Raw genomic sequence first — 56,394 nt, 5'->3', positions numbered from 1 at the left:
CCAGAAAAGACCGGAATTATTATTGAAACGCCAGGCTTTTTAGCAAATTATACTGGTTATAAAAACTTGGAATACTTAGCTTCTATTAGAAATCAAATAGGTGAAAAGGAAATACTTGCTGCGTTAGAACAAGTTGGACTTTCTGGAAAAGAGAACTTGAAAGTGAAAAAATATTCGCTTGGAATGAGACAACGGCTTGGTATTGCTCAAGCTATTATGGAAGACCCGGATTTGTTAATATTTGACGAACCAACAAATTCGTTAGATAAAGCTGGCAGTCAGAGTTTTATTGACTTGATTTTAGACTTAAAAGAAAAAGGGAAAACGATTTTGTTAGCAAGCCACCATATTGCTGATATTGATGGAATATCAGATGAAATATTTGAAATGGAAGCAGGCCAAATAATAAATAGGAGAAAAGCATGAAAAAAATACTTGGCGGAATCTTAATTATTTTAGTAATGGGCCTGTTTGCTTGGCGTGTGTATGATGTAAACGCTAATTCTTTTTCATATGAAAATAAGACACATACTGAACAGGAAAAATTTCAACTTGGAAGCGCAACAACCATTGCTAGAAAAGCATTTGTTGTAAGTGATGCAGACTTAAATAAATATGTGACAAAAGATTATTTTAAGCAGGAAAATAAGGCTCTTTTGCTCGTTCAATTAGAATCTACAGAAAAAGATATAAGAATTTCTGATTTTCAGTTAGGGTATAAAGAATTTGTAACGTTGTCAGATACTTCGGCAGCAAGTTATGAATTTGAAGATGGGGTGTATAAAATGGTGATAGGTTTTAATATACCTAAAGAATTACTAGCAACTAATAAGACATTCACATTAGTTACTCCGAGTAAATATTGGAAGAACGGAGCAAGGGATGTTGTGGAAATCAGTTTATAAAAAGTAGCCTTATTCAAACCGACAAAGTCATTTGGCTTTGTCGGTTTTTTTGTGCCTGAAATAAAAATTAACTTGAAAAATATCACATTTTCGCATAACCTTAATGTAGACATATCTTTTTACCTTCTAGACCGAAATCAAGGAGGTAGGCCAAGTGGTACAATTTGATGCTCGAAATATGGCGTTACTCGAATCGCTCGTCGTGGCGAATGTATATCTTGCACCAGAGAAATTACAAGAAGAACTAGGCATTTCCAAACGAACACTTCAATATGATGTGGAAAAAATTAATAAAGAATTAGATAATATAGGACTTGATGGTATTCAATCCGTGCGTGGACAAGGGTATTATTTATTAGAAGAAGAAAAATCGACAATGAAAGAAATCCTTGAAAATAGGGAAGCGAGCCACAAAGTCTTTTCAGCTAGTGAACGCCGCATCCGTATTTTATTTTTTCTGCTCGTAACAGATGCACGAGTAATTATCGATACGATTAATGAATGCAATGAAGTTAGTCGCAACACTAGTTTGCAGGACATTAAACAATTAAAATTAGCGCTCAAACAGTTTAATTTAGAGCTTATCTATGATCGGAAAAATGGCAATATGGTGCTCGGTGATGAGCGAAGTATCCGCCAATTTTTCATCCATTATTGTATGAATAACGAAGAAATCGCAACCGCTGACCAGTTGCTCGATTTAATGAAAATCAATCCAATGATAAAAAATCAGGAATTATTTCCTAATTTAGATAAGATTTTCGAAATTTTAGCGGTGACGGAGAAAAAAATTGGTATTCGTTATACGGATGAGGTTATTGAGCGCATTGGTATTATGATTTTCTTCTTTAAAGAGCGGATGAAGCGTGATTGTTATTTAGATGAGCATGAAGAACATGAGGTGGAATCTTTTGATATTGCGGAGGAAATTTATGAGCAATTGCAGCAAACCGAGAATTTTTCAATCAATCATGCGGAAATCACTTATTTAGGTAAACTTTTGCTCGGGGCGAGTCGTTTGAACGATGATGCGGCCGCTACAGGGAAACTTGATATTATTGTGGAGAAGATCATTGCCGAATTTGAGCGCCTTGCCTGTGTGAATTTTGAAGATCATCGCAATTTGAAAAAGGATTTATTACTGCATTTACAGCCAGCTTATTATCGGCTTAAATTCCAAATCGAATGGATTAATCCGCTACGTACAGACATTAAGCAGAGTTATAGTGATGTGTACGAGATTACCAAAAAATCATTAGAACCACTAGAAGATTTGCTTGGTGAAACAATTCCGGAAGATGAAATAGCTTACGTTACCATTTTATTCGGTGGCTATCTTTCACGCAAAAATAATACGTTAGTTGAGCGCAAGAAACTCTTAATTGTGTGCTCTAAAGGCGTTGGGACTTCGCGGATGATTGAACGCCAATTGTCGCAATTGCTCGGTGAACGGGTAGAGATTTTAGAGCCAATTTCGATTCGTGAATTTGAAAAAGGGCTGTATACGCCAGACTTTATCGTTTCTACTTTGCCGATTATGGAACCGAAAGCGCCAGTTTTCATAGTGAGCCCAATTTTAACCGAAGCGCAGAAACAGCAATTGATGAAGGCGATTGCGCCACACATTTTACAAAAAGATTCGGATGCGCGTATGTTATCGTCCGTGCTCGATGTGGTCGATCAATATGCCAAAGTGGAAGACCGTGAGAAATTAGCATCCAAGCTAAAATCCGTGTTATTCCAAGTGCAATCAGATAGCCAGCTAGAAAAATCACCAACACTTGAAGACCTTTTACCGAAAGAACGAATTGCTTTTCAAGAAAGTGTGGCTGATTGGCGTGAAGCTATCCAAGTTGCTTCGAAATCACTACAACAAGAAGGTTATATCTCGAGAAATTATCAGCATGCAATGATTGAAAATATTGAGAAACTAGGCCCATACATCGTTATTGCACCAGGGATTGCACTTCCGCATGCTTCGGTAGACGACGGGGCATACCGCGTCGGCATGAGCTTGCTACGGCTGGATAAGCCAGTTTCATTTTCAAGTAAGGCGAAGGATCAAGTTAAATTAATTATTGTGCTCGCTTCCATTGACTCCTACACACATATTAATGCGCTGAGCCAACTCACTAATTTAATTATGAAACATCACTTACTGGAGCAGATTGAACAGGCAGAGTCAGCAGCAGAAATTGCCGCAATGTTAACAATAAAATAAGCGAAAAAGCCAGTGGGGCACCAAGTTGCCGCGCTGGCTTTTTTGTATACCCGTTAACAACGAAATGTAACAGTCTATTCTTTGCACTTTCGAAAAGAAAGGAATTGGGCTTTTTTAAACGGGAGTGCTACAGCTATAATAAGAGTGTAAGTTATTGATAGCGCTATCAATCAGTTAGAAGGGATGAAGAGATATGTCTTTTTTGAATAAAGAGCTTGTGAATCTGCATGGAACAGCCAAAAATGCTGACGAAGCTATCGTGCAAGCAGGAGAATTATTAGTGAATGCAGGTTATGTGAGCGAGCAGTACGTTGAAAAAATGGTGGAATCTTATCATGAAAATGGTGCGTACTTTGTCATTGCACCTCAAATAGCAATTCCTCATGCAAGACCAACTGATGGTGTGGAAAACTCTGCAGTGTCACTTGTCGTACTAAAAGAAGGTGTGAATTTCGGACACGCCGCAAATGATCCTGTGCGATTAGTATTCGGACTTGCAGCAACTTCAAGCGAGGCACATTTAAAAGTCATTCAAAAAATCGTCTCCTTGCTTAGTAACAATGAGAACATTGAAAAAATGATTCATTCAGAAGATTATCAAGTAATTGGAGAATTAGTGGAGGGATAATAATGAAAATTTTAGCAGTGTGTGGACTTGGTCAAGGGACAAGCTTAATTTTACGAATGAATGTAGAAACAGTTTTACGTGATATGGGAGTGGACGCAGACGTGGAGCACATTGATGTATCCGCAGCTCGCTCGATGAATGTTGATATTATCGTAACAAGCCAAGAGTTAGCTGAAACGCTTGGAACAGATACGAGTGCAAAAATAGTCATCGTCAACAATTATTTTGACAACGCAGAAATTAAAAATGCATTATCCACAGCAATAAATAGTTAAATACGACAAAAAAAGGTGGGAAAAAAATGGAGATTATTACGTGGATTGCCAATAACTTTTTTGGAACCCCAGCCATACTTTTAGGTTTTATCGTACTTCTAGGGTTGCTTTTACAGAAGAAAAATTTAAGCCAAGTTATTAGCGGAACGTTCAAGGCAATTATTGGTTTCTTAATTATTAACGCTGGTGCGGCTGTTATTACTGGCTCCCTTGGGATTTTTGAACCGATGTGGAAAGAAGTATTCGGGCTTGAAACACCGCCACTTGCAGGATTTTTAGGACAAGAAGCCTTTAATGCAAAATTTGGTAGTGCGGTAACACTTGCGATGACACTCGGATTTTTAGTCAACGTATTATTAGCAAGATTTACACCGTTTAAGTACATTTATTTAACTGGTCATATGATGTTCTGGACAACGACAATTTTTGCCGGAATTACTGTGCAAGCTGTCGGCGGAGATATTCCATTTTGGGGACTTGTGCTCTTCTTAGCAGTAATTATGGGTCTTTACTGGACGCTCCAACCAGCGATTACACAACCATTCCTACGTAAAATTACTGGAAATGATAACGTCGCTTTAGGTCACACTTCTTCCAGTGTAGCGATTTTATCTGCTTTGCTTGGGAAAGTATTCGGAAATAAGAAAAACGATGCCGAACATATTAATTTACCGAAAAAATTAGAGTTCTTACGTGACTCAAACGTTATTACCGCTCTTACAATGGGAATTCTGTTCGTAGTTGGTGCAGTAATTTTGATGGTGAAGAAAACACCGGGAGCAGAAAAACTCATTGCCGAATCTGGAAATCAAAGTTTCATCGTTTACTCCATCGTTCAGTCCTTTACGTTTGCCGCGGGTATCGCCATTGTTCTTGTAGGTGTGCGGATGTTTATCGGTGAAATCGTACCAGCCTTCAATGGTATTGCAACAAAACTTGTACCGGGTGCGAAACCTGCACTGGATGCGCCAATCGTTTATCCTTATGCACCAAACTCCGTAATTATCGGTTTCGTAGGCGCGTTCATCGGAGCGATTATCTGGTTAGTTGTACTTGGAAATACAGTTGGCTACGTGTTTGTGCCAACAATGATCGTTCTCTTCTTCCACGGGGCAGTTGCTGGAGTATTCGGTAACTCAACTGGTGGCGTGAGAGGAGCATTGATAGGTGGATTCTTAACAGCTACGGTTGTCGCCTGGGGTCAATATATTATGGTTACCTTCTTTATCAATACGACTGTTCCAGATACAGCAATGTGGGCAGCCGACTCAGATATGTTTATCCTCGGACCAATTGTCAGCATGTTAGCGAAGTTATTCTTTTAAGTAAAATCTAAACCTCTTCCTTGTCTAGCATTCAAGAGGAAGAGGTTTTTTGAAAGGAAGTTTTAAAAATGAGTTTTATTCGTACTTTTTATGGAGATATTGCCCCGGAGCAACTGGGCTTTACTTATTCGCATGAGCATATTGTTTGTGTGCCGGCTTACTGGCAAGAGCGAGATGCCGACGATTTACTTTTAGATGATAAAGAAAAATCGCAGTTAGATGTACAAGATTTTGCGGATTTAGGCGGAAAAACGATTGTCGATGCGACGGCGGTTGATTACGGTAGACGCGTGCTTGATGTAGCGCAAATTTCCAAAGAAACCGGCATTCAAATCGTTGGAACAGCTGGCTTTAACAAAAGCTTCTTGTGGGACGGGAAAATTAAACCTGAACTGAAACCAATCATCGGGGATTTCGAAACCTATTATGAATGGATTGAAAATACTTCTACGGAAAAATTAACGGAATTCGTTGTAAATGAAGTCGAAAATGGGCTTGAAGGAACGCCGTATAAGGCTGGTCAGGTGAAATTTGGCACTGGTTACAATATGATTACACCTTTAGAAGAAAAGACGATACGCGCGGTTGCTAGAGCACATCACGAGACAAAAGCACCAATTCATTCTCATACAGAAGCGGGAACGATGGCTTTAGAGCAAATCGAGATTTTAAAACAAGAAAATATTCCGTTAGAATATCTATCTATTGGTCATATGGACCGCAATCTTGACCCGTATTACCACAAGCAAGTTGCAAAAACAGGCGCATTCATGTCATTCGATGGCATTGCCAAAATTAAATACGCACCAGAAAGCGCTCGGATTGCCGCGATTCTTTACTTGGTTTCAGAAGGGTTTGAAGATCAAATTCTAGTTAGTGGTGATACCGCTCGCAAAACATATTATAAGCATTACGGTCACGGACCAGGACTCGAATATATCGCTAAAAAATGGGTGCCACGCTTTATCGACGAAGCAAACGAAAAAGGCTTTGATGGAGAAAAATTAGTCAAAAAATTCTTCATAGATAACCCAGCTAGATGTTTTACATTTAAAAAATAGGAGGCGAAATCTGTGTTATATGCAGATGAAAATTCATTTGATATTGGCGCGAAAATCACGAAAACGAAACCAGTCATTTTGCCAATAGGAGCGGTCGAAGCGCACGGGCCGCATTTGCCACTAGGGACAGACAATATTTTAGCGTCAGAATATTCTGCGAAAATAGCGGCGAAAACAGACGGATTCGTGCTTCCGGTATTACCGTACGGCCAAGTTTGGAGTTTGCAGGATTTTCCGGGAAGTTTGACATTATCGAATGAAACGGTCACCAAAGTAGTCGTGGAAATCGGTGAAAGTCTTTATAAACAAGGGTTCCGGCTGTTTGTACCAGTGAGCGGGCACCTTGGCAATATGGCAGCACTCAAAGATGCAGCGCGCGAACTTTATGCAAAATACCCCGATATGATTATCCTGCACATTTTTTACCCGAATATCCAAAAATTAGCCATGGATGTACGCGAAGGAACAGCCAATCACCATACGTACATTCATGCTTGTGAAATCGAAACATCACTCATGCTCTATTTATCCCCAGAAAATGCAGATATGAGTCGTGCAATTGATGATCCGCCCATTTTACCAATTGATGCGGATTACACCCCAACCCCGTGGCAAAATTTCACCAAGACAGCGGTTTTAGGAGAAGCCACTTTAGCAACGGCAGAAAAAGGCGAATACTTGATTGAAAAAACGTTAAAAACATGTGTGGAGTTGATAAAGCTTGAACAAGAAAAAATTCGAAAATCTACCGAAATGGAATAATTTTGCGCTATTTAATTTTTTAGCGAAAGATAAGGAAAATAGCCTGGAAGTCATGGAAGCGGCGCGTGGTTTTGCCGTTCCGGGAATCGTTGCGACAAACTATGCAACCGCAGAAGAAGCGGCGAATGTGGTTCAAGAATTACAAACTACAGCGGCGGTCGTGAGTGTAGGTCTTGGTGGTGGCGGAGACTGGCAAAACTGGCGCGATGTGCTTCATATTGCTCGTCTTACACCAAATACGCACATCAACCAACCAATCGAAACAGCGGGATTAACAAATGACTTGCTTCCAGAAACCTACACCAATGCACTCGTTCGCCCAACAGGAAAAGTCGGCATCGTCAAATTATCTTCTGGAGATGAAATTACTGCCGAAGAAGCAGTTGATTATTGCCTATCCGCGAACATCCCATCAATTAAATTTATGAGCATTGAAGGCACAACGTATTTAGACGAACTAATTTATTTAACAAAAATTGCCGCTGAGAAAGGTATTTACGGTATTGAGCCAGCGGGCGGGATTGGCGCCGATAATATCCTTGAAATAACAAACGCCATCCAGTCAACAGGAATCCCGTTTTACATGCCGCACATTTTTGGGAAAACCATCGATAAAGCAAGTGGTAGAACGAAACCAGAAGAAATCGCGAAAATTTTTGCAGCTTTGGAGGAGAAGTAAATGATTAATAACTATATCGATATCACGGTTCGTTTATTAGAAAATATTCTCGATAATGAAGCAGATTATGTAAAAGAAGCGGGAGCCAAAGTTGCCGAGTCTATCGAAAACGACGGTATTATCCATTTATTCGGCTGTGGGCATTCCCATATTTTAACCGAAGAAGTATTCTACAGAGCAGGCGGATTAGCGGCAATTCATCCGATTTTACATGAACCGTTAATGCTCCACGAAGGTGCCGCGGCGTCCTCTGTACTCGAACGGAAAAATGATTATGCGAAAACGTTTATGGCGGAGGAAGATATTCGCCCGGGAGATGTCATGATTGTGTTATCGACATCGGGTCGCAATCCTGTACCAATTGATGTGGCCGAAATCGCCCGTGAAAAAGGTGCTTTTGTCATCGTGATAACCTCGTTGCAATATTCAGCCAGTCAAAAATCGCGTCACGTGTCTGGCAAGCGACTATCCGATACAGGTGATATTGTGATTGATAATGGTGCTGTTAAAGGGGATGCAGTATTAAAATCAGCCAACTTCGATATCGCGTTCGCCCCAACATCTACCGTAACAGGCGCGGTCATCTTGCAATCGATTTTTGCAGAAGCAATTGAAAAAATGGTAAACGATAATTATACGCCACCAGTATTTATTAGCGGAAATGTCGAAAATGCCGATGCGCATAACCAAGCACTTGTTGATAAATATAACGAACGTATTCCGCTTCTTGGAATGAATTTATAAAAGTAGCTTCCCTAGGGGTTTTGTTTCCCTAGGGTTTTTTAGTATAATAAAGTTATTAAGGAATTTGGAGGAATCGTTATGCTTACAACGAGAAAAGCATTACATTATTTAGACAAAAGAAAAACAAAAGACGCGATTCGCTTACTTGAAACTTGTTGGAATCAAACAGTGACAGACGAAAATAAAAGTGATATATTCACAGCCACCGTATTACTCAGTGACGTGTTATACCAAAGAGGCGAACGTTTTCCGGAAATCTATCAACACCTCATGTCGATTTTAGAAGACATGCAAGATTTAGAAGCAGTCGATTTCGAACGCGAAAAGGCGAAGCAGATTTTCGCTGAGTTAGATGAATATTTTAGTGAAGTAGGGACATTTTTCCAAGGTGATCACTTGGCAGAGCTTTGGACAAAAACCAATTATAAAAATGAATATGAAGACGTGTACCCCACACGACAAAGAGTGGCTGACATCGAAGCAGAACTAGGGTATAAACTGCCTAAGTCATACGTCTACTTAATGCGCCATACTCAAAACGGAGGCATAGTATCAATAGATTCTGTACCTACGACAGAGCCAAGTTCATGGGCAGAGAATTGTGTAGCTATTACTGGAATTATGGGAATAGGAAGTCACGGAATTTCTACATTAAATGGATCATACAATACAAAATTTTGGATGGAAGAGTGGGGTTATCCAGATGTTGGTTTAGCGATTGCGGATTGTCCTTCTGCCGGGCACGATATGGTTTTCTTAGATTACCGAGAATGCGGCAAAACAGGCGAGCCAGCAGTTGTTCACATTGATCAAGAAGCTGATTATAAAATAATTAAGCTAGCTGAGAATTTTGAAGCGTTCATTATGAGTTTGTATATAGAAGAATATTAATCCAAAAAATGAAAAGGAGTGCGGCCGATGGATTCAGCATATGTATTTGATAGCGAACAAGCAACGAAATTATTAATGAAGAATTACGAGTTAGTAAAAACAAGTGGTGTGAGTTTTATTGATAAACGAATTCGCTTTCTGATTGCTCGTCTTTTTGCGGGGAATAATGAAGTGGTTAATCCGGAACAATTTCATACACTAAACAAAGAATTTAAGCAGCAACTAGGTATGTTTACTGCGCTTAATGGCAACGTGCGCGCATCGCTTGTAGGGCTTTTGATGGCTAACGGGAATGCCAGTCCGGAAAGCGTTCGCCAAGTAATTTCCAATTATAAAACATTAATTGAAGCCGGTTTCCAGCGCACAGAATACACTTATTTTGCGGCATATTTATTACTACAAGCTGAAAACCAGACAAAAACTGCTCAAAAAGCCAAAACCATCTACCAACTTTTCAAAAAAGCACACCCATTTTTAACTAAAAGTGAAGATGTGACAACCGCCGTTTTCCTAGCAAATCTTCCAGAAGAAAATACCGGAAAATTGGCCGAGATAACAGAATACTATTTTCAAGAGTTCGCCGCGAAAGGCTTCCGCAAAAATGATAGCTTACAATTTTTAGCAACAACCGGGACTCTTTTATATGGTGAAAAAGACAGCAAATTCATTCGACGAGTAGATAATGTCGTAGAAGAATTGCGCCAAAAAGGAGTGAAAATAAAACCGCTCCATTATTCCAGCATCGGGATTTTAGCCTTTGTCATGGATGGTCGCAAAATTGACTCTGGGTTAGTGAAGCTAATTGATGAATTGGAGCAACAACCAGGCTTGCGTTTTGGACGCGAATTCGTTACAGCTCTAGCGATAAGCCTCTACACCGAAAAACAATCAGGGCAAATGAGCAAAGAACAATTAGAAGGATTAATGGTCAATGTGCATATTTTAATTGCGATGGAACAAGCAGCTGCAGCAGGTGTCGCCGCTGCTGCGAGTGCGGCCGCCGCATCTAATTAATACAAAAAAACTGGTAAGCTACGTAGGCTACCAGTTTTTTCTATTTAAGGGCTAACATAATAGTCATTACTTTTCTTAGGTGGATTGGAAGAACTTAAAACATAGTCTTTCAAAAATGAATTCGGTGCGGAATCCCATAATTCCATTCCAGCAGATTTTGGTGGTGCGGTACCGGCGAAGAAATACATATTATTTAATCCCATCGTATCCGCCATTTTTTCCTTGTCTGCTTGACTGTATTTATCATAAGACTCATTTGTCATCAAATCCATTATTGCTTTATCATAGCCACTATTATAAAAAGTTTCGTAGTCAAATTGGTCGAAATTCAGCAAGTTTTCATCCGTAGATCCTTTTGCTTTTGCCCAAGTTTCGATATCTAGCTTTTTGGACTGATAAGTGAAGTTTTTATTTTTGGCACTATACGTTATTGTACCGTACTTATGTGGGAAAACCGAAAGCGCATTGGTGACGATATCCGTGATTTCTTTACCATCTGTACTCTTTGTAGAACGAATATTTTGCGTGTGGATATGACCGCTTAGGGAGAAATCCATTGAGCCAGCTGTAAGAGCATCAATCACTTGTTGATTATAATTAATCGTATACCCTTTTTGAATGACGTCATTATGGTCAGTTAAATTATGGTGCAATACAGGGATAAGTTTGGCGCCGTTTTTCTTCGCAAGCGCACTGCTTTCTTTTATCCAATCTAATGTTCCAGCGGTTAATCCGCCTTCTGTTGTGGGATTTCCTTGCTGCATATTTGTTTTGTAAATAGCCGTATCTAACATTAGGAGCCAGACTTTGGAAGACGGAGCCGCTAAATAACTCAGCGAAAAATCATCCCGCGAAATAGCATCTTCATAGCCAAACTTTCCATAAATTTTACTGAAATCTGTAGGCGAAATCGTGTCAGTTGGCAGTTGCTTATCTTTTTCAAACTTGCGCGCCCACGGGTTGTTAATGTCATGATTACCAGGAATAACAAAAACTTGCGTGCCATTTTTTTCTACTTGAGTGAGTTTTTTCGCTAATTCCTCGTGGCTTGTTTTCTCACCATTGTTCGTCAAATCACCACTAATAATGAGCACATCGGTCTTTTTCGCTTCAACATCCGCTAAAAAAGCATCCGTTATTTCATTGCTATAAGCCAGTTGTTTGCCATCGCCAGCAGCCACATATTTTTCAAAAGCTTTTCCTTTATCCGTTAAAGACGGCGCAAAATAATGGACATCGGTTGTTACTACCATCGATAAATTACGATCTTTTTCGATTGGCGCAGTAACTTTCTCCGTTGTTCCACTTGCAGAACCACAGGCAACTAAAGAAAAAGATAACAGGATAGGTGTAGCTATTTTTAAAAATCGAATCACGTTAATCACGCTTTCATGTTTGTATTTTCACAATGAGCCGTAAAATTTAGAACAAAACTCAAAAAGGGAAGGAGCAATGTTCTAAATGGTTTAGATATCTCTATCTAAAATACTTTTCGTCAAGCGGTACATATCATCACGATACGCGCCAGCTGGTAGTTTTTTAATTTCACGAAGGGCTTTATTCGTATATTTATTAGCAAGTTTAAATGCCTGTTCGACACCATTATATTTAGAAATAAGTGCTAAAACTTGTTCAGAAGCATCATCAGTCATATCTAATTTTTGTGAAAGAAGTGGCTCAAATTCTGCCAAATGACCTTTCATTGCATAAATAAGTGGGAGAGAATAAATACCTTGCTTCATATCATTTAAAACGGGTTTGCCAAGGCCAGCATCTGTACTTGTGTAATCAAGCACGTCATCAATAATTTGAAAAGCCATACCAAGATAATGCCCGATATTATAGCATTTCGCAACAGTCATGCGAGACGCTTTACTGCCACTTGCGCCAGAATAACAACTAAGCGCAAAAAGTTGAGCTGTTTTGCCAGAAATACGCGTCAAATATTCGCGGACAGTAACATCCATTTTGTAGCTAGTGCGCATTTGGTCTAGTTCACCCATTAAAATTTTCTCGATATTTTTACTATTAAATTCGATATTCTCCACAGAAGAAGCATGTGCAGATAAAATTTTGAAACAGATACAGAATAAATAATCGCCAGTATAAACGGCATAATTACGACCATATTTGGAATGAATTGTTGGAATACCGCGGCGTAATGGTGAATCATCAACGACATCATCATGAATCAACGTCGCCATATGAAGCACTTCAAGCGCAGCAGCAATCGAAACAGCACGATCTTTATCAAAATCAGGTCCGGCTTGTGCAGAAAGAAGTGCAAAAGCAGGGCGCAGTAATTTTCCACCAGCGTGAATCAAATCCTTCACATTTTGCTCAACGTGTTTATCGCGGATTTGAATGTTTTTTTCAATTGTTTGTAAGACTTCTTGTAAATCTTTGGAAAGTGCAGGATATTCATCCCACATAGCATGAAGTTGCATATTGAACTCCTTTTTTAAAAGTTATTTTTGTGCTGCTTGACTTTGTTTAGCATCAGCGAACATCCGCAAAGTTTGGACGTTTTTTAATAAGTAGTTTGCCGCAATCCCAACCGCAATTCCGGAAAGAATTCCGATAAAAGATAATACTGGCAAATAAAGCATAACCGACCAAGTACCAGCAATCCAGCTGGCAATAACGAGTTGCCCAACGTTATGTAAAATCCCACCAGTAACACTAACGCCAATGATGCTCACACGTTTTGGACCCAGTTGTTGCACAAGCCACATCCCAAGAAAACTCAAGATTGCCCCCGCCGCACTATACATAAAGGTCGAAATCGTCCCACCAAGCAAAGTGGATAATACTAATCGAATGCAAATTATCATAAATGTATCTTTTGCCGATAATGTATAAAGCGAAATACACGTAATAATATTAGCAAGGCCAAGTTTCGCCCCAGGAGCAAATGCAAATGGAAACGGAATAGCCCGTTCGAGTAAACTAATGACAACAGCTTGTGCAGCCAAAAGTGCTATATATACTAATCGTCTGTTTTTTGTCATAGAAACACTTTCCTATCTATTAGAGGATAAGGTCAGGAAGAGATAATCGGATCATCTGAATCGCCTGAACTCCCGTCACTCGCTTTTACTTCAATTACTAACTTATGTGGAAGACAAACGACCGTATCTCCTTGTTTATCAATTGCACCAGTCCGAACACACACCTGATCGTTACAGTTCGCTTTACTAATTCGGATTTCTTCCCCCGAAACCTCAATCGTGTTAGTATGTCCATCCGGTTGTTTCACATCAAAGCTTTCCGTTCCCTTATGGCCAGTGAGCGTAACGGTCTTATATTCTTTACTATCAACAGAAATAACCGCAACAAGCTCTTTTTTTCCACTAGCAGGAGCCGGTTCATTCGCTTTTACATATGAAAAAATAGCAATCGGCAAAAAGGAGAGTATGCAAAGAGATAAAATAATAATAATATCCCAGCGTTTCACCATAGAAAAATACTTCTTCACCGTATTGCCTCCTTTCAAAATGTCATGTACAAATCCTATTTTAAAGGATAATGCCTAAATATAATAGGAAAAAGTTCAAGAAATAACCAAATAATAAAAACGGAAGCACCTCCTATGCCAAAACTGGCTTTTGGATGCACTCCCGAGTTTTTATTTGAAATTTAACTAGTTAATTTACTTGTCTCTGTAAACGGACCTTGGCTTACCGTACCACCAGTGACCAAGATGTTTTTGGAACCAAGGAACAGCCCAATAATCAAGACCAAATGTGCGTCCAGCGCCATTTAGAAGTGCGATAGAAGCTGGTAACGCCCAGAATTTGTCCCAACCAAGCATAGCGCTTAGTGTAAACATTACTAGGAATCCAGCACTTCCGATACTTACAAGCCAAGTGAATAGACCAACTACCATAGCAAGACCGATTGCAAGTTCAACAAAAGGTACAACTTTTTGCATTACTAGTGCAACGTCAAGGTTTGGCATTAGAAGTTTCATAATCCATTCAAACCAACCAGGCATATGGCTAAGAATTGGAGTAGTTACGTTTGTTGCAGCAGCCCCAGCAGCATCACCGGCAGCTTGACTAGCGCCAGATGTAGCAGCAGTTTGTAACCATTCGAATGGCATTTTAGAGCTTGTTGCAGTTAACCAAGAGTCAGAACCGATACCGTTAAATAAAGGTTTTAAGTTTGTAATACTTACTTTATCCCATGTAGTTTCACCGTAGATTTTAGAAAGAGCTTCGTCAATCCAGAACCAACCTAGATATACACGTAAAGGAAGAACCCAAAGTACGTTACCGTAACGAGAAGTCCAACCACGGAAGATATTACGGTGATCTTTAATGTGGAAGAATTCATGCATAACATATTGCCACATGTAGTAACCACTACGGATACCGAAGAAGTAATACAAGTTAACCATATGTTTCATTAAAATAGCGAACCAACCAGAAAGATGCATGTTACCAAGATGAGCAACACCATATTTAGCTCCGATAGAAACCATTACACCATGGTATTTACCTTGGAATGGTTCTTTTTCGCCAGTACCGCTCATTTCAACGATGATGCTTTTCGCTGCAGTTAATGCAGTTTGTTCAGCGCCTTCAACGATTTGCGGTGTTGGTTTGCCTTCTTCATCTTCAAAGTAAGCAAGGTCACCAACGACATAAACGTCTTTAAGACCATCTGCTTCCATATATTGGTTTACTTTCAAACGGCCTGCACGAGCAGATTCCATGCCGTAATCTTTTGTATCAGAGTTAGCGCGAACACCAGCAGTCCAAATTAATGTACTTGTTGGAAGTTCTTCGCCAGATTTAAGTACGATGCTTTCAGGTTTAACTTCAACGATAGCAGCGTTTTTCATGATTTCAATACCTTTTTTAACCATGTAACGTTCTGCTTTGTCAGCGTCTCTTCTTTCAAGCATGTTTAGAATTGTTGGAGCAGCTTCTACTACAACTAATTTAATTTCAGATGCGTCAATTTTGTTATCTTTAGCAAGACGATCTTTCCATTCTAAAAGTTCCCCAACCATTTCTATACCAGTAAATCCAGATCCACAAACAACGAATGTTAACATTGCTTTACGTTTTTCAACGTCTTGTTCGCGAGATGCTTTCGTTACAGTTTCTTCAATATGATTGCGTAACTTAACAGAATCTTCCCAAGACCAAAGTGTAAAGCCATTTTCGCCAACACCAGGAGTCCCGAAATCATTAGGTTCGCCGCCCATACCTAGTACTAGGTAATCAAACGGATAACTTCCGTGCTCTGTTGTTACAACTTTTTTATCATGATCTACATGTGTCACGTTATCAGTTACAAGATTAACTTTTGTTCTATTAAACAAACGACGTAAATCATATTGAATTGCAGTTGGTTCAACACGACCACCAGCAACCTCATGTAGTTCAGTCATCATTGTATGGTACGAATGACGATCGATTAATGTAATATTAACGTCTTTGTCTTTCTTGTATTTCTTAGCTAATTTCTTAGCAGCGTGTACACCTGCATATCCTGCCCCAATTAAAACGATATTCTTTTCAGGCATATGCTTCCTCAACTCCTTGTAAGTTTATTCACAAAAATAAAATGAGTCCAAAATTCCCCACAGTATTATTATAACCTATCATAGTTTAACAGAAACCTCCTACAAATGTCTAGATAGTAAAGAACAATTCTAATCTAAAATTTAAAAATAGGACTTTATACAAATGTTACATAATTAAACAGGCACAAAGTCCTTGTTATGCATAGGTTGTTAGACATTTTTGTTTGCTATTTTGCGCAAAAAGGTTGGTTTTAGCCATCTTTTATACATCAATAGTCATTATTTTGAAAATTAGATGAATTATGTCTTTAGAATTACAGTAGACAAAACCGGACGCTGATGGTATCATTTGTATTGTAAAAGTGATATCGCTTTCGCAGACTATCGGTTTGTGTTCACGAAATCACAAACAAAGTTAATCAATAAAACAAAAGGTGGGAGCAAAACATGAAATTGAAAAAAGTAGCAATGGGTATTACCGTGGTAATGGCTTCAAGTTTATTACTAGTAGGTTGCGGTAGCAGTGACGACAGCAGCAAAGACAAAAAGAGCACAGACACAAAACAAACAGAAACAAAGAAAACAGCTAAAACTGATGGTACTATGACTGATGGTACTTACAAATTAGAAGAAAAGAATTTTGACGACAAAGGCTGGAAAGCTTTCATGTCAATCGAAGTTAAAGATGGTAAAATTACTAAAGCTAACTACGATTACAAAAACAAAGACGGTAAATTAAAATCCGAAGATGCAGACTACGAAAAAATGATGAAAGATAAAGTAGGTACTGGTCCTCAAGAATACTTGAAACAATTAAGCGATTCTTTAGTTAAAGGTCAATCCGCTTCATCTGTACAAGTAGTTTCAGGAGCAACTCATTCTTCTGACGCATTCATCAACTACGCTAACCAATTAATTCAAGCAGCTCAAAAAGCTGATACAACTACAATTTCCATCAACAACCTAGCTAAAATGGAAGATGGAACTTACAAATTAGAAGAACAAAACTACGCACATGGTTACCGTGTAGTGTTCAGCATGGACGTTAAAGATGGTAAAATTACTAAATCTGACTACAACTATGTTGACAAAGACGGCAAACTTAAATCAGATGACGCTGAATATGAGAAAAACATGAAAGCTAAATCTGGTACTGGTCCAAAAGAATACATCCCAGCACTTAACAAATCTCTTGTAGAAAAACAAGACGTTGCTGCAGTAGACACAGTTTCTGGTGCTACTAATTCTTCTAACCAATTCAAAATCTATGCAGCTCAACTTCAAAATGCTGCACAAAATGGCAACACTGACACAATTAAAGTTTACAACTTAGTAGAAGCTGAATAATCAGCACAATTAATGCACAAAACGGCTGGCCCTGATTTTCGGGGCTAGCCGATTTTTTTATCGAAAAAACAGAGGAATTAAGCCTTTTTACTATAGATTTATTCCTTTTTTTACGCTATAGTTATTCAAGTAAAGATCATGGATTAGAAAGGTGAAAAAGCTCATGAAAAAATGGAAAATAATATTTTCAGTTATCATATTAGCACTCGTTGTATCAGCGTGCGGAAACTCCGGTAAAGAATCAAAAAGCGAACCAAGCGATTCTAAAAATCTAATGGATCAACCATATTCGAAAACAGACTTCCTAATGGGGACAGTTGTAACACTTAAAATTTATGACAAAGACAAAGAAGATGTCCTTGATAAAGGTTTCGACCGCATCAAAGACCTAGCTGCTAAAATTACTACAAGCGATTCAGGGAAAACTTCTGAAGTCGACAAAATCAATGAACAAGCTGGCAAAAAGCCAGTCGAAGTATCCGAAGACGTTTACTATTTAATCCAAGAAGGACTTAAATACTCAGAGAACTCTGGCGGTAGCTTCGACATCACTATTGGCCCATTAACTTCTTTGTGGCACATCGGTTTCTCTGATGCACGTAAACCATCGCAAGCAGAAATCGACGCAGTTTTACCATTAATCAACTACAAAGATGTTAAAATGAACGACAAAGACCGAACTGTCTACTTGGAAAAAGAAGGCATGGAGCTTGATTTAGGTGCGATTGCTAAAGGCTTCATTACCGATGAAACTTTAAAAGTGTTCAAAGAAAATAAAGTAACAACTTCTATTATAGATTTAGGCGGCAACATTTACGTTCAAGGTAACAATCCGAACGGCAACAAATGGAATGTCGGAATTCAAGACCCATTCTCCCCGCGTGGAAGTGTTATTGGGAAACTTCCTGAATCCAACATGTCCATCGTAACTTCCGGTATTTATGAACGTTACCTAGAAGTTGACGGAAAAACATATCATCACATTTTAGATCCAAAAACAGGCTATCCTTTTGATAACGACATTGCAGGAGTTTCAATCGTTTCTAAAAAATCGATTGATGGTGATGGCCTATCAACCGCTACTTTCTCCAAAGGGATTAAAGGTGGAATGGACTACATCGAACAATTTGATGGTGTAGATGCGATTTTCATTAGCAAAGAGAAGAAAGTATACGAAACATCTGGGCTAAAAGGTCAATTCGAATTAACCGACAAAGACTTCCAAATGGATACCGTGAAAAAATAAACTATTATTATAGAAGGAAGTGAGCAGAAATCCACGTGGACTCTGCTCACAATAAATTAAAAAAGGGGTTAAAAAGGGGATATGTCAATACCATCGTTTCTGAAGTTGGTTGAAATCCAAACGAAGATAGCTAGTGTGTTTCCGTTTATGTTAGGGACGCTATTCGTTGTTTATCAATACGATATGTTTAAACCAGTTAATACGCTAATATTTTTTGGTTCGATGTTGATTTTCGATTTAACGACAACCGCGATTAACAACTACATGGATTACCGCAAAGCAACAGACAATCATGATTATGATTACCGAACAACAAGCAACGTCATCGGTCAAGAACAAATTCCGGTACGCACGGTTATTATTACCATTTTCCTGATGTTTTTCATTGCAACCGGCTTAGGCGTATGGTTAGTTTTCCGTACAGATTTGCTAGTTCTATTAATCGGCTTTGTTTGTTTTTGTATCGGCATTTTATATACGTTTGGCCCTGTGCCGCTTTCTCGCATGCCTCTAGGTGAAATTTTTTCAGGCGTGACAATGGGATTCGGGATTTTCTTCTTGGCGGTATATGTGAACGCATACGATGCAGGCATTGCGAATTTACTTTGGCAAGGAGAAATGGTGACGATTCAGTTCAATCTGATAGAAATCATTCGGATAGGTGTGGTATCCTTACCATGTATTTTCACGATAGCCAACATTATGCTCGCGAATAATTTATGTGATTTAGATGAAGATATCAGAAACCATCGTTACACACTTCCCTACTATATAGGTAGAAAAATGGGCGTCCTATTATTTAATGCTTTATACTACGCTTCATTTTTGGCTGTGATTATTTCGGTTGTGGTCAACTTCCTAAGTCCGATCATGCTACTATCAGTTGTAGCGATTTATCCGGTTTATCGTAACTTAGTTAAATTCAATGAAGAACAAGTGAAATCAAAAACATTTGTCATTGGTATTCGTAATTTCGTATTAATTAATGCCACGTTGACGATTTTAATGGCAGTGAGTGTCGCGTTTCAACAATTGACATGAGGAAAGGGGGCTTCTTTGAATGATAGAAAAACTAATATTAGGTCGTTTTGTTCCAGGGGAGTCCTTGATCCATGGTCTGGATGCACGAACAAAATTGTTAGCTGGATTTTATTACATCGGTATTTTATTTTTAGCGAATAACTGGTGGACATATGCATTAATGGTTTTATTTACATTAATGATTGTCCAAATGACCGGCATTAAGCTAAAAGTGTTTATAAAAGGGGTCAAACCGCTAATTTGGCTAATTTTATTTACGGTAGTCATGCAAATACTCTTCGCAAGTGGCGGTACGATTTACTTTGATTGGGGACCATTTACCATCTCCTCATTCGGGCTTCTGAACGGTGTGTTTGTATTTTTACGATTCGTCTTAATTATTATTATGTCGACAGTTATCACGCTGACAACAACGCCTATGAACCTAACAGATGCAATAGCTTACATCCTTCGTCCTTTTGCCGTACTAAAAGTTCCTGTGAATGATATTGCGCTCATGATTTCAGTAGCGCTTCGCTTTATTCCGACGCTTATGGGAGAAACGGACAAAATCATGAAAGCGCAGCGAGCTCGTGGTGTGGATTTTGGTGAAGGAAACCTTTTTGAACAAATGAAAGTGGTCGTTCCAATTTTTATTCCATTATTTGTTAGCTCGTTTAATAGAGCAGAGGAGTTGGCTGACGCAATGGAGGCAAGGGGCTATCAAGGTGGCGAAGGACGCACCCGGTTCCGGATTCTGCATTGGCATTTCGGAGACCTAATCGCAGCTTGTGTAATGATACTTCTAACGGTCGGTCTCGTATTATTAAGAACTACTTAAAAACATTCGATTTCAACGGATGTTTTTTCTTTTTGCAAAAAATCATTAAACGGCTCTATAATGCTGTTTTCAAGCGATGGAAAACCGAGAATCTTCTATATAATAGCTCCTATGAAAATAACTTGAAACTTTTTTCGAAAAGCGGTTGATTACTGCCACCAACCCGTGTATAATAGATAAAGTGCAAATGGACAGGCATTGGTCTGCCCTTTTGACAACGAGCACCCCGGTATTGCCGGGAATGCCCATGTGATGAAGTGAAAGGTTGCTGACACACCCGGCCGCTTTGCCATGGCGGATGTTCAGGTAATTTTCACGGAGAATGTCTACTTTAAAAGTAGGCGAAAAGGAGGGAAAGTAATGGCAAAACAAAAAATTCGTATTCGTTTAAAAGCGTATGATCACCGTATTTTGGATCAATCAGCAGAAAAGATTGTAGAAACAGCGAAACGCTCAGGTGCTTCCGTATCTGGTCCGATTCCACTTCCAACAGAGAAGTCAGTCTACACAGTCTTACGTGCGGTCCACAAATATAAAGATTCTCGTGAGCAATTCGAGATGCGTACACACAAACGTTTAATCGACATCGTTAATCCAACACCACAAACAGTTGATAGCTTGATGCGTTTAGACTTGCCAAGCGGTGTGGACATCGAAATCAAACTATAATAAGAATATATTAAATTAACAGGAGGTGTGACTCATGACCAAAGGAATCTTAGGTAGAAAAGTAGGGATGACACAAGTTTTCACTGAAAACGGCGAACTTATTCCAGTAACAGTAATCGAAGCAGCACAAAACGTGGTACTTCAAAAGAAAACTGTTGAAACTGACGGCTATGAAGCTGTACAAATCGGTTTCGAAGATAAGAGAGCAATTTTGTCAAACAAACCCGAACAAGGTCATGTAGCAAAAGCCAATACTACTCCTAAGCGCTTCATTCGCGAATTCCGCGATGTAAACTTAGACGAGTATGAGATTGGTGCAGAAGTAAAAGTAGACGTATTCGCAGAAGGTGACATCATCGACGCGACAGGCGTATCGAAAGGTAAAGGTTTCCAAGGTGTTATTAAACGCCACGGACAATCACGCGGCCCTATGGCCCACGGTTCCCGTTACCATCGTCGCCCAGGTTCAATGGGTCCAGTAGCACCTAACCGTGTTTTCAAAAATAAACTACTTCCAGGTCGTATGGGTGGAGAACAAATCACTATCCAAAACCTAGAAATCGTTAAAGTAGACGTTGAAAAGAACGTTCTTTTAGTAAAAGGTAACGTTCCAGGCGCTAAAAAAGCATTAGTTCAAATTAAAACTGCTACTAAAGCAAAATAATTCATTTGGAAAGGAGGACTAACGAATGCCAAAATTAAGCTTACTTAAACAAGATGGAACAAACGCTGGCGAAATCACTTTAAACGACACTGTTTTCGGTATCGAACCAAATGAAAAAGTTGTTGTTGACGTAATTTTGAGCCAACGTGCATCCCTACGTCAAGGGACTCACAAAGTAAAAAATCGTTCAGAAGTACGTGGTGGCGGACGTAAACCATGGCGTCAAAAAGGTACAGGTCGTGCCCGTCAAGGTTCAATCCGTTCCCCACAATGGCGTGGCGGTGGTGTCGTATTCGGCCCAACACCTCGTTCATATGCTTACAAATTACCTAAGAAAGTTCGTCGTTTAGCGATTAAATCGATTCTTTCTTCTAAAGTTAACGAAGAAAAATTAGTTGTACTTGAAGGTTTGACTTTCGATGCACCTAAAACAAAAGAATTTGCGGCTTTTCTTAAAAATATCTCTGTAGATACTAAGGCACTAATCGTAGTTGCTGGTGAAAGTGAAAATGTAGAATTATCTGCACGCAACTTACAAGGCATTACAGTTATTCCAGCTGAAAGTATCTCAGTACTAGAAGTTGCTAAACATGATAAATTAATTATCACTAAAGCAGCTGTCGAAAAAGTAGAGGAGGTGCTCGCATAATGGATGCACGCGACATCATTAAGCGCCCAGTTGTAACTGAAGAATCTACAAGCATTCTCGACGATAAGAAATATACATTTGAAGTAGATACTCGCGCAACTAAAACGCAAGTAAAATACGCAATTGAAGAAATTTTCGACGTAAAAGTTGCTAAAGTAAACGTAATGAATTACAAAGGCAAACTTAAACGTATGGGCCGTTATGCAGGTTACACTAACAAACGTCGTAAAGCGATTGTTACTGTTACAGCTGACAGCAAAGAAATTCAATTCTTTGAAGTATAATTCGACTAACTTTAAATAAATCTAACGAGGAGGGGAAACAATGGCGATCAAAAAGTATAAACCTACCACTAACGGGCGCCGGCACATGACTAGTTCTGATTTCGCTGAGATTACTACAAGTACTCCAGAAAAATCTTTACTACGTCCTCTTAAAAAGAAAGCCGGACGCAATAACCAAGGTAAGTTAACTGTTCGTCATCACGGCGGTGGCCATAAACGCCAATACCGCGTGATTGATTTCAAACGTAACAAAGATGGTATTCCTGGACGCGTTGCAACGATCGAGTACGATCCAAACCGTTCTGCTAATATCGCTCTAATCAACTATGCTGATGGAGAAAAACGCTACATTATCGCAGCGAAAGGCCTTGAAGTAGGTCAAACAATTTATTCAGGAGCAGAAGCTGACATTAAAGTTGGTAATGCACTAGAATTAAAAGATATTCCAGTGGGTACTGTTATCCACAATATCGAAATGAAACCTGGTAAAGGTGGACAATTAGTACGTTCTGCTGGAACAAGTGCTCAAGTACTTGGTAAAGAAGGCAAATACGTATTAATCCGCTTAAACTCCGGTGAAGTTCGCATGATTCTTGCTACTTGCCGTGCTACAATCGGTCAAGTTGGTAACGAACAACATGAACTTATCAACATCGGTAAAGCAGGTCGTTCACGTTGGATGGGTAAACGCCCAACTGTTCGTGGATCTGTAATGAACCCGAACGATCACCCACACGGTGGTGGTGAAGGTAAAGCTCCAATCGGCCGTAAATCGCCAATGTCTCCATGGGGTAAACCAACTCTTGGATACAAAACACGTAAGAAAAACAACAACTCCGATAAATTTATCGTACGTCGTCGTAAGAAAAAATAATCGGATTAATAGATTGAATAAAATTGGTAGCAGGATAGCGAGGACATGCGTTCTCAGCTTCCTGACTATGCGAAGGGAGGTTCCGTCATGGGTCGTAGTTTGAAAAAAGGACCTTTTGTTGATGGCCACTTGATGAAGAAAGTGGACGCTGCAGCAGAAAGCGAAAAGAAACAAGTAATTAAAACTTGGTCTCGTCGCTCCACGATTTTCCCAACTTTTGTTGGACTAACAATCGCTGTATATGATGGACGTAAACACGTTCCTGTTTATGTTCAAGAAGATATGGTAGGACACAAACTGGGCGAATTCGCACCAACTCGTACGTACCGCGGTCATGCGGGCGACGATAAAAAAACTAAACGCTAATTTGAGAGGAGGATATCCTAATGGCAAGTGAAGTTACAAGCGCAAAAGCCGTTGCCAAAACGGTTCGTATTGCTCCTCGCAAAGCTAGAATCGTCATTGATTTAATTCGAGGCAAGCAAGTTGGCGAAGCAATTGCAATCTTGAAGTATACTCCAAGATCAGCTTCCCCAATTATTGAAAAAGTATTAAAATCTGCTATTGCTAACGCAGAGCATAACTATGATTTAGACATTAACAACCTTGTAGTAGAGGAAGCATTTGTTGACGAAGGTCCAACACTTAAACGTTTCCGTCCACGTGCACAAGGTCGTGCAAGTGCAATCAACAAACGTACTAGCCACATTACAGTTGTGGTATCTGAAGTGAAGGAGGGATAATTCGTGGGTCAAAAAGTACATCCAATAGGTATGCGTATCGGTGTCATCCGTGATTGGGACTCCAAATGGTACGCGGAAAAAGATTATGCGGACTTCTTACATGAAGATTTACGCATCCGTGATTACGTTGCAAAACGTCTATCTGACGCTTCTGTTTCTCGTGTAGAAATCGAACGTGCAGCTAACCGTGTGAATATCACTATTCATACTGCAAAACCTGGTATGGTTATCGGTAAAGGTGGTTCTGAAGTTGAAGCATTACGCAAAAACTTAAACGAACTTACTCAAAAACGTGTTCATATCAACATCGTAGAAATCAAACGTGCTGACCTAGACGCAAAATTGGTTGCTGAAAATATCGCTCGTCAATTGGAAGGTCGTGTATCTTTCCGTCGTGCGCAAAAACAAGCTATCCAACGTACTATGCGTGCTGGAGCAAAAGGTATCAAAACTCAAGTATCTGGTCGTCTTGGCGGAGCGGATATCGCTCGTGCTGAACACTATAGCGAAGGAACAGTACCTCTTCATACATTGCGTGCCGACATCGACTACGCATGGGAAGAAGCTGACACAACTTATGGTAAACTAGGCGTTAAAGTCTGGATCTACCGCGGTGAAGTCCTTCCTACGAAGAAAAACAATGTGGAAGGAGGAAAATAATAATGTTAGTTCCTAAACGTGTAAAATACCGTCGTGAATTCCGCGGAAACATGCGTGGACGCGCGAAAGGCGGAACTGAAGTTGCATTTGGTGAATATGGTCTTCAAGCAGTTGAAGCTTCTTGGATTACAAACCGTCAAATCGAAGCAGCTCGTATCGCAATGACTCGTTACATGAAACGTGGCGGTAAAGTTTGGATTAAAATTTTCCCTCATAAATCTTACACTTCTAAACCAATCGGGGTTCGGATGGGTAAAGGTAAAGGTGCTCCGGAAGGTTGGGTAAGCCCAGTCAAACGTGGCAAAATTATGTTTGAAATCGCAGGTGTTCCTGAAGATGTGGCGCGTGAAGCATTACGTCTAGCAGCACACAAACTGCCGGTCAAAACTAAGATCGTTAAACGTGAAGAAATTGGTGGTGAAGCAAATGAAAGCTAATGATATCCGTGATTTATCCACTACCGAAATCCAAGATCAAGAAAAAGCTTTGAAAGAAGAGCTCTTCAACCTGCGCTTTCAATTAGCTACTGGTCAATTAGAAAACACCGCACGTATTCGTGAGGTTCGTAAAGCAATTGCCCGTATGAAAACAATCGTTCGAGAAAGAGAACTTGCTTAAAAAAGAATCGTAAGGAGGTTTTAATACATGGCTGACCGTAACCAACGTAAAGTTTATACTGGTCGTGTTGTATCCGATAAAATGGATAAAACAATTACCGTGGTTGTTGAAACGTACAAGAAACATGGTTTGTACGGTAAACGCGTGAAGTATTCTAAAAAATTCAAAGCGCATGATGAAAATAACATTGCAAAAGCTGGCGATGTAGTTCGTATTTCCGAAACTCGTCCATTGTCTGCAACTAAACATTTCCGTTTATTAGAAGTTGTAGAAGAAGCAGTAATTATCTAAATCAAAAGTTAAAAATAGATTGTGAAAAGTTGCCGAGTGCAATTTTTCCGACCCGTTATTCTGGAAGGAGGGTGTCCTAATGATTCAACAAGAAAGTCGTATGAAAGTGGCTGATAACTCTGGTGCTCGTGAAGTTTTAACTATTAAAGTACTAGGTGGATCAGGACGCAAAACTGCTAACATTGGCGATGTTGTCGTGTGTACCGTTAAACAAGCAACACCAGGCGGCGTTGTCAAAAAAGGTGAAGTTGTTAAAGCAGTAATCGTTCGTACTAAGAGTGGAGCACGTCGTCAAGACGGTTCTTACATCAAGTTTGATGAAAATGCATGTGTCATTATCCGTGACGATAAAAGTCCTCGTGGAACACGTATTTTTGGACCTGTTGCTCGCGAACTTCGTGAAAACAACTTTATGAAGATCGTTTCTTTAGCTCCAGAAGTTCTTTAAAAAATAAGTTCCAAGAAATCAAGGAGGTGCTATACCAATGCATGTCAAAAAAGGTGATAAAGTAAAAGTTATTACTGGTAAAGATAAAGGCAAATCCGGCAAAGTGCTCGCAGCATTTCCGAAAAAGGATCGCGTACTTATCGAAGGAATCAATATGGTTAAAAAACATACAAAACCTTCCAACGTCAACCCGCAAGGCGGAATCTTGAATGTTGAAGCACCAATCCACGTTTCAAACGTAATGCTAATTGACCCTAAAACAGGCGAACCTACTCGTGTAGGATACGAAGTTAAAGGCGACAAAAAAGTACGCGTAGCAAAAAAATCCGGTGAAGTAATAGATAAATAATAGTCGTAGGAAGGAGGGAATATTACATGAATCGCCTTAAAGATCAATATCTTAAGGAAATTGTTCCTGCTTTAATGAGCAAATTCAATTATGACTCCGTAATGGAGGTTCCAAAAATAGATAAAATCGTAATCAACACTGGTGTTGGTGACGCTACAGCAAATGCGAAAGTTTTAGACAGTGCAGTTGAGGAGTTAGCTCTTATCACTGGTCAAAAACCTGTAATCACAAAAGCAAAAAATTCTATCGCTGGTTTCCGTCTTCGTGAAGGAATGCCAATCGGTGCTAAAGTAACTTTGCGTGGTGAACGCATGTATGATTTCTTAGATAAATTAGTTACTGTTTCACTTCCACGTGTTCGTGATTTCCGTGGCGTATCGAAAAAAGCTTTCGATGGTCGTGGTAACTATACGTTGGGTGTTAGAGAGCAACTTATTTTCCCTGAAATTGATTACGATCAAGTATCAAAAGTACGCGGTATGGACGTAGTAATCGTTACAACTGCCAAAAGTGATGAAGAATCTCATGAGTTACTAACTCAACTAGGGATGCCATTTCAAAAGTAATCAAAACTAATTTAGTAGGGAGGCGAAAACGTGGCTAAGAAATCCATGATCGCGAAGCAAAAACGTACACCTAAATACGCTGTTCAAGCATATACTCGTTGTGAACGTTGTGGTCGTCCACATTCCGTTATTCGCAAATTTAAATTATGCCGTATTTGTTTCCGTGAACTTGCCTATAAAGGTCAAATTCCCGGCGTGAAAAAAGCAAGCTGGTAAGAAAGAGTTTAAGGAAGGAGGGTATTATACATGGTGATGACAGATCCAATTGCAGATTTTCTAACTCGCATTCGTAATGCAAACATGGTTAAACATGATAAATTAGAACTGCCTGCATCCAAAATCAAAAAAGAAATTGCTGAAATATTGAAGCGTGAAGGTTTTATCCGTGACGTTGAATATATTGAAGATGACAATGCTGGAACAATCCGTGTTTTCTTAAAATATGGAGCGACTGGCGAACGTGTAATCACTGGTTTGAAACGTATCAGTAAACCAGGTTTACGTGTATATGCAAAATCAACTGAGGTGCCTAAAGTACTTAACGGTCTAGGTATCGCAATCGTGTCTACTTCCCAAGGTGTTTTAACCGACAAAGAAGCCCGTGCTAAACAAGTCGGCGGAGAAGTACTAGCATACGTTTGGTAAGAAAAAGTAAACCATAAGGAGGTGCAATAAATGTCCCGTATAGGTAAAAAAACTATTGTGATTCCTGCAGGTGTAACAGTTACACTTAATGGATCAACAGCAACAGTTAAAGGTCCTAAAGGTGAACTTGTAAAAGAGTTCAACCCAGAAATTACTATTAAAATCGAAGGCAACGAAATTAACGTTTCTCGCCCGTCTGATAATAAAAACCACCGTGCACTTCATGGTACAACTCGTGCTATTCTTAATAACATGGTTGTCGGAGTTTCCGAGGGTTATGAAAAGAAATTAGAACTTATCGGTGTTGGTTACCGTGCGCAAAAACAAGGCGACAAGCTTGTTCTTAACGTAGGGTACTCTCATCCAGTAGAGTTTGTTGCTCCTAAAGGCGTAGATATTGAAGTTCCTGCAAACACACAAGTGATTGTTAAAGGATACAACAAAGAACACGTTGGCGAGTTAGCTGCAAACATTCGTGCCGTACGTCCACCAGAGCCATATAAAGGTAAAGGTATTCGTTACGAAGGCGAACATGTACGCCGTAAAGAAGGTAAAACTGGTAAATAATGCCGCTTAATTAGGCAAATGAGAGAAGAGGTGAGTCGTGTGATTACCAAAATCGACAAAAATAAAGTACGTAAAAAAAGACATGCTCGTGTTCGTTCTAAGATTTCTGGAACTGAAAGTCGTCCACGTTTAAACGTATTCCGTTCAAACAAAAACATTTATGCTCAAATTATTGATGATGTAAATGGTGTGACACTTGCAAGTGCGTCTAATTTAGATAAAGATTTCGGTTCTGCTGAATCCAAAGTTGATGCAGCAAGCAAAGTTGGCGAACTAGTTGCTAAACGTGCTTCCGAAAAAGGTATTACTTCTGTCACTTTTGACCGTGGAGGATACTTATATCATGGCCGCGTGAAAGCTCTTGCTGAAGCAGCTCGCGAAAATGGACTAGAATTTTAATAAGAAGGAGGGACATATTACATGCCTGAGCAAATTGATGGAAACAAATTAGATTTAGAAGAACGCGTTGTTACAATCAACCGTGTTGCTAAAGTAGTTAAAGGTGGACGTCGTTTCCGTTTCACAGCACTTGTTGTTGTTGGAGACAAAAACGGTCATGTTGGTTTCGGTACTGGTAAAGCGCAAGAAGTTCCAGATGCTATCCGTAAAGCTGTTGAGGATGCTAAAAAGAACATGGTGCGTGTACCAACTGTAGACACAACTATTCCACACACTGTAGTCGGACATTTTGGTGGCGGAGAAATTCTTCTTAAACCTGCTAGTGCCGGTTCTGGTGTAACTGCTGGTGGTCCCGTTCGTGCGGTCCTAGAACTTGCCGGTGTTGCTGATGTATCTTCCAAATCGCTTGGATCTAATACACCAATTAACATGGTTCGTGCTACAATCGACGGAATTAAACAACTGAAAAACGCTGAAGATGTTGCGAAACTTCGTGGCAAAACAGTAGAAGAATTGTTAGGATAAGGAGGGAATTATCATTATGGCGAAGTTAGAAATTACTCTAAAACGTAGCTTAATCGGACGCCCTCAACCACAACGCAAAACTGTTCAAGCATTAGGTCTTGGTAAAACAAATTCTGTAGTGGTTAAAGAAGATAATCCTGCAATTCGTGGGATGATCACTAAAGTAAGTCATTTAGTGGACGTCAAAGAAGTTTAAGCTTAAAAAATTATGCAATTTGATAGAATTTGTTAAATAGGAGGAGGTGCTTGACATGAAACTACATGAACTTAAGCCTTCAGAAGGTTCTCGTAAAGAACGTAATCGTGTTGGTCGTGGAACAGGCTCTGGTAACGGCAAAACTTCAGGACGCGGTCATAAAGGACAAAAAGCTCGTTCTGGTGGTGGCGTACGTTTAGGTTTTGAAGGTGGACAACTTCCACTTTTCCGTCGTATTCCAAAACGTGGATTCACAAACATCAACCGTAAAGAATTTGCTATCGTGAACTTGGATGTTTTAAACCGCTTTGAAGATGGTACAGAAGTAACGCCAGAACTTTTAGTTGAAACTGGAATTATTCGTAATGAAAAATCCGGAATCAAGATTTTATCTAATGGAAATATCGAGAAAAAACTTACTGTGAAAGCGAACAAATTCTCTGCAGCTGCAAAAGAAGCAATTGAAGCAGCTGGCGGAAAAACTGAGGTGATCTAATGTTTCAAACGTTAGTTAACTTCTTCAAAGTAGCAGACATCCGTAAAAAAATACTATTTACATTAGCAATGCTAGTTATTTTCCGTATTGGTACATTCGTGCCAGTACCGGGAGTTAACGCAGCAGCACTACAATCTAGTATGGATGGCGGTATTTTGGGGTTCTTAAATACATTTAATGGTGGGGCTTTAAAAAACTTCTCAATTTTTGCCATGGGTGTAATGCCTTACATTACATCTTCCATTATTGTTCAGTTACTTCAAATGGACGTTGTTCCTAAATTGACTGAGTGGTCTAAGCAAGGGGAAATGGGTCGTAAAAAACTCAATCAACTTACTAGATACATGACAATTGGACTTGGTTTAGTTGAAGCTTTCGGTATGGCATACGGGTTTAACCGCATGTCAGCAGCTGGCCTAGTTATTGAACCTTCCATAGGTAGATATGCAATTATCGCTGTTGTATTAACTACTGGTACAATGTTCTTAATGTGGTTAGGAGAGCAAATCACTGTTAAAGGTGTTGGTAATGGTGTCTCCATCATTATCTTTGCAGGTATTGTTGCTCGTATTCCTGATGGAGTACGTCAACTATATGTTTCGCAAATCGAAAACGCTGGTGATCAACTTTTCCTACATGTTCTGACGTTAGTTGGTGTAGGGGTTGCGATTTTAGCTATTGTTGTAGCTGTAATCTTCTTCCAACAAGCATTACGTAAAATTCCAATTCAATACTCTAAACGTGTAGCAGGAGCAAAACAATCGGGCGCGCAAGCAACGCACTTGCCGTTAAAACTTAACTCTGCCGGAGTTATCCCAGTTATCTTTGCAAGTGCATTTATTATTACACCGCAAACCATTCTTACTTTCTTTGATCAAAGTAACGATGTGGTAAAAGTATTGAAAGACGTGTTTGATTACACAAAACCAATTGGTATGATTTTATATGTTGCACTAATTGTTGCTTTCACTTATTTCTATGCTTTCATTCAAGTGAACCCTGAGAAAGTTGCAGACAACTTGAAAAAGCAAGGTGGGTATATTCCTAGTAAACGTCCTGGTCGGGAAACACAAGCTTATCTTACATCGGTACTTTACCGACTAACATTTGTTGGTGCAATTTTCCTTTCAGCGGTTGCTATACTTCCAACTATCGGTACTACTGTGTTTAGTTTACCTCAGTCGTTAGCCGTTGGTGGTACAAGCCTACTAATTGTTATCGGGGTAGCATTAGATACTACGAAACAACTCGAAGGACAACTTGTAAAAAGGAACTATCGGGGATTTATCAAATAACACGCAGTTCTTGTTAGGGATTCCTAGCAGGAGCTAGCGCGTAATAAGGGGCGAAACAGTTGAAATTAGTATTAATGGGACTGCCCGGCGCCGGAAAAGGCACACAAGCGGAACAGATTGTTGAGAAATACAACATTCCTCATATTTCCACTGGAGATATGTTCCGAGCAGCTATGAAAAATAACACAGAGTTAGGACGCAAGGCTAAATCCTTTATGGATAACGGCGATCTTGTTCCTGACGAAGTAACAAATGGTATCGTTCGTGAACGTTTAGCCGAAGATGATGCTAAGGATGGCTTCTTGCTTGATGGTTTTCCGCGTACTGTGGAACAAGCAGAAGAGCTTGAAAATATTCTACGTGATTTAGGAACAGAACTTGATGCTGTCATTAACATTGACGTTGAGAAAGATGTTTTAATGAAACGTCTTACTGGTCGCTGGATTTGCCGGACTTGCGGTAAAACTTACCATGAAATTTACAACCCACCGAAAGTTGCTGGGAAATGTGATTTAGATGGTGGAGAACTTTACCAACGTGAGGACGACAAGAAAGAAACCGTTGAAAATCGACTAAATGTAAATATGAAACAGACCAAGCCGCTTCTTGATTTTTACTCCGAAAAGGGTAAACTTCATAGCATAAACGGCGAGCAAGATATTAATGACGTTTTTGTAGATGTGGAAAAAATTCTTGCTTCTTTTTGAGGAGTGAGCTGTGCTGAAATCACTGTCAAAATCAATGCGTGCAAATTAGATTAATTTGTAGTATAATGGATAATTGGCAGTGGAATTAAAGGCATCTATGCAAATCATGATGAACGAGAGAACCGTTTGAAGATCATCCGAATGACGTATATGTTCTACCCTGACCTGTTCCGCCGCAATGCTTTTGCGAGTGACAGTTCTTCTGGTTTTACGGATTTCACTTTTACAGGTTGTCTGAAAAGCTGGCGAAATGTGTTGCCTTTTAATGAAGTGCATCCATTTTTGCATGTTTTACGTTTTTTTCATGTAAGAGAAATAGTTACACTGAAAGGATTAGGCCTGCATCAGGAACAAATCCAAGAATACAAGAAGGAGGTAGCAAACATATGGCAAAGGAAGATGTTATTGAAGTAGAAGGCGTAGTACAAGAAACTCTACCAAACGCGATGTTCAATGTTGAACTCGAAAATGGTCATAAAGTACTGGCAACTGTTTCTGGTAAAATCCGCATGCATTACATTCGTATTTTACCTGGAGATAAAGTGACAGTAGAGCTTTCTCCATACGACCTGACACGCGGAAGAATTACTTATCGTTTCAAATAATTTGCACTCCGAAATTGAATTTATATACCGGTCTGGTTTATCCAGCTTAGAAATTATCGGTTTATAGAGACATTTTCTCTAATAAACAAGGAGGTATATCTATATGAAAGTAAGACCATCAGTGAAACCTATGTGCGAAAAATGTAAAGTTATTCGTCGTAAAGGTAAAGTAATGGTAATTTGTGAAAATCCAAAACATAAACAAAAACAAGGATAAGAGGAGGTGCTTAAGTAAATGGCACGTATTGCAGGTGTGGACGTTCCACGTGAAAAACGTATTGTTATTTCCCTGACTTACATTTATGGTATCGGTAAACAAACAGCTAAAGAAGTTCTTGCTGAAGCTGGCGTTTCTGAAGATACTCGTACTCGTGATTTAACTGAAGAAGAGCTAGGTAAAATCCGTGAAATCTTAGACCGTATTAAAGTTGAAGGTGACCTTCGTCGTGAAGTAAACTTAAACATTAAACGTCTAATCGAAATCGGTTCTTACCGTGGCATGCGTCACCGTCGTGGACTTCCAGTTCGCGGACAAAATACAAAAAATAATGCCCGTACTCGTAAAGGCCCGTCCAAAACAGTAGCAGGCAAAAAGAAATAATAGTAAAGGAGGTAGTTAGTGAATGGCTCGTAAAACAAATACTCGTAAACGCCGTGTGAAAAAGAATATCGAATCTGGTATTGCACACATTCGTTCTACATTTAATAATACGATCGTAATGATTACTGACACACATGGTAATGCTTTAGCTTGGTCAAGTGCAGGTTCTCTAGGATTTAAAGGTTCTCGTAAATCTACTCCTTTCGCAGCGCAAATGGCAGCTGAAAGTGCAGCAAAATCAGCACAAGAACATGGTTTAAAAACATTAGAAGTAACTGTTAAAGGTCCTGGTTCAGGTCGTGAAGCGGCTATCCGTGCACTACAAGCAGCTGGTCTTGAAGTAACAGCTATTAAAGATGTAACTCCAGTTCCACATAACGGATGTCGTCCTCCAAAACGTCGTCGCGTATAAGTGGTCGTTTTCTTTTGCCAATAGTAGATTTTTACTGTCTTAACTATCAAGGCAGAGAGTTTGACATAAAGACTGATATTCTAGACGTTTTGAAGGAGGGTAAATTTGAATGATCGAAATTGAAAAGCCAAAAATCGAGACGATTGAGATCAGCGATGATGCCAAGTATGGAAAGTTTGTTGTAGAGCCACTTGAGCGTGGATATGGTACAACTTTGGGTAACTCCTTACGTCGTATTCTATTATCTTCTCTTCCAGGTGCAGCAGTAACCTCTATCCAAATTGATGGAGCTTTACATGAGTTTTCTGTAATTGAAGGTGTAGTAGAAGATGTAACAACCATGATTTTAAATATCAAAAAACTTGCACTAAAAATCTATTCTGATGAAGAAAAAACATTAGAAATCGATATGCAAGGTCCTGGTGTAGTAACTGCAGCTGACATTAATTATGACAGCGACGTTGAGATTTTAAATCCCGACTTACACATTGCTACATTAAGTGATAATGCTAAATTTCATGTGCGTTTAAATGCGACTCGTGGTCGTGGTTACACACCTGCTGATCAAAATAAACGCGAAAATATGCCAATTGGTGTACTTCCAGTCGATTCAATCTTTTCACCGGTTATCCGTGTGAACTATCAAGTGGAAAATACACGTGTTGGACAATCAACTAATTATGATAAGCTTACGTTTGATGTGTTAACTGACGGAAGTATCAGCCCAGAAGAAGCAGTTTCACTTGGAGCTAAAATTCTTTCTGAGCATTTAAGTATCTTCGTTAACTTAACAGATGAAGCACAAAAAGCTGAAATTATGATTGAAAAAGAAGAAAGCCATAAAGAGAAAGTGCTTGAAATGACTATTGAAGAATTAGACTTGTCTGTTCGTTCATATAATTGTTTAAAACGCGCTGGAATCAATACAGTACAGGAACTTGCTGACAAATCCGAAGACGATATGATGAAAGTCCGTAACTTGGGCCGTAAATCGCTTGAGGAAGTTAAAGTAAAACTGGCTGACCTTGGCTTATCTCTAAGAAACGAAAACTGATAAAGGAGGCAATTCCATGGGTTACAGAAAATTAGGTCGTACAAGCTCACAACGTAAAGCGTTACTACGTGATCTTGCAACGGATTTAATCGTATTTGAACGTATTGAAACAACAGAAGCTCGCGCTAAAGAGATTCGTAAAGTTGTTGAAAAACTAATCACTTCTGGGAAAAAAGGAGACTTGCACGCTCGTCGTCAAGCAGCTGCTTTCATCCGTCATGAAGTTGTAGAAGTAGTACAAGTAGATGCTAAAGGTAAAGATGGTTCTACTGTGAAGAAAAACCGTCCTGTATACGCTCTACAAAAACTATTTGATGATGTTGCTCCACGTTACGCGGAACGTCAAGGTGGTTACACTCGTATCTTGAAAAAAGGTCCACGTCGCGGTGACGGCGCACCAATGGTTATTATTGAATTAGTTTAATAATAAAACGTTTAAAGCAAGTGGAGTGTCATGATATGGGGACTTCGTGTTTCCTTGTCTAGCTCTGTGTTTCCTAGTCTATTTAATCGTAGGCTAGGAGGCAGGCTTTTTTTGTTTGACCTGTTATCTTCGGATAGCAGGTCTTTTTTTCTTGCCTTTATATTAGAAACCATCTATAGTAAATCCCAAAGATAAGAGGAGGCCAAATAATGCGCTCGTTAACTAACTCGCAAATTGTCCAAAATAGACTACATAATTCCGGTTTACTACAAACCAAATTCGCTACCGCAGAGGAGGCAACTCGTGCGTTATTTGGCATACAGTCGCAGTACCAACAATTTGGTGAGATCAGTTTGTTTAATCGTGTAGATAATTTAACAAAAGAAAATTTGCAAATTACCTATGATAAAAATGAATTAATCAAAATCTGGGGCCAAAGAATGACAGTCCATATGTTTGCGCCAGATGATTGGTTTTATGTACATGATGTATATGCTAATAAAAACAATTGGTTACGGAAGCATACAGAGTCGTTAGGGCGCGATTTGGACGATCTTTTGGCAGAAATGGAAGAATTACTCTTGCGTGAAGATAAAGTGCCTAAAGAAGCTTTTGCGGCGTTATTTGGTGATCAGGCAAAAGAGTTGATGACTTGGGGCGGCGTTTTTATTCAAGGTTCGCTGGAGGGCAAATTGTTTTGTGTACCCGAAGCTCCCAAAACGAGATTTTATAGTCATCGCAGCCGTATTGGTTCAGAGTCCCAGGAAGGTTGGCTAAGTATCGAGCGAGATCAAACAGGCCTCGAAACAATGATTGACCGTTATTTTAGTGCTTACGGGCCTGCAACGATTCAGGATTTTAAACATTGGAGTGGTTTGCGCAATAGCGAGTACATGGCAACTCTCGAAAAGCAGCTTGAAAACTACATTTGCTACATTGGTGAAGATGGAAAGACATATTACAGCAAAATAGAAACACACGAAGAGCTGGAAATGGACACGCCTTTACTACTAGGGAAATTCGATCCACTTTTTGTTAGTTATGCGAAAAAGAATTGGTTGGCTAGCGAAAAGGAAACGAGCTTGATTTGGCGTATTGCTGGGCAGATTGAAGCTGTACTAATAATAAATGGGCAATTTATCGGAACGTGGCGATATAAAGTGACCGGCAGCAAAATTGTCTTCCATTTTTATCTCAGTAAAAAACTAACTAAAAAAAGCCAAAAAACCGTAGAAATAGAAGCGATGAAGCTAGCAGATTTCCTTCATAAAAACTATCAAGGAAGTATTTTCGAACAAATATAAAAGAGAAACCCCGATACAATGGGGTTTCTCTTTTATAAAAATGGCATTTCTGGAAAATAATCTAAAGGTAACTTGATGCTTGTAGTGATATTTGGCTTGCATAATTTGCAGACTTGGAAATCGGCTTGAAGAGAAATTAAGAACATCGCGTCTTCTGTTGTCATTAAGTCTGATTCCGTAAGTAAAGTTATCATGTTACGCATCGTTTTTTGCGTAGCTTTTTCAATGGTAAGATCTGAAGCTAAGCAAATTAAATGGTGGTTATGAATAATTGTCGGAGTTGGCGCAGTCCGATTTTTAAGAATTTGTAGTCGTAAAGTGACTTCTGCGGGCGCCTCGGCACTAGTTGCTGTTGTTTTTCCAAAGCCAGTTGTTGCACGGACGTTGCCGACATGGAGTGAAGCACCAAATTTGTCGACGGGTAAAAAGATTGTTGCGCCCTCAGTGATTTCAGAAGAATCAAGTATGCCGCCGTTTTTTGTAGGTAATTTAGATGTGTTTAATGATTCTGTTTTTAGTAAACCAATTGTTTTCTTTATTGGAATGTGAATATCGTCTGAATAAACAATGTGGTTATTTTCCATAGGATAGCGTCGTATACAATTACTTGTTAATAAGTCGTCCGTTATACCAATATTAGGCCCATTTAGCAAAAAGACCTCCGTCCCTAGGAGTTCAATTTTTTCAATCGTAATAGCTAATAAATCCCCTGGTCTTGCTTCTTCAATATAGATTGGTCCGGTAGTTGGCGAAAACTCCTTCCAATCTAGTTCCCCGTAGTGAAGTTGCTCGTTGTGAATTTGGCCGTTGAAGTAGTCTTTTGTTTTTATTTTTACTACAGAGCCATCTTTCACTGTAATCACAGGTTTCGTTGATTTCTCCATCTCGAAAATCGAACGTTCTGAGGTTACAAAGTTTTTCATTTCATCCCTTCTCTCTGTTCAGTTTGTGCTGACGGGTGAATTATAGCAAAAGAAGAAGCTGGAAGTAAATGGATATTCTGTGAACAAAAACGTGTAAAAATCATTGGAAAAGCCCTGTTTACTCCATTTTTTCGACGGTTACGTTAGGAAGTGTTTGGATAAAGTGAAATAGTTCATATTCATCGTTCTTATTCTTTGTTTTTACAACAATATTTACACGGATAAAAAGACTTTCGCCGATGAGTTCTTTCTCGCTAGAATACGAAACGATTTGTTGTTTATTTTGTTGAATCTGATCCGTGATTTTCACGAGGTTTTCTTGTTTGTCGGTGGAATAGATTATCGCGGTTGTATGGAAGGCGAATGATTTGAAGATGATACTGAGAAATTCTAAGCCAATCAGCGTCAGTAAAGTTGCGGCGATACCAACCCAATACATCCCAGCGCCGATAGCGAGCCCGATGCCAGCCGTAGCCCAAAGTCCAGCAGCTGTCGTTAGCCCGCGCACAAATTTCTTTTGGATAATAATCGTACCAGCGCCAATAAAGCCAATCCCGCTTACCACTTGGGCTGCGACACGACTAGGGTCAAACGATACATTTTGCATAGTGGCGATTTCGGAAAAACCATACTGAGAGACAATCATAATTAACGCACTACCAAGCGAAACGAGGAAATGCGTACGGAATCCAGCTTCTTTCGCTCTAATTTCCCGGTCAAGTCCAATAACTGCTCCAAGGAGGCCCGCAACAACAAGTCGTAAAATAAAATCTGCTAACATAGTTATCACATCCTTAACGTTAATATATTCCCTTTCGCATTAAAGCAAAACAATCAAAAAGGAAATTTTGCGCCGGATGGATGTTTATACTATAATAAACAATGAATGGTCAAAAAGTGAGGTGTTAGGCGTGGCAGAAAGTTTTGTGAGATTAGAGCACGTTTTTTATAAATATGAAGATACGGAAAAATATGCAGTGAAAGATGTATCCATTTCTGCTCAAAAAGGTGAATGGGTTGCGCTTGTTGGGCACAATGGTTCAGGGAAATCTACTATTGCGAAATTACTCAACGGATTACTGTTTCCAGAAGATGGCTTAATTAAAATCGGGCACTTTGTTTTGTCTGAAAAAAATATATGGGATATTAGACGGCAAGTTGGGATGGTTTTTCAAAATCCAGATAACCAATTTGTTGGGGCTACTGTGCAAGATGACGTTGCATTCGGGCTTGAAAATCACGGTGTTCCGCATGATACGATGGTGGAACGAGTGGAGTCGGCTTTGAATGAAGTTGGTATGCAAAGCTATGCGCTACATGAACCGGCGAGACTTTCTGGTGGACAAAAGCAACGTGTCGCAATTGCGGGCGTTTTGGCGCTGCAGCCGGATGTGATTATTTTGGATGAGGCGACTTCGATGCTTGATCCACGAGGTCGCGCCGAAGTAATGGAAACAATTCGGATTATGCGCGAGCAAGAAGACATCACGGTTATTTCGATTACGCATGATTTGGATGAAGTCCTTTTCGCGGATCGAGTAATTGTGATGAATAAAGGTGAAGTTCATAGTGAAGGCACGCCGCAAGAAATTTTTCAGCAAGCAGATGCCATGCGAGAAATTGGCTTAGGGGTTCCATTTATTATTGAATTACAAGAAAAATTAGTTGCAGGTGGCTTTGAAACAGGAAGTACCGTGCTATCGGAAGGAGCATTACTCGATCAATTATGGAAATTAAACTCGAACAACTAGGTTATTGTTATCAAAAAAATAGCCCTTTTGAAAAGCGAGCATTGCTTGATGTAAATGTTTCTTTTGATTCTGGTAGCTATTCTGCAATTATTGGCCATACTGGCTCTGGGAAATCGACTTTGCTGCAACATCTGAACGCTCTTTTAATGCCGACAGAAGGTAAAATCACGGTTGGCGATCGCGAAATCGTTGCTGGAGTGAAGCAAAAGAAACTACGCGATTTACGTAAAAAAGTCGGGATCGTTTTCCAATTTCCTGAAGCACAACTTTTTGAAGAAACGGTTGAAAAGGATATTTGCTTTGGACCGATGAACTTCGGCGTTTCCGAGGAAGATGCGAAACTACGCGCAAAAAAAGTGATTTATGAAGTGGGGCTAACAGAAGAAATTTTGTCGCGTTCGCCGTTTGAACTTTCTGGGGGACAAATGCGCCGGGTAGCGATTGCTGGTGTTTTGGCGATGGACCCAGAAGTGCTTGTGCTAGATGAGCCGACAGCGGGACTAGACCCTCACGGACGCGAAGAAATCATGGAAATGTTCTACAACCTTCATAAAGAAAAAGGGTTAACGACAGTCCTTGTAACACATAGTATGGAAGATGCTGCGCGCTACGCTGAAAAAATTGTCTTAATGAAAGCTGGGACAGTTCTGCAAATTGGCACACCGCGTGAAATTTTCGCGAAGCCGGGTGAACTGGTTGATCTGGGTTTATCTGTGCCGGATGTGGTACGGTTCCAAGGGCTTTTCGAGCGTAAATTTGATGTGAAATTAACAAAGACATGTTTAACGATTGATGAATTAACAACTGAAATGGCGCCTTACTTAGCGAAGGGCGGGGCTTAATTATGATGGATAAAATGATTCTCGGCCGTTATATCCCGGGAAACTCTTGGCTACATCGAATTGATCCGCGCGCAAAAATTACTGCTGTTATGGCGTTTATAGCGATTGTCTTTTTAGCGAATAATTGGCTGACGTACGCGCTAATGTTTGCTTATGTTTTGTATTTAGTTCTAACTTCGAAAGTGCCATTTTTATTTTTTATTAAAGGGTTACAACCGATTTTCTGGCTTATTTTAATTACGCTATTACTGCAAGTCTTTTTTACGAAAGGCGGGACGGTTTTAGTTGATTTAGGACTTTTACAAATTACGACACTCGGGCTGGCAAATGGGGCGATGATGTTCTGTCGTTTCGTTCTGATTATTTTTATGACGACGCTTTTAACATTAACGACAAGCCCGATTGAACTAACAGATGGACTGGAGAAAATTTTAGCACCGTTTCGTTTAGTAAATTTACCAGTACATGAACTTGCTTTAATGCTGAGTATTTCTTTACGATTTATCCCAACATTAATGGATGAAACAGAGAAAATTTTAAAAGCCCAAAAAGCTCGTGGGGTTGAATTTACGAGTGGAAAATGGAGTGACCGGATTAAAGCAATCATTCCGTTACTCGTGCCACTTTTCATTAGTGCGTTCAAGCGTGCGGAAGACTTGGCGATTGCGATGGAAGCTCGTGGTTATCGCGGTGGTAAGGGAAGAACGAGATTCCGGTTACTACGCTGGCGATTTGCGGATACTTTCTTATTAATTTCTTTAGCAGTGTTAAGTGGATTATTATTTTGGTTGCGGAGTTGAAATGAATGACAAGATATAAAGCGATAATTTCTTATGACGGTAGCGGGTTTTACGGTTATCAAGTGCAGCCGAATACACGGACAGTCCAAGCGGAAATTGAAAAAGCGCTGAAAAAAATGCATAAAGGTAAGAATGTTCGGATTACGGCTTCGGGAAGAACTGACACCGGCGTTCATGCAAAAGGGCAAGTAATTCATTTTGATTCGGAACTAGATATTACCGCTGAAAAATTCCAAAAAGCTTTGCAAGTCATGACGCCATTTGATATTAGTTTTTTGACAGTGGAGGAAGTCCCCGCTGATTTCCATGCGAGATTTGGTACGGTTGGAAAAGAATATCGTTATGTGGTAAAACGGACGAAAATTTTTGACCCTTTTAGTCGGAATTTTGCGCTCCATTATCCGTATGAACTAGATCTTTCGAAAATGAAGCTGGCGAGCGAGCGGCTAGTTGGTGAGCATGATTTCACTAGTTTTTGTTCGGCGAGAACGGAGCGGGATTCGAAAGTCCGGACGCTTTATAGTATTGATTTTTATGAAGAGGACGACGAGACGTTAGTGATTGCTTTTCAAGGGAATGGATTTTTGTACAATATGGTGCGGATTTTGACAGGAACATTGCTGGATGCTGGACAAGGACGGATTTCTCCGGATAAGATTACGAAGGCTCTATTAGCACGTGATCGGCAAAAATTAATTAGTAAAACTGCGCCACCACAAGGGTTATATTTATGGCGAGTTGACTACGAATAAAATTTGGATGTTTTTTTAGATAACGCATTGACTTTTCGTGTTAAAAACTGTATTATGGACTATGGTATTGTTTGCCCCACAATAAGCCCCGGAAGGTTGTTGTGTTTAAACAATAAAAATATAGAATAGCATTTCGGGAATTAGGAACAGTTTTCGGGAGCTAATTTGTTTCAATTTATTTAGGAGGGTAATTCATGCGTACAACTTATATGGCGAAACCCGGCGAAGTAGAACGTAAATGGTACGTTATCGACGCTACTGGTGTTTCTTTAGGACGTTTATCCAGTGAAGTTGCTTCAATTCTTCGCGGAAAAAACAAACCACAATTTACTCCACATATCGACACTGGAGACTTTGTAATCATCATCAACGCTGGTAAGATTGGTCTTACTGGTAAAAAAGCTACTGACAAAATTTACTACCGTCACTCTCAATATCCAGGCGGTTTGAAATCTCGTACTGCAGGCGAAATGCGTACGAACAATCCTGAGAGATTATTAGAACTATCTATCAAAGGTATGCTTCCAAAAAATTCTCTTGGACGTCAATTATTCAAAAAATTACACGTATATGGTGGATCTGAGCACGAACACGCAGCTCAACAACCAGAAGTATACGAATTACGCGGTTAATTAATAAAGGAGGAATACTAAGTGGCTCAAGTACAATATTACGGAACTGGTCGTCGTAAAAGCTCTGTAGCTCGCGTACGTTTAGTACCAGGCGACGGCAAAATCGTTATTAACAATAGAGACTGGGAAGATTACATCCCATTTGCAGCTCTTCGTGAAGTTATCAAACAACCTTTAGTAGCTACAGAAACTTTAGGTAACTATGATGTACTAGTAAACGTTCGCGGTGGTGGTTACACTGGTCAAGCCGGTGCTATCCGTCATGGTGTAGCTCGTGCACTATTACAAGTGGCTCCTGAGTACCGCCCAGCACTTAAATCCGCTGGTCTACTTACTCGTGATTCACGTATGAAAGAACGTAAAAAACCAGGACTTAAAGGCGCGCGTCGTGCACCTCAGTTCTCAAAACGTTAATATCAGCGTTTCAAAGCATTTCCCTTTTCGGAGGGGGATGCTTTTTTTGTTTGTTTTTTGGTTTTGGCATAGTTTTTGGTATAGTTAGACAAAATTATATAGAGGGAGAACAATGTGTGGCTATTTTTGCAGTGAGGTTAAATTGATGAAAAGAGTGCAAATGAATTAAGAGTTGTATAACTTATTTGGTATTATTAGAGTCATGCTGTTTGCGAATGTTATAATAAAAGTGGATTATAAACATCAAAAGAGAGGATGCAAACACATGAAACGGGAAAAGTAATACATGTCACGATACAAGGGGCAGTTTACAATTCCTGAGTCAGATTTAAAAAATATTCTGCAATCAAAACAAGTTGTAAACACACCTGTAAAGCAGATAGAATCAGGAGACTTTGAAAGAGTAATAGATATAGGCAAAAATTTAGGGACTGTTAAGCCTAGCTTAGGCGGTCAAACAACAACATGGATAAAGGTTATCACGGATAAAGCAGGCAATATAATTACAACTTATCCTGTACCTAAACCTTAGGAGGAGAATATGAAAGAAGATATTTTAGCAGTTTACAAAAATTTGAAATCAATAATTTGAACATGTTCTTTGATGATCTTATTGAATATGTGAACAAGTATTATACTGTGTTTTCAAAATATATATCTTTAGATTACCTAGATGCAATAACGAGACTTGGTTCTACAAGTTTAATTTTAGGACATTCTGATGACAATTTTGAAATAGCTATCCCTTTTTATACAAATAAGGTTATAGAAGGTTTAAACGAAGAAGAACTTTCTAATCAAGTCTCATCATTGATATGGGATTTAAGTGCTTATATGACGGAGGAGTTATGTCCTAGCTGTAATGATAGTAATTTACGATTAACAACAATGGTCAGTAGAGAGGATACGCTGGTTAAATTTTGTGATGAATGTTTGTATACGGGAATTAGAAATGAACGTGTGGAAATTGAAGAAGATCTTGTTCCAGCACCAAAGAAGAAGGTAGAAGAGTATTTAAGGGGAAAATAATGTGGCCCTCTGATTGGTTGCTAAATAGAATGATTCAAAATGAAAAAAATGAGGCTAATAAGCGCAGGTCTATAATTAATTTTTCAGGAATAAATAAAAGAACAAACCAATTTTAAATGGTTTGTTCTTTTATTTACATTGTATTCTTAGATTTTTGTCTAGCTAGGAGGAAAACAGGTAATAATTAATTGTGATTATTATAACAATATCATCAAAATATGCTATAATAATTAAAGGTTCATAATAATTAGATAAAGAGATGAATGAAGTAAATATTAGTATAAATAGTATATCTTAATGTACATAGGAATATAGTAGTGTGGTAATATCAATTTAAAGTGATACTTCGAAAAAACTACACAAAAAAAGCGCCGAAACAGCGCTACTTAATTAAAAGTTGATAACGGACAAAGCCTTATTTTAACTTGCTATGTTATTTTGAATACTAACAATATATACATTGTACCAAATTATAAAAAGAATGCAACTAAAAATTGTTGAAGGGATGAAAAAAATGAAAAAACCGTACACGATTGGCTTAGACATAGGGACGAATTCGGTTGGATGGGCAGTGTTAACTGATCAGTATGATTTAGTGAAGAGAAAAATGAAAATTTCTGGAGACTCAGAGAAAAAACAGATTAAGAAGAATTTCTGGGGTGTTAGACTGTTTGAGAAAGGCGAAACAGCAGCTAAGAGAAGAATGAGCAGAACAGCTAGAAGGAGAATAGAGAGAAGGCGCAATCGTATTTCTTATTTACAAGAAATTTTTGCAACGGAGATGTCTAAAACTGATGCTAATTTCTTTTGTCGATTAAATGATAGCTTTTATGTTGATAGCGAAAAAAGAAATAGTCGCCATCCGTTTTTTGGAACAATAGAGGAAGAAGTAGCGTATCATGAAGCTTACCAGACGATTTACCACTTACGGGAAGAACTTGTTAATTCTTCAGAAAAAGCTGATTTAAGATTAATTTATTTAGCTTTAGCTCATATTATAAAATATCGCGGTAATTTTTTAATTGAAGGCGCGTTGGATACCCAAAACACCTCTATAGATGGAGTATTTAAGCAATTTATACAAACATATAACCAAGTGTTTGAGAATAGTATTGAAGAGGGAACTCTAGCAAAAGTCGAAGAAAATATAGATGTTGCTAAAATTTTAGCTGAAAAAATCACACGAAAAGAAAAACTTGAAAGGATTTTAAATTTATATCCAGGTGAAAAATCTGCAGGAACGCTTGCTCAATTCATAAGCTTAATCGTAGGTAATAAAGGGAATTTTCAAAAGGTCTTTGATCTTGCCGAGAAAACAGTTATTGAATGCGGGAAAGAAAGCTATGAAGAGGACTTGGAGACTTTGTTAGCGATAATTGGAGATGAATATGCGGAACTTTTTGTTGCAGTGAAAAATACATATAATGCGGTGGTTTTATCTAGTATTATTACAGTGGCTGATAATGAAACGAACGCGAAGTTATCTGCAAGTATGATTGAACGTTATGATACGCATGAAGCAGATTTGGGGGAATTGAAAGCGTTTATTAAGCTTCGTTTACCTAAGCAATATGCAGAAATATTTAGTAATACCGAAAAACATGGTTACGCAGGTTATATAAATGGCAAAACAAAGCAAGAAGATTTTTATAAGTATATGAAAGCAACATTAGAGAACATCGAAGGCGCAGATTATTTTATTGCTAAAATAGAAGAAGAAAACTTTTTACGAAAACAACGGACATTTGATAATGGGGTTATTCCGCATCAATTGCATTTGGAAGAACTAGAGGCTATTTTACATCAGCAAGGCAAATATTATCCTTTTTTAAGAGAAGACTATGAAAAAATAAAGAGTTTAGTAACTTTTAGAATTCCTTATTTTGTAGGTCCCTTAGCTAAAGGACAAAGTGAATTCGCTTGGTTAACTCGAAAAGCTGATGGTGAAATTAGACCATGGAATATAGAAGGAAAAGTAGATTTCGGCAAGTCTGCGGTAGATTTCATTGAAAAGATGACGAATAAAGATACATATTTGCCTAAAGAAAATGTGTTACCTAAACATAGTCTGTGTTATCAAAAATACATGGTTTATAATGAGTTAACCAAAATCAGATACATTGATGATCAAGGGAAAACGAACTATTTTTCAGGCCAGGAAAAACAACAGATTTTTAATGACTTATTTAAACAAAAACGTAAAGTGAAAAAGAAAGATTTAGAGTTGTTTTTATGCAATATAAACCATGTTGAAAGTCCAACCATTGAAGGTTTGGAGGACTCTTTTAATGCTAGTTATGCTACTTATCATGATTTAATGAAGGTTGGAATAAAACAAGAAATTCTTGATAATCCTCTAAATACGGAGATGCTAGAAGACATAGTTAAAATTTTAACTGTGTTTGAAGATAAACGTATGATTAAAGAGCAGTTACAGCAATTCTCTGATGTTTTGGATGGAACAGTTCTGAAAAAATTAGAACGACGACATTATACAGGATGGGGAAGATTATCAGCTAAGTTGCTTGTTGGGATTCGTGATAAACAATCGCACCTGACTATTTTAGAGTATTTGATGAATGACGATGGGCTAAATCGCAATCTGATGCAATTAATAAATGACAGTAATTTATCATTCAAGTCAATTATTGAGAAAGAGCAAGTATCTACAGCTGATAAAGACCTTCAAAGTATTGTGGCAGATCTTGCTGGTAGCCCTGCTATAAAAAAAGGTATCCTGCAAAGTTTGAAAATTGTTGACGAACTTGTTAGTGTGATGGGTTATCCACCTCAAACAATTGTTGTGGAAATGGCTAGAGAGAATCAAACAACAAATAAAGGGGAAAATAATTCTAAGCCGCGTCTTACAGCGTTAGAAAAGGCTATTAAAGATTTTGGAAGTCAAATTTTAAAAGAGCATCCGACTAAAAACCAAGAATTACAGAATGATAGAATGTACTTATATTATCTGCAAAATGGGAAAGATATGTATACAGGTCAAGAATTAGACATTCATAATCTATCTAATTATGATATTGATCATATTATTCCTCAGAGTTTTATAACAGATAACTCGATTAACAACCGAGTGTTAGTAAGTTCGTCTGCTAACCGGGAAAAAGGAAATAATGTACCATCATTAGAGATTGTTCGGAAGAGGAAAGCTTTTTGGGAGAAACTATATGAAGCAAAATTAATAACTAAACAAAAATTTGATTATTTAACTAAAGCTGAAAAAGGTGGACTCACAGAAGCGGACAAAGCACGTTTCATCCAGAGACAATTAGTAGAAACTCGCCAAATAACTAAAAATGTGGCGAATATCTTGCATCAACGCTTCAACATTGAAAAAGATGAGGGTGGCAATGCAGTGGAGCAAATCCGAATAGTTACCTTGAAATCCGCGTTGGTTAGCCAATTCCGTAAACAATTTCAATTATACAAGGTGCGTGAAGTTAATGATTATCACCACGCCCACGATGCATATTTAAATGGCGTGGTCGCTAATACATTGTTAAAAGCATACCCTCAGTTAGAGCCGGAATTTGTTTACGGGGAGTACCATCAATTTGATTGGTTTAAAGCAAATAAAGCTACGGCGAAAAAACAATTTTATACAAACATTATGTTATTCTTTGCGCAAAAAGATCGAATAATAGATGAAAATGGTGAGATTCTTTGGGATAAAAGGTATCTGGAGACTGTTAAGAAAGTTCTTGGCTATCGACAAATGAATATTGTTAAGAAAACAGAAATTCAAAAAGGTGAATTTTCAAATGTGACCCCTAACCCCAAAGGAAAGTCTAATAAATTAATTCCTAGAAAAAAAGATTGGGATCCAATAAAATATGGTGGTTTTGATGGTTCTAAAATGGCTTACGCAATCATCATTGAACATGAAAAGCAAAAGAGGAAGGTAAGAATTGAGAAAAAACTAATTCAAATTAACATCATGGAACGTGAGGCATTTGAAAAAGATGAGAAAACATTCTTAGAAGAAAAGGGTTATCATCAACCAAAAGTGCTCATAAAAGTACCAAAGTATACTTTATATGAATGCGAAAATGGACGCCGTAGAATGCTAGGTAGCGCTAATGAAGCTCATAAAGGAAATCAAATGCTGTTGCCAAATCATTTAATGACCTTGCTTTATCACGCAGAAAAATATGAGGCTATCGACGGGGAAAGTTTAGCTTATATTGAAGTGCATAGAGCATTGTTTGATGAACTACTAGCGCATATATCAGAATTTGCGAGGAAGTACACGTTATCTAATGATAGACTTGATGAAATTAATATGCTCTATGAACGAAATAAGGATGGTGACGTTAAGTCTATTGCTGAGTCTTTTGTGAGCTTAAAGAAGTTTAATGCTTTTGGTGTGCATCAAGATTTTAGCTTTTTTGGAACAAAAATCGAACGTAAAAGGGATAGAAAACTTAAAGAACTATTAAACTCCACCATCATCTACCAATCAATCACAGGGCTATATGAATCACGAAAAAGGTTGGATAACTAAATGGGGTGGCGGACAGTTGTTGTAAATTCACACTCGAAATTATCATACAAAAACCAGCATCTTGTTTTTAAATCTGCCTATCAACATGAAATGATTCATCTATCAGAAATTGATGTCCTCATCCTAGAAACAACAGATATTACTCTGACTACTATGTTAATCAACTGCTTAGTAGCTGAAAATATTTTGATTCTCTTTTGTGATGATAAGCGACTGCCTATTGGAAAGGTGCTTCCTTTTTATGGTCGACATGATAGTAGTTTGCAATTATCAAAACAATTGGGGTGGGATTCTGAATTAAAATCCGAGGTATGGACTGAAATTATTTCTCAGAAAATCTTAAATCAAAGTACGTTTTTATCGAGGTTGAACTACGATGAAAAATCTGACTCATTAATCAAGTTACATGAAACTTTAGAGATATTTGATCCGACCAATCGGGAAGGACATGCAGCTAGGATATATTTCAATCAGCTTTTTGGCAATGATTTTACGAGGGAACAAGAAAATGATATTAATAGTGGGTTGAATTATGGCTATACATTATTGCTAAGTATTTTTGCGCGAGAATTGGTGAAATCTGGGTGTATGACGCAATTTGGTTTAAAGCACTCTAACCAATTTAACGACTTCAATTTCGCCAGTGATATAATGGAACCTTTTAGACTACTAGTGGATCAAATTGTGTATGAAAAGCGAAATGAGGATTTTCAAGTAATCAAGCGCTCCTTATTTGAATTATTCAACAAGCAGTTTGACTATAATGAACAGCATATGTTTTTAACAAATATTGCTAGTGATTATACGAAAAAAATAGTTAAAGTCTTAAATAAAGAAAGGGAAGGAGTTCCTGAATTTAGGATATGAGTTATCGATATATGAGAATGTTATTAATGTTTGATATGCCGACAGACACAGCCAAAGAAAGAAAAGCGTACCGTCAATTTCGACGCTTTATACTGAGTGAGGGCTTTATTATGCACCAATATTCCGTTTATAGTAAAATTTTATTAAATGGAACTGCTAGTAAGGCGATGCTCGCGCGCTTGAAACAACAAAATCCTAAAAAAGGCCTTATTACGCTATTGACTGTTACCGAAAAACAGTTTGCACGTATGGTATATTTAAGTGGCGAACAGAATAAAAGTGTAGGTAATTCAGATGCCAGACTCATTTTCTTGGGAGATGCTATCGATGAATTTTAATTTTAAACTACTTGATGAGCCTATAACAATTGAAGATTCGACTATATTTGTAATAGAAGATGTATGCGTTTTTGCAAATGTTGCGAAGTTGTTCTATCAATACGATGAAATACAGGAATTAAAAGTTTTCAATGCAAAACAGCAGCCCTTAAAAAGTAGTGAATTGATGTTGGTTACGGATATATTGGGTCACGATATTAATTCTGCTGCAACGCTAAAATTAATTTATGCTGATTTAGAGCAACAACTTAATGAAAAGCCCGAAGTAAAATCAATGATTGATAAGTTGACTGCGACGATTAGTGAGTTAATAGGTTACGAGCTATTGGAGCATGAGCTGGATTTAGAAGAAGATGAAATTACAGTTATTGAATTATTTAAAGCTTTAGGAATAAAAATAGAAACTAAAAGCGATACAATTTTTGAGAAATTAATTGAAATTGTACAAGTTTATAAATATTTATCAAAGAAAAAGTTGTTAGTTTTTATTAATGTATGTGCTTATCTTACAAAAGAAGAGTTGGTAGAATTAAGAAAGTATACTTCTTTGTATCAAGTGAAAGTTTTGTTTATTGAACCTAGAAAAATAGACGGCTTTTCGCAGGTTATTTTGGATCCAGATTATTTTCTACATGTGGAAAATGGTGTTTAAGGGCTGGACGTTCTTTGAAAATAAAATATTATTTAATTAACTTATTAAGTAGCATTCAAAATTGAAATCTTGCTATGGATAAGTAGCGCGATTACGGAATCTCGGAGGATGAAAAAATTCTACGAGGTTTTAGAGCTATGTTATTTTGAATGCTAGCAAAACAAAGATTTGGCGAAAGCAGGAACAAATGCAGTTTTAGAGCTATGTTATTTTGAATGCTAGCAAAACAAGCAAGCTATTGTCTGCGTCTGTGAAGCAGTTTTAGAGCTATGTTATTTTGAATGCTAGCAAAACTTTACAAAATAACGATCCGAATCCATGTGAGTTTTAGAGCTATGTTATTTTGAATGCTAGCAAAACTTTTTAGAATTATGGTATACGAAAGATGGTGTTTTAGAGCTATGTTATTTTGAATGCTAGCAAAACCGGATAGAGCTGGTGTATATCTGTCTGGTTGTTTTAGAGCTATGTTATTTTGAATGCTAGCAAAACTAGGAAAGTTATTGCTTGACATTACCGTTAGTTTTAGAGCTATGTTATTTTGAATGCTAGCAAAACCAATTGTTTTAAAATACGGACTTGTAACATGTTTTAGAGCTATGTTATTTTGAATGCTAGCAAAACCTTTCGCAAAGAGGTTCTTTAAGCAGTTGAGTTTTAGAGCTATGTTATTTTGAATGCTAACAAAACGGTAGACGCTGTTAGTATTCATATCGCCAAGTTTTAGAGCTAAGTTATTTTGAATGCTAACAAAACATGATTATCTGGATGATATTTACAATTAGGGTTTTAGAGCTATGTTATTTTGAATGCTAACAAAACAACAAAGCAAGCTTACATGTAGCACCCATTGTTTTAGAGCTAAGTTATTTTGAATACTAACAAACCATCTGATGAAGATAACTACGCTGAAAAAAGTTTTAAAGCTATATTATTTAGAGTGCTAACATATAAGAAATAAAATCTTTCACATCAAAAGTTCTTGGTAGTCTTTAACAAGGATTATAAAAGTTCAAAAAGGAGCTAAACCAACCACATGACACAATATCACTACCTCGCTTCAAAGTCGCTCCTACAAAAAAATGAAGATAAGCTTGCTTCCCCTTTCTTCTATATAAACGATTTGGATTTTTTAAACTTAAATTTCGAAGCAAACATCGACCGTGATACAAATGATATATTCTCCTATTCAATACACTTCAATCAAGCTTGCGAATTTCAGGTTGCTATAAGCGAAGGAGAATTACCATTAAAAGGCGAAGTGCAAAATAACGATTACGAATCTAAAAGTTTAAAAATCTTATACGATTACATTATAAATGCGAGTAAAGAAAGCGATACACTTGAACTATATACTTCGTGGAACGGCGAGGAAAATCTTCTTTTAACGAATAAAACAGAATTATCCATAGAGAATTTAACCCCTGAAAGCTTGATTTTAAGCGACAGAGAACTATTGATTATTAAAAATAACAACTTAAAATAAAAAGGAGCCTCCCACCATGAAAAAGACCTCAATCATTTTTATTTTTTGCGCACTCCTGCTAACAGCATGCTCAACCACCCAAAAACAAACACAAACCACCGAAGCAACAGGCACGATAGAACAAGTAGAAACAGGATCAATTTTAATCAAAGACTTCAAAGAAAAAAACGACGAAACGAACCCAGAATCCAGCATACGTTTCCAAATCGCCAACAAATACTACGACGAAACAGGAAACAAAATAAAACTAACCGAACTAAACAAAAATGACAATGTAAAAATCATTTTAACAAAAAACTTCCCAATCCAAGAAACCTTTCCAGCCCAAATAGACTCAAAATACGTCCAAAAAATCATCCTACTAAATAAATAAAACTCTCTCACCCGCAGAGAGTTTTTTCGTTCGTCAAAAAAATAAAACTAAAATCCTTGCCTTGGTGTGAACTCCAAGGTTTATAATTCTATATGTAAAGAATGAAACGAGGTGATGGATGATGAATATCAAACAAGCGGCCGATATGTTTGGGCTTACGGTAGATACGCTGCGGTACTATGAGCGGGTTGGTGTTATTCCGCCAGTCCATCGTAACGAAAGTGGTTACCGGGATTACAAAACAAGTGATTTGAACTGGGTTTATCTCGTGAAAAATTTGCGGAATGCGGGATTGTCGGTGGAATCGCTAATTGAATTTGCCGCACTTGCGCAACTTAGAGAAACGCAAAATGTCGAAGCGGCGCAGAAACAAGTTTTGATTGACCAACTAAAAGAATTAGACGAAAAATTAGCCGAGATGAAGCAGGTCAGAGATTTACTTGTTTACAAAATTGATACTTACGATAGCCACATTGCCCAGTTTAAAACAGGCGAATTGACAGCGGATAATGTAGAAAAATTATGGGAACGGGACAAATTTTAAATCTAATAGGAGGAATTTTAGATGAAAACAGTGAGATTGAACAATGGTGTAGAAGTGCCTATTCTTGGTTTTGGAACTTATCAAATTACCGATGCAAACGAAGCGGAGCAAGCGGTCAAAGATGCGATTACTGCAGGCTATCGTCATATAGATACTGCGCAAAGTTATATGAATGAAGAAGCGGTAGGGCGCGGAATTGCGGCGTCTGGCGTGGATCGAAAAGAGCTATTTATTACAACGAAAATCTGGGTAGAAAATGTTAGTTATAAAGGTGTCATGAGTTCTTTTGACCGGTCGTTAAAGCGTTTGGGCGTGGATTATATCGATTTGCTGCTAATTCATCAACCTTTTAATGATGTTTATGGAGCATGGATGGCGATGGAAGAATTACAGGCAGAAGGTAAAATTAGGGCGATTGGCGTATCGAATTTCAGCGTGGATCGAGTGATTGACCTAGCTGCCTTCAATGATGTAACACCGCAAGTTAACCAAATTGAAGTCAATCCGTTCCAACAACAAACCGGAAATCTCGAACTTTTACGAAAAGAAGGCGTTGCAGTAGAAGCATGGGCGCCGTTCGCGGAAGGTAAAAACGATATCTTTAATAATCCAGTTTTAACAAAAATTGGAGAAAGATACGGAAAATCTGCTGCCCAAGTGATTTTACGTTGGCTAGTAGAACAAGATATCATCGTCCTAGCAAAATCTGTAAAACCAGATAGAATGGCTCAAAATTTAGCAGTATTTGATTTTGAGTTAACCGATGCAGATAAAAAAGAAATTTCGAGCTTAAACCAAGGTGAAAGCCAATTTTTCTCGCATGCCGATCCAGAAATGGTCAAATGGATGGCGAGTCGCAAACTAAATGTATAAAAAAACGAGGTCTGCGTAAGTGCAGAACCTCGTTTTTTATTATCCGTTAATGTCGATAGCTTTAATCCAACCTAATGAACTGTGGCTGTCTTTAATATGCAACCAATCTTCGCCGAGAATAGTAGCTGTTTGATCCACTACTAAAAGTTTCCCATAGTAGAAACCAACTGCTTTTGATTTAGTGCTCTTTGATTCTACTGGCTTATTATAAAGTGTCGCTGTTGGATCTTGCACATAAACGACTTGTGTAGCTGGTTTTTCTTCAGCGGGAGTATAAAAGATATTTAAATCTTTCTCACTAACCCAGCCAATAACTTTTCCATCTAATTTGAACTGGTACCAAAGAATGTTTCCCACTTTAGCGCGAGTTACAAGTTCTAATTTTTCATCGCCATAATCAGCAAGTGGTGCTAATTTTTCTGCATTTTTTGTGTTGAAGGGTGCAGTCCATACGTTGTCAGTTACTGATTTACTTACTGTCGCATAGCCATCATAAGAAGTTTGTTCCGTAATACGGTCATACAAACGATCATTCAACTTATCAGCACGAACCCATCCGATTACTTCGCCGCCTTCTGAAAGTTGGAACCAAGCATAGCCATCACGAGTGATTTTTTTATCGGCTTGAAGGGCTTTTCGATCATATTTTGCGATAGTGCCGTTATCGAATTGTTTTTCAGGATTAGGCAGACGATAAATATGAGCGTTTAAATCATCTACATATTTTGTGAGCGCCACATTTTCTGCGTCCTTCTGGTGATAACTTAGGTTAAGCGCATTGCTATTCACCCAACCGATATCTTTGTTATTTTCACGAATAAAGTACCATTGGCCTTTTTCAGTTTTAGCTTCCCAAGAAATTTCTAGGTTGCGTCCAGTATAACTTTTCAAATTGCCAAGGTCGTTAGCATTTGCGGTATTGTAAGGAGCCGACCAAATAACTTCTTGTTCTTTGTTCTCAGCTACTGTGCCGATAGCAGCTAGGGCCTGGTTTGATTCGATTTTGTCATAAACAACATCATATTGATCTAAATTGTAACGTTCAATAATTGCTACTAATTTAGAAACATAATCTGGATCAGTCGCATAACCGCCGTCTTTAATAGCTTGCAATGCTTTGCGATAATCAGTTTCACCAACAGCGCCTTTGTAACGGCTATTTTCGGTAATTAAAGCAGTGTGATCTTCTATCGATTCTTTCCAACTCGGGTAAACGCGGAAGTTAGCAGTTGTTGAGCCAGATGCTTCCATTGTCCCCATTGAAACCGAATTACCTTTATAAGTTCCTTTAATACCAAATAAGTTATTGGAGTTCTGACTTAAACCACTTTCACCCCAATTAGATTCTAAAATAGCTTGCGCAAGCGTTACACTCGTAAGTAATTTACCATCGCGATATCCATCCTGAGCCGCCGGTAAAATCTCATCAATAAACGCTTGTTGTGAAGTAGTTAAATTAGCTTGAGCAGTTTGACTACCTCCTGTTTCTGCACCAGCATTTATAGAAACGACTAAAAATGCCACTATCAACAGAATAATCCCTGGTTTTATAAACTTTCTGTTCAAATTTCAATGCACTCCTTTATATATATCTGCCACTATAGTATCAATAAATAAGTTGTAAAAACTATTACATTTCTATGACGAAAAACTTCTGATCTTCCAAAGTGCTTGGCGCGCAACGGCTAAACTACAAAATCGTAAATATGTAAATTTTGTGAAAATCTCTTCAAATTGTTTTTATAAAGAAGAAACAAGCAATATGTGAAAAAATAAAACAGCCATGCTATAATAAACAGTATGTCAGCGCATTCATTTTTGGAGGTTTTTATATATGTTAAACGAACAACAAATTACTAGATTGCTATATCGATTACAAGATCCTGTTTTAGAAGCGAGCTTAGAGGAAACAGAAGGCATTTTAGAAGTACAGGTGCTTGAGGAAACAGCAAACATCAAAATCGCATTAGCTGATCCAGCAATAGAAACGGAACATTTTGTTCATAATATAGAAGAACTTCTCACCCAATTTGGTGTAAATGAAATAAATATCGATCTGGAATACTTACCGGCAGCAGTGATTGACCGTATTTTCCAAGCAAGAGATAATATACTTTCTGAATCTAGCGAAACGAAATTTTTAGCAATCGCGAGTGGTAAAGGCGGCGTTGGAAAATCAACCGTTTCCGCTAATCTTGCCGTCGCCCTAGCGAAACAAGGAAAAAAAGTCGGCTTGCTAGACGCAGATATATATGGCTTTAGCATCCCAGTACTATTAGGGACAACAGAATCACCTCGCAAAGAAAATGGCCAAATTATCCCAGTCGAAACACACGGTATCCAAATGATTTCCATGGATTTTTTTGTAGAACCAGGAGAACCGGTTATTTGGCGCGGACCTATGCTAGGCAAAATGATTAAAATGTTTTTAGAAGAAGTGAGATGGGGAAAACTAGATTACTTAATAATTGATCTGCCACCTGGAACAGGAGATGTTGCGCTAGATATCCACACCCTTATCCCGAAATGCAATGAGCTTATTGTCACCACACCACACTATGCAGCCGCTTCAGTTGCATCACGAGCAGGATACATGGCAGCAAAAAATAACCATAAAATCATCGGGGTAATCGAAAATATGTCTTACCTTATCTTGAAAGATGGGCAAGTTTTAAAAGTATTCGGACAAGGCGGCGGAGAAAAAGTAGCTGCAGACTTAGAAACACAACTTTTAATTCAAATGCCAATAGAACAACCAGAACCAAACGGAAATGGCTATGTATCAGCTCTTTTTGATTCCTCAAGCAACTCAGGAAAAGCCTATAAAACGCTTGCTGAGAAAATAATTCCATATTTATCATAAAAACTTTGTAAAAAGTATTGACGAAAGGCAAAAATCTTGGTATATTTATAAACGTTGCTGATGCGGACAAAACGCTTTCGCAGCAAAAGAAACTGACCTTTGAAAACTGAACAAAAAAGAAGACGAAAAGCAATGAGACATAAAGTCTCACTGGTAATCGCAGGGCAGAAAACAGAAAGCTGTTTTCAACAAA

At 38.4% G+C, this 56,394-nt stretch carries 71 protein-coding genes and 1 CRISPR repeat array (1 of these 72 only partly in view); of the genes, 63 read left to right on the top strand and 8 right to left on the bottom strand.

What is annotated here, in order from left to right; all coding sequences use genetic code 11:
* The 12 genes from HCB49_RS10065 to HCB49_RS10010 form a co-directional block, all read left to right on the top strand.
* Positions 1-426, top strand: the 3' portion of a protein-coding gene (locus HCB49_RS10065) for an ABC transporter ATP-binding protein (protein WP_185604850.1). The gene continues 219 nt to the left of window position 1, outside the view; only the last 426 of its 645 coding nucleotides appear in the window; its start codon lies beyond the left edge, outside the window; the stop codon is at positions 424-426.
* Positions 423-905 (top strand): hypothetical protein, encoded by a 483-nt coding sequence (locus HCB49_RS10060; RefSeq protein ID WP_185604849.1) that lies wholly within the window; start codon positions 423-425, stop codon positions 903-905. Before HCB49_RS10065 ends, HCB49_RS10060 begins: the two co-directional genes overlap by 4 nt.
* A gap of 154 nt (positions 906-1,059) precedes the next feature.
* Entirely contained in the window at positions 1,060-3,126 is a 2,067-nt protein-coding gene (locus HCB49_RS10055; protein WP_185604848.1) for a BglG family transcription antiterminator, read from the top strand.
* A gap of 193 nt (positions 3,127-3,319) precedes the next feature.
* Entirely contained in the window at positions 3,320-3,754 is a 435-nt protein-coding gene (locus HCB49_RS10050; protein ID WP_185391921.1) for a PTS sugar transporter subunit IIA, read from the top strand.
* Between the two features lie 2 nt (positions 3,755-3,756).
* Entirely contained in the window at positions 3,757-4,029 is a 273-nt protein-coding gene (locus tag HCB49_RS10045) for a PTS sugar transporter subunit IIB (protein ID WP_185313032.1), read from the top strand.
* A 26-nt stretch (positions 4,030-4,055) separates the two neighbouring features.
* A complete protein-coding gene (gene ulaA, locus HCB49_RS10040; protein WP_185391922.1) occupies positions 4,056-5,354 on the top strand; it encodes a PTS ascorbate transporter subunit IIC in 1,299 nt (432 codons plus the stop codon).
* A gap of 68 nt (positions 5,355-5,422) precedes the next feature.
* Complete coding sequence (locus tag HCB49_RS10035) at positions 5,423-6,415, top strand: phosphotriesterase family protein (RefSeq protein WP_185604847.1); 993 nt, start codon at positions 5,423-5,425, stop codon at positions 6,413-6,415.
* Positions 6,416-6,427: 12 nt separating this feature from the next.
* Positions 6,428-7,177 carry a creatininase family protein gene (locus HCB49_RS10030; RefSeq protein WP_185604846.1) on the top strand — a complete coding sequence of 250 codons (750 nt, stop codon included), beginning with the start codon at positions 6,428-6,430 and terminating at the stop codon, positions 7,175-7,177.
* Positions 7,137-7,856: a KDGP aldolase gene (locus HCB49_RS10025; RefSeq protein ID WP_185604845.1), complete on the top strand. Its 720-nt coding sequence runs from the start codon at positions 7,137-7,139 to the stop codon at positions 7,854-7,856. Before HCB49_RS10030 ends, HCB49_RS10025 begins: the two co-directional genes overlap by 41 nt.
* Complete coding sequence (locus HCB49_RS10020; protein ID WP_185604844.1) at positions 7,857-8,600, top strand: SIS domain-containing protein; 744 nt, start codon at positions 7,857-7,859, stop codon at positions 8,598-8,600. It abuts the gene before it with no gap.
* Positions 8,601-8,678: 78 nt separating this feature from the next.
* Positions 8,679-9,491, top strand: coding sequence for an SMI1/KNR4 family protein (locus HCB49_RS10015; protein ID WP_185604843.1), 813 nt, complete (start codon positions 8,679-8,681; stop codon positions 9,489-9,491).
* Between the two features lie 27 nt (positions 9,492-9,518).
* Positions 9,519-10,505, top strand: coding sequence for a DUF4003 family protein (locus tag HCB49_RS10010; RefSeq protein WP_185604842.1), 987 nt, complete (start codon positions 9,519-9,521; stop codon positions 10,503-10,505).
* Between the two features lie 44 nt (positions 10,506-10,549).
* Here the strand turns inward: HCB49_RS10010 and HCB49_RS10005 are convergent, their stop codons facing one another.
* From HCB49_RS10005 to HCB49_RS09985, 5 genes are all read right to left on the bottom strand, one after another.
* A complete protein-coding gene (locus tag HCB49_RS10005) occupies positions 10,550-11,881 on the bottom strand; it encodes a cyclic nucleotide phosphodiesterase (RefSeq protein WP_185604841.1) in 1,332 nt (443 codons plus the stop codon).
* Positions 11,882-11,971: 90 nt separating this feature from the next.
* The gene (locus HCB49_RS10000) at positions 11,972-12,952 is read right to left on the bottom strand and encodes a polyprenyl synthetase family protein (protein ID WP_185604840.1); all 981 of its coding nucleotides are present in this window, start codon (positions 12,950-12,952) and stop codon (positions 11,972-11,974) included.
* Positions 12,953-12,973: 21 nt separating this feature from the next.
* Positions 12,974-13,516 carry a flavinylation system FAD exporter subunit EetB gene (eetB, locus tag HCB49_RS09995; RefSeq protein ID WP_003723627.1) on the bottom strand — a complete coding sequence of 181 codons (543 nt, stop codon included), beginning with the start codon at positions 13,514-13,516 and terminating at the stop codon, positions 12,974-12,976.
* A 32-nt stretch (positions 13,517-13,548) separates the two neighbouring features.
* Positions 13,549-13,983 carry a flavin-based extracellular electron transfer system protein EetA gene (eetA, locus tag HCB49_RS09990; RefSeq protein WP_185604839.1) on the bottom strand — a complete coding sequence of 145 codons (435 nt, stop codon included), beginning with the start codon at positions 13,981-13,983 and terminating at the stop codon, positions 13,549-13,551.
* Between the two features lie 174 nt (positions 13,984-14,157).
* The gene (locus HCB49_RS09985; RefSeq protein WP_008948859.1) at positions 14,158-16,044 is read right to left on the bottom strand and encodes an FAD-dependent oxidoreductase; all 1,887 of its coding nucleotides are present in this window, start codon (positions 16,042-16,044) and stop codon (positions 14,158-14,160) included.
* A 447-nt stretch (positions 16,045-16,491) separates the two neighbouring features.
* Between HCB49_RS09985 and pplA the strand changes: the two genes are divergently transcribed.
* The 34 genes from pplA to HCB49_RS09815 all read left to right on the top strand — a co-directional run bounded on the left by pplA (position 16,492) and on the right by HCB49_RS09815 (position 36,543).
* The gene (pplA, locus tag HCB49_RS09980; RefSeq protein WP_185391931.1) at positions 16,492-17,391 is read left to right on the top strand and encodes an extracellular electron transfer flavoprotein PplA; all 900 of its coding nucleotides are present in this window, start codon (positions 16,492-16,494) and stop codon (positions 17,389-17,391) included.
* Between the two features lie 163 nt (positions 17,392-17,554).
* Positions 17,555-18,637 carry an FAD:protein FMN transferase gene (locus HCB49_RS09975; protein WP_185604838.1) on the top strand — a complete coding sequence of 361 codons (1,083 nt, stop codon included), beginning with the start codon at positions 17,555-17,557 and terminating at the stop codon, positions 18,635-18,637.
* A gap of 81 nt (positions 18,638-18,718) precedes the next feature.
* On the top strand, positions 18,719-19,678 hold the full coding sequence (gene menA, locus HCB49_RS09970; protein WP_185604837.1) for a 1,4-dihydroxy-2-naphthoate polyprenyltransferase: 960 nt from the start codon (positions 18,719-18,721) through the stop codon (positions 19,676-19,678).
* Between the two features lie 19 nt (positions 19,679-19,697).
* A complete protein-coding gene (fmnA, locus tag HCB49_RS09965) occupies positions 19,698-20,498 on the top strand; it encodes an FAD export ECF transporter transmembrane subunit FmnA (protein ID WP_185480349.1) in 801 nt (266 codons plus the stop codon).
* A gap of 360 nt (positions 20,499-20,858) precedes the next feature.
* Positions 20,859-21,167 (top strand): 30S ribosomal protein S10, encoded by a 309-nt coding sequence (rpsJ, locus tag HCB49_RS09960; protein WP_007474836.1) that lies wholly within the window; start codon positions 20,859-20,861, stop codon positions 21,165-21,167.
* A 34-nt stretch (positions 21,168-21,201) separates the two neighbouring features.
* Positions 21,202-21,831 carry a 50S ribosomal protein L3 gene (rplC, locus tag HCB49_RS09955; RefSeq protein ID WP_003726733.1) on the top strand — a complete coding sequence of 210 codons (630 nt, stop codon included), beginning with the start codon at positions 21,202-21,204 and terminating at the stop codon, positions 21,829-21,831.
* Positions 21,832-21,856: 25 nt separating this feature from the next.
* Complete coding sequence (gene rplD / locus HCB49_RS09950; RefSeq protein ID WP_003727695.1) at positions 21,857-22,480, top strand: 50S ribosomal protein L4; 624 nt, start codon at positions 21,857-21,859, stop codon at positions 22,478-22,480.
* A complete protein-coding gene (rplW, locus tag HCB49_RS09945) occupies positions 22,480-22,764 on the top strand; it encodes a 50S ribosomal protein L23 (protein ID WP_003728540.1) in 285 nt (94 codons plus the stop codon). Before rplD ends, rplW begins: the two co-directional genes overlap by 1 nt.
* A gap of 40 nt (positions 22,765-22,804) precedes the next feature.
* On the top strand, positions 22,805-23,638 hold the full coding sequence (rplB, locus tag HCB49_RS09940) for a 50S ribosomal protein L2 (protein WP_003727696.1): 834 nt from the start codon (positions 22,805-22,807) through the stop codon (positions 23,636-23,638).
* A gap of 87 nt (positions 23,639-23,725) precedes the next feature.
* The gene (gene rpsS, locus HCB49_RS09935) at positions 23,726-24,004 is read left to right on the top strand and encodes a 30S ribosomal protein S19 (RefSeq protein ID WP_185391934.1); all 279 of its coding nucleotides are present in this window, start codon (positions 23,726-23,728) and stop codon (positions 24,002-24,004) included.
* A gap of 20 nt (positions 24,005-24,024) precedes the next feature.
* Positions 24,025-24,381, top strand: a complete 357-nt coding sequence (gene rplV, locus HCB49_RS09930) for a 50S ribosomal protein L22 (RefSeq protein WP_003727697.1) — start codon at positions 24,025-24,027, stop codon at positions 24,379-24,381.
* 3 nt (positions 24,382-24,384) lie between these two features.
* On the top strand, positions 24,385-25,041 hold the full coding sequence (rpsC, locus tag HCB49_RS09925; protein WP_003720944.1) for a 30S ribosomal protein S3: 657 nt from the start codon (positions 24,385-24,387) through the stop codon (positions 25,039-25,041).
* A 2-nt stretch (positions 25,042-25,043) separates the two neighbouring features.
* Positions 25,044-25,478 (top strand): 50S ribosomal protein L16, encoded by a 435-nt coding sequence (gene rplP, locus HCB49_RS09920; protein ID WP_003720943.1) that lies wholly within the window; start codon positions 25,044-25,046, stop codon positions 25,476-25,478.
* Positions 25,468-25,659: a 50S ribosomal protein L29 gene (rpmC, locus tag HCB49_RS09915; RefSeq protein WP_003720942.1), complete on the top strand. Its 192-nt coding sequence runs from the start codon at positions 25,468-25,470 to the stop codon at positions 25,657-25,659. Before rplP ends, rpmC begins: the two co-directional genes overlap by 11 nt.
* A 27-nt stretch (positions 25,660-25,686) precedes the next feature.
* Entirely contained in the window at positions 25,687-25,950 is a 264-nt protein-coding gene (gene rpsQ / locus HCB49_RS09910; protein ID WP_008948849.1) for a 30S ribosomal protein S17, read from the top strand.
* A 79-nt stretch (positions 25,951-26,029) separates the two neighbouring features.
* On the top strand, positions 26,030-26,398 hold the full coding sequence (rplN, locus tag HCB49_RS09905; protein WP_003723686.1) for a 50S ribosomal protein L14: 369 nt from the start codon (positions 26,030-26,032) through the stop codon (positions 26,396-26,398).
* Positions 26,399-26,435: 37 nt separating this feature from the next.
* Positions 26,436-26,747 (top strand): 50S ribosomal protein L24, encoded by a 312-nt coding sequence (gene rplX / locus HCB49_RS09900; RefSeq protein ID WP_003728539.1) that lies wholly within the window; start codon positions 26,436-26,438, stop codon positions 26,745-26,747.
* Positions 26,748-26,773: 26 nt separating this feature from the next.
* Positions 26,774-27,313, top strand: a complete 540-nt coding sequence (gene rplE / locus HCB49_RS09895) for a 50S ribosomal protein L5 (protein ID WP_003720938.1) — start codon at positions 26,774-26,776, stop codon at positions 27,311-27,313.
* A gap of 30 nt (positions 27,314-27,343) precedes the next feature.
* Positions 27,344-27,529 (top strand): type Z 30S ribosomal protein S14, encoded by a 186-nt coding sequence (locus tag HCB49_RS09890; RefSeq protein WP_003723684.1) that lies wholly within the window; start codon positions 27,344-27,346, stop codon positions 27,527-27,529.
* Between the two features lie 30 nt (positions 27,530-27,559).
* A complete protein-coding gene (gene rpsH, locus HCB49_RS09885; protein WP_003720937.1) occupies positions 27,560-27,958 on the top strand; it encodes a 30S ribosomal protein S8 in 399 nt (132 codons plus the stop codon).
* A 30-nt stretch (positions 27,959-27,988) separates the two neighbouring features.
* A complete protein-coding gene (rplF, locus tag HCB49_RS09880; RefSeq protein ID WP_008948847.1) occupies positions 27,989-28,525 on the top strand; it encodes a 50S ribosomal protein L6 in 537 nt (178 codons plus the stop codon).
* Between the two features lie 39 nt (positions 28,526-28,564).
* On the top strand, positions 28,565-28,924 hold the full coding sequence (rplR, locus tag HCB49_RS09875) for a 50S ribosomal protein L18 (RefSeq protein WP_003739848.1): 360 nt from the start codon (positions 28,565-28,567) through the stop codon (positions 28,922-28,924).
* Positions 28,925-28,945: 21 nt separating this feature from the next.
* On the top strand, positions 28,946-29,449 hold the full coding sequence (rpsE, locus tag HCB49_RS09870) for a 30S ribosomal protein S5 (RefSeq protein ID WP_185396568.1): 504 nt from the start codon (positions 28,946-28,948) through the stop codon (positions 29,447-29,449).
* Between the two features lie 16 nt (positions 29,450-29,465).
* Positions 29,466-29,645: a 50S ribosomal protein L30 gene (rpmD, locus tag HCB49_RS09865; protein WP_003720933.1), complete on the top strand. Its 180-nt coding sequence runs from the start codon at positions 29,466-29,468 to the stop codon at positions 29,643-29,645.
* A 55-nt stretch (positions 29,646-29,700) separates the two neighbouring features.
* Positions 29,701-30,141, top strand: a complete 441-nt coding sequence (gene rplO / locus HCB49_RS09860; protein ID WP_003723680.1) for a 50S ribosomal protein L15 — start codon at positions 29,701-29,703, stop codon at positions 30,139-30,141.
* Positions 30,141-31,436 (top strand): preprotein translocase subunit SecY, encoded by a 1,296-nt coding sequence (secY, locus tag HCB49_RS09855; protein WP_185391935.1) that lies wholly within the window; start codon positions 30,141-30,143, stop codon positions 31,434-31,436. Before rplO ends, secY begins: the two co-directional genes overlap by 1 nt.
* Before the next feature lie 59 nt (positions 31,437-31,495).
* A complete protein-coding gene (locus HCB49_RS09850; RefSeq protein WP_185391936.1) occupies positions 31,496-32,143 on the top strand; it encodes an adenylate kinase in 648 nt (215 codons plus the stop codon).
* Between the two features lie 386 nt (positions 32,144-32,529).
* Entirely contained in the window at positions 32,530-32,748 is a 219-nt protein-coding gene (infA, locus tag HCB49_RS09845) for a translation initiation factor IF-1 (protein WP_003720929.1), read from the top strand.
* Positions 32,749-32,851: 103 nt separating this feature from the next.
* Entirely contained in the window at positions 32,852-32,965 is a 114-nt protein-coding gene (gene rpmJ / locus HCB49_RS09840) for a 50S ribosomal protein L36 (protein WP_003720928.1), read from the top strand.
* Between the two features lie 18 nt (positions 32,966-32,983).
* Positions 32,984-33,349 carry a 30S ribosomal protein S13 gene (gene rpsM / locus HCB49_RS09835; protein WP_003723677.1) on the top strand — a complete coding sequence of 122 codons (366 nt, stop codon included), beginning with the start codon at positions 32,984-32,986 and terminating at the stop codon, positions 33,347-33,349.
* A 22-nt stretch (positions 33,350-33,371) separates the two neighbouring features.
* Positions 33,372-33,761 (top strand): 30S ribosomal protein S11, encoded by a 390-nt coding sequence (gene rpsK, locus HCB49_RS09830; RefSeq protein WP_003720926.1) that lies wholly within the window; start codon positions 33,372-33,374, stop codon positions 33,759-33,761.
* Positions 33,762-33,870: 109 nt separating this feature from the next.
* Positions 33,871-34,815: a DNA-directed RNA polymerase subunit alpha gene (locus HCB49_RS09825; protein ID WP_003723676.1), complete on the top strand. Its 945-nt coding sequence runs from the start codon at positions 33,871-33,873 to the stop codon at positions 34,813-34,815.
* Between the two features lie 16 nt (positions 34,816-34,831).
* Complete coding sequence (gene rplQ, locus HCB49_RS09820) at positions 34,832-35,239, top strand: 50S ribosomal protein L17 (protein WP_003723675.1); 408 nt, start codon at positions 34,832-34,834, stop codon at positions 35,237-35,239.
* Between the two features lie 209 nt (positions 35,240-35,448).
* Positions 35,449-36,543: a DNA glycosylase AlkZ-like family protein gene (locus HCB49_RS09815; RefSeq protein ID WP_185604836.1), complete on the top strand. Its 1,095-nt coding sequence runs from the start codon at positions 35,449-35,451 to the stop codon at positions 36,541-36,543.
* A gap of 32 nt (positions 36,544-36,575) precedes the next feature.
* Here the strand turns inward: HCB49_RS09815 and HCB49_RS09810 are convergent, their stop codons facing one another.
* Both HCB49_RS09810 and HCB49_RS09805 read right to left on the bottom strand, forming a co-directional pair.
* Complete coding sequence (locus HCB49_RS09810) at positions 36,576-37,466, bottom strand: acetamidase/formamidase family protein (protein ID WP_185604835.1); 891 nt, start codon at positions 37,464-37,466, stop codon at positions 36,576-36,578.
* A 118-nt stretch (positions 37,467-37,584) separates the two neighbouring features.
* Positions 37,585-38,247, bottom strand: a complete 663-nt coding sequence (locus HCB49_RS09805; RefSeq protein WP_185604834.1) for an MgtC/SapB family protein — start codon at positions 38,245-38,247, stop codon at positions 37,585-37,587.
* Positions 38,248-38,377: 130 nt separating this feature from the next.
* On the opposite strand from HCB49_RS09805, the gene HCB49_RS09800 reads away from it, so the two are divergent.
* The 16 genes from HCB49_RS09800 (at position 38,378) to HCB49_RS09725 (ending at position 53,338) form a co-directional block, all read left to right on the top strand.
* Complete coding sequence (locus HCB49_RS09800; RefSeq protein WP_185604833.1) at positions 38,378-39,217, top strand: energy-coupling factor ABC transporter ATP-binding protein; 840 nt, start codon at positions 38,378-38,380, stop codon at positions 39,215-39,217.
* Positions 39,193-40,059, top strand: coding sequence for an energy-coupling factor ABC transporter ATP-binding protein (locus HCB49_RS09795; protein ID WP_061105226.1), 867 nt, complete (start codon positions 39,193-39,195; stop codon positions 40,057-40,059). The genes HCB49_RS09800 and HCB49_RS09795 overlap by 25 nt, the downstream gene beginning before the upstream one ends.
* Positions 40,060-40,061: 2 nt before the next feature.
* Entirely contained in the window at positions 40,062-40,859 is a 798-nt protein-coding gene (locus HCB49_RS09790; RefSeq protein WP_185480343.1) for an energy-coupling factor transporter transmembrane component T family protein, read from the top strand.
* A gap of 5 nt (positions 40,860-40,864) precedes the next feature.
* On the top strand, positions 40,865-41,611 hold the full coding sequence (gene truA, locus HCB49_RS09785; RefSeq protein WP_185604832.1) for a tRNA pseudouridine(38-40) synthase TruA: 747 nt from the start codon (positions 40,865-40,867) through the stop codon (positions 41,609-41,611).
* 194 nt (positions 41,612-41,805) lie between these two features.
* Positions 41,806-42,243 (top strand): 50S ribosomal protein L13, encoded by a 438-nt coding sequence (gene rplM / locus HCB49_RS09780; protein WP_008948835.1) that lies wholly within the window; start codon positions 41,806-41,808, stop codon positions 42,241-42,243.
* A gap of 21 nt (positions 42,244-42,264) precedes the next feature.
* Positions 42,265-42,657, top strand: a complete 393-nt coding sequence (gene rpsI / locus HCB49_RS09775) for a 30S ribosomal protein S9 (RefSeq protein ID WP_003749666.1) — start codon at positions 42,265-42,267, stop codon at positions 42,655-42,657.
* A gap of 286 nt (positions 42,658-42,943) precedes the next feature.
* Positions 42,944-43,189, top strand: a complete 246-nt coding sequence (locus HCB49_RS09770; protein WP_185604831.1) for an adhesin — start codon at positions 42,944-42,946, stop codon at positions 43,187-43,189.
* A 107-nt stretch (positions 43,190-43,296) separates the two neighbouring features.
* On the top strand, positions 43,297-43,686 hold the full coding sequence (locus HCB49_RS09765; protein ID WP_221773061.1) for a hypothetical protein: 390 nt from the start codon (positions 43,297-43,299) through the stop codon (positions 43,684-43,686).
* 514 nt (positions 43,687-44,200) lie between these two features.
* Positions 44,201-48,205 (top strand): type II CRISPR RNA-guided endonuclease Cas9, encoded by a 4,005-nt coding sequence (gene cas9 / locus HCB49_RS09760; protein ID WP_185604830.1) that lies wholly within the window; start codon positions 44,201-44,203, stop codon positions 48,203-48,205.
* Positions 48,206-49,072: a type II CRISPR-associated endonuclease Cas1 gene (gene cas1 / locus HCB49_RS09755; protein ID WP_185604829.1), complete on the top strand. Its 867-nt coding sequence runs from the start codon at positions 48,206-48,208 to the stop codon at positions 49,070-49,072.
* Positions 49,069-49,410 (top strand): CRISPR-associated endonuclease Cas2, encoded by a 342-nt coding sequence (gene cas2 / locus HCB49_RS09750; RefSeq protein ID WP_003733027.1) that lies wholly within the window; start codon positions 49,069-49,071, stop codon positions 49,408-49,410. Before cas1 ends, cas2 begins: the two co-directional genes overlap by 4 nt.
* Positions 49,400-50,062, top strand: coding sequence for a type II-A CRISPR-associated protein Csn2 (gene csn2 / locus HCB49_RS09745; protein ID WP_185604828.1), 663 nt, complete (start codon positions 49,400-49,402; stop codon positions 50,060-50,062). Before cas2 ends, csn2 begins: the two co-directional genes overlap by 11 nt.
* 126 nt (positions 50,063-50,188) lie before the next feature.
* Positions 50,189-50,950: a CRISPR direct-repeat array (repeat unit 36 nt; unit sequence GTTTTAGAGCTATGTTATTTTGAATGCTAGCAAAAC).
* A 148-nt stretch (positions 50,951-51,098) separates the two neighbouring features.
* The gene (locus tag HCB49_RS09740) at positions 51,099-51,548 is read left to right on the top strand and encodes a hypothetical protein (RefSeq protein ID WP_185604827.1); all 450 of its coding nucleotides are present in this window, start codon (positions 51,099-51,101) and stop codon (positions 51,546-51,548) included.
* A 16-nt stretch (positions 51,549-51,564) separates the two neighbouring features.
* Positions 51,565-51,921, top strand: coding sequence for a hypothetical protein (locus tag HCB49_RS09735; protein WP_185604826.1), 357 nt, complete (start codon positions 51,565-51,567; stop codon positions 51,919-51,921).
* 121 nt (positions 51,922-52,042) lie between these two features.
* The gene (locus tag HCB49_RS09730; protein ID WP_185605080.1) at positions 52,043-52,465 is read left to right on the top strand and encodes a MerR family transcriptional regulator; all 423 of its coding nucleotides are present in this window, start codon (positions 52,043-52,045) and stop codon (positions 52,463-52,465) included.
* Positions 52,466-52,486: 21 nt separating this feature from the next.
* On the top strand, positions 52,487-53,338 hold the full coding sequence (locus HCB49_RS09725; RefSeq protein ID WP_185604825.1) for an aldo/keto reductase: 852 nt from the start codon (positions 52,487-52,489) through the stop codon (positions 53,336-53,338).
* A gap of 39 nt (positions 53,339-53,377) precedes the next feature.
* Here HCB49_RS09725 and HCB49_RS09720 read toward each other — a convergent pair whose 3' ends face one another.
* Positions 53,378-54,904 (bottom strand): GW domain-containing glycosaminoglycan-binding protein, encoded by a 1,527-nt coding sequence (locus HCB49_RS09720; protein WP_185604824.1) that lies wholly within the window; start codon positions 54,902-54,904, stop codon positions 53,378-53,380.
* Positions 54,905-55,172: 268 nt separating this feature from the next.
* Here HCB49_RS09720 and HCB49_RS09715 point away from each other — a divergent pair, with 268 nt between their 5' ends.
* Complete coding sequence (locus HCB49_RS09715) at positions 55,173-56,201, top strand: Mrp/NBP35 family ATP-binding protein (protein ID WP_185604823.1); 1,029 nt, start codon at positions 55,173-55,175, stop codon at positions 56,199-56,201.
* Positions 56,202-56,394 lie beyond the last annotated feature (193 nt).

The sequence above is a fragment of the Listeria cossartiae subsp. cayugensis genome, assembly GCF_014229095.1.
Lineage (GTDB): Bacteria > Bacillota > Bacilli > Lactobacillales > Listeriaceae > Listeria > Listeria cayugensis.
This window is presented reverse-complemented; position numbering and strand designations above follow the sequence as displayed.

Excerpts from the sequence above, each read along its gene's own strand:
- HCB49_RS10035 (WP_185604847.1), top strand. The coding sequence starts at position 5,423 with ATGAGTTTTATTCGTACTTTTTATGGAGATATTGCCCCGGAGCAACTG.
- rpsM (WP_003723677.1), top strand. The coding sequence starts at position 32,984 with ATGGCACGTATTGCAGGTGTGGACGTTCCACGTGAAAAACGTATTGTT.
- secY (WP_185391935.1), top strand. The coding sequence starts at position 30,141 with ATGTTTCAAACGTTAGTTAACTTCTTCAAAGTAGCAGACATCCGTAAA.
- HCB49_RS10045 (WP_185313032.1), top strand. The coding sequence starts at position 3,757 with ATGAAAATTTTAGCAGTGTGTGGACTTGGTCAAGGGACAAGCTTAATT.
- csn2 (WP_185604828.1), top strand. The coding sequence starts at position 49,400 with ATGAATTTTAATTTTAAACTACTTGATGAGCCTATAACAATTGAAGAT.
- HCB49_RS09740 (WP_185604827.1), top strand. The coding sequence starts at position 51,099 with ATGACACAATATCACTACCTCGCTTCAAAGTCGCTCCTACAAAAAAAT.
- rplP (WP_003720943.1), top strand. The coding sequence starts at position 25,044 with ATGTTAGTTCCTAAACGTGTAAAATACCGTCGTGAATTCCGCGGAAAC.
- HCB49_RS10050 (WP_185391921.1), top strand. The coding sequence starts at position 3,320 with ATGTCTTTTTTGAATAAAGAGCTTGTGAATCTGCATGGAACAGCCAAA.
- rplF (WP_008948847.1), top strand. The coding sequence starts at position 27,989 with ATGTCCCGTATAGGTAAAAAAACTATTGTGATTCCTGCAGGTGTAACA.
- eetB (WP_003723627.1), bottom strand. The coding sequence starts at position 13,516 with ATGACAAAAAACAGACGATTAGTATATATAGCACTTTTGGCTGCACAA.
- menA (WP_185604837.1), top strand. The coding sequence starts at position 18,719 with ATGTCAATACCATCGTTTCTGAAGTTGGTTGAAATCCAAACGAAGATA.
- rpmC (WP_003720942.1), top strand. The coding sequence starts at position 25,468 with ATGAAAGCTAATGATATCCGTGATTTATCCACTACCGAAATCCAAGAT.
- HCB49_RS10020 (WP_185604844.1), top strand. The coding sequence starts at position 7,857 with ATGATTAATAACTATATCGATATCACGGTTCGTTTATTAGAAAATATT.
- rpmJ (WP_003720928.1), top strand. The coding sequence starts at position 32,852 with ATGAAAGTAAGACCATCAGTGAAACCTATGTGCGAAAAATGTAAAGTT.
- rpsK (WP_003720926.1), top strand. The coding sequence starts at position 33,372 with ATGGCTCGTAAAACAAATACTCGTAAACGCCGTGTGAAAAAGAATATC.
- HCB49_RS10015 (WP_185604843.1), top strand. The coding sequence starts at position 8,679 with ATGCTTACAACGAGAAAAGCATTACATTATTTAGACAAAAGAAAAACA.
- rplV (WP_003727697.1), top strand. The coding sequence starts at position 24,025 with ATGGCAAGTGAAGTTACAAGCGCAAAAGCCGTTGCCAAAACGGTTCGT.
- HCB49_RS09770 (WP_185604831.1), top strand. The coding sequence starts at position 42,944 with ATGTCACGATACAAGGGGCAGTTTACAATTCCTGAGTCAGATTTAAAA.
- rplN (WP_003723686.1), top strand. The coding sequence starts at position 26,030 with ATGATTCAACAAGAAAGTCGTATGAAAGTGGCTGATAACTCTGGTGCT.
- rpsQ (WP_008948849.1), top strand. The coding sequence starts at position 25,687 with ATGGCTGACCGTAACCAACGTAAAGTTTATACTGGTCGTGTTGTATCC.
- HCB49_RS10060 (WP_185604849.1), top strand. The coding sequence starts at position 423 with ATGAAAAAAATACTTGGCGGAATCTTAATTATTTTAGTAATGGGCCTG.
- cas2 (WP_003733027.1), top strand. The coding sequence starts at position 49,069 with ATGAGTTATCGATATATGAGAATGTTATTAATGTTTGATATGCCGACA.
- rpmD (WP_003720933.1), top strand. The coding sequence starts at position 29,466 with ATGGCGAAGTTAGAAATTACTCTAAAACGTAGCTTAATCGGACGCCCT.
- HCB49_RS09715 (WP_185604823.1), top strand. The coding sequence starts at position 55,173 with ATGTTAAACGAACAACAAATTACTAGATTGCTATATCGATTACAAGAT.
- rplB (WP_003727696.1), top strand. The coding sequence starts at position 22,805 with ATGGCGATCAAAAAGTATAAACCTACCACTAACGGGCGCCGGCACATG.
- HCB49_RS09975 (WP_185604838.1), top strand. The coding sequence starts at position 17,555 with ATGAAAAAATGGAAAATAATATTTTCAGTTATCATATTAGCACTCGTT.
- rplO (WP_003723680.1), top strand. The coding sequence starts at position 29,701 with ATGAAACTACATGAACTTAAGCCTTCAGAAGGTTCTCGTAAAGAACGT.
- fmnA (WP_185480349.1), top strand. The coding sequence starts at position 19,698 with ATGATAGAAAAACTAATATTAGGTCGTTTTGTTCCAGGGGAGTCCTTG.
- cas1 (WP_185604829.1), top strand. The coding sequence starts at position 48,206 with ATGGGGTGGCGGACAGTTGTTGTAAATTCACACTCGAAATTATCATAC.
- rplW (WP_003728540.1), top strand. The coding sequence starts at position 22,480 with ATGGATGCACGCGACATCATTAAGCGCCCAGTTGTAACTGAAGAATCT.
- rpsH (WP_003720937.1), top strand. The coding sequence starts at position 27,560 with ATGGTGATGACAGATCCAATTGCAGATTTTCTAACTCGCATTCGTAAT.
- HCB49_RS09810 (WP_185604835.1), bottom strand. The coding sequence starts at position 37,466 with ATGAAAAACTTTGTAACCTCAGAACGTTCGATTTTCGAGATGGAGAAA.
- HCB49_RS09790 (WP_185480343.1), top strand. The coding sequence starts at position 40,062 with ATGATGGATAAAATGATTCTCGGCCGTTATATCCCGGGAAACTCTTGG.
- rplD (WP_003727695.1), top strand. The coding sequence starts at position 21,857 with ATGCCAAAATTAAGCTTACTTAAACAAGATGGAACAAACGCTGGCGAA.
- HCB49_RS09825 (WP_003723676.1), top strand. The coding sequence starts at position 33,871 with ATGATCGAAATTGAAAAGCCAAAAATCGAGACGATTGAGATCAGCGAT.
- rpsS (WP_185391934.1), top strand. The coding sequence starts at position 23,726 with ATGGGTCGTAGTTTGAAAAAAGGACCTTTTGTTGATGGCCACTTGATG.
- rplQ (WP_003723675.1), top strand. The coding sequence starts at position 34,832 with ATGGGTTACAGAAAATTAGGTCGTACAAGCTCACAACGTAAAGCGTTA.
- HCB49_RS09815 (WP_185604836.1), top strand. The coding sequence starts at position 35,449 with ATGCGCTCGTTAACTAACTCGCAAATTGTCCAAAATAGACTACATAAT.
- truA (WP_185604832.1), top strand. The coding sequence starts at position 40,865 with ATGACAAGATATAAAGCGATAATTTCTTATGACGGTAGCGGGTTTTAC.
- HCB49_RS10000 (WP_185604840.1), bottom strand. The coding sequence starts at position 12,952 with ATGCAACTTCATGCTATGTGGGATGAATATCCTGCACTTTCCAAAGAT.
- HCB49_RS10010 (WP_185604842.1), top strand. The coding sequence starts at position 9,519 with ATGGATTCAGCATATGTATTTGATAGCGAACAAGCAACGAAATTATTA.
- rplC (WP_003726733.1), top strand. The coding sequence starts at position 21,202 with ATGACCAAAGGAATCTTAGGTAGAAAAGTAGGGATGACACAAGTTTTC.
- HCB49_RS09805 (WP_185604834.1), bottom strand. The coding sequence starts at position 38,247 with ATGTTAGCAGATTTTATTTTACGACTTGTTGTTGCGGGCCTCCTTGGA.
- pplA (WP_185391931.1), top strand. The coding sequence starts at position 16,492 with ATGAAATTGAAAAAAGTAGCAATGGGTATTACCGTGGTAATGGCTTCA.
- cas9 (WP_185604830.1), top strand. The coding sequence starts at position 44,201 with ATGAAAAAACCGTACACGATTGGCTTAGACATAGGGACGAATTCGGTT.
- HCB49_RS09725 (WP_185604825.1), top strand. The coding sequence starts at position 52,487 with ATGAAAACAGTGAGATTGAACAATGGTGTAGAAGTGCCTATTCTTGGT.
- infA (WP_003720929.1), top strand. The coding sequence starts at position 32,530 with ATGGCAAAGGAAGATGTTATTGAAGTAGAAGGCGTAGTACAAGAAACT.
- rplM (WP_008948835.1), top strand. The coding sequence starts at position 41,806 with ATGCGTACAACTTATATGGCGAAACCCGGCGAAGTAGAACGTAAATGG.
- HCB49_RS09735 (WP_185604826.1), top strand. The coding sequence starts at position 51,565 with ATGAAAAAGACCTCAATCATTTTTATTTTTTGCGCACTCCTGCTAACA.
- rplE (WP_003720938.1), top strand. The coding sequence starts at position 26,774 with ATGAATCGCCTTAAAGATCAATATCTTAAGGAAATTGTTCCTGCTTTA.
- rplX (WP_003728539.1), top strand. The coding sequence starts at position 26,436 with ATGCATGTCAAAAAAGGTGATAAAGTAAAAGTTATTACTGGTAAAGAT.
- HCB49_RS09985 (WP_008948859.1), bottom strand. The coding sequence starts at position 16,044 with ATGCCTGAAAAGAATATCGTTTTAATTGGGGCAGGATATGCAGGTGTA.
- ulaA (WP_185391922.1), top strand. The coding sequence starts at position 4,056 with ATGGAGATTATTACGTGGATTGCCAATAACTTTTTTGGAACCCCAGCC.
- rpsJ (WP_007474836.1), top strand. The coding sequence starts at position 20,859 with ATGGCAAAACAAAAAATTCGTATTCGTTTAAAAGCGTATGATCACCGT.
- HCB49_RS09795 (WP_061105226.1), top strand. The coding sequence starts at position 39,193 with ATGGAAATTAAACTCGAACAACTAGGTTATTGTTATCAAAAAAATAGC.
- HCB49_RS09730 (WP_185605080.1), top strand. The coding sequence starts at position 52,043 with ATGAATATCAAACAAGCGGCCGATATGTTTGGGCTTACGGTAGATACG.
- rpsE (WP_185396568.1), top strand. The coding sequence starts at position 28,946 with ATGCCTGAGCAAATTGATGGAAACAAATTAGATTTAGAAGAACGCGTT.